The 57671-nt window shown below is 73.8% G+C and carries 53 protein-coding genes and 1 pseudogene (2 of these 54 running past the window's edge); 19 read left to right on the top strand and 35 right to left on the bottom strand.

The features are described from left to right. From BXY45_RS01000 to BXY45_RS00990, 3 genes are all read right to left on the bottom strand, one after another. On the bottom strand, window positions 1–505 hold the 5' end (the start) of the coding sequence (locus BXY45_RS01000; protein WP_109772415.1) for a methyl-accepting chemotaxis protein. Its footprint begins 1076 nt before the window's first position; the window shows 505 of its 1581 coding nt (coding positions 1–505); its start codon is at window positions 503–505; its stop codon lies off the left edge, out of view. 63 nt (window positions 506–568) lie between these two features. After that, window positions 569–4087 (bottom strand): ATP-dependent helicase, encoded by a 3519-nt coding sequence (locus BXY45_RS00995; protein WP_109772677.1) that lies wholly within the window; start codon window positions 4085–4087, stop codon window positions 569–571. Then, complete coding sequence (locus BXY45_RS00990; RefSeq protein ID WP_109772414.1) at window positions 4084–7428, bottom strand: ATP-dependent helicase; 3345 nt, start codon at window positions 7426–7428, stop codon at window positions 4084–4086. Before BXY45_RS00990 ends, BXY45_RS00995 begins: the two co-directional genes overlap by 4 nt. Window positions 7429–7791: 363 nt before the next feature. Between BXY45_RS00990 and BXY45_RS00985 the strand changes: the two genes are divergently transcribed. From BXY45_RS00985 to BXY45_RS00960, 5 genes are all read left to right on the top strand, one after another. Continuing rightward, on the top strand, window positions 7792–8193 hold the full coding sequence (locus BXY45_RS00985; protein WP_109772413.1) for an Lrp/AsnC family transcriptional regulator: 402 nt from the start codon (window positions 7792–7794) through the stop codon (window positions 8191–8193). Window positions 8194–8381: 188 nt separating this feature from the next. Further along, complete coding sequence (locus BXY45_RS00980; RefSeq protein ID WP_170131245.1) at window positions 8382–9698, top strand: cell wall-binding repeat-containing protein; 1317 nt, start codon at window positions 8382–8384, stop codon at window positions 9696–9698. A gap of 407 nt (window positions 9699–10105) precedes the next feature. Continuing rightward, window positions 10106–10441, top strand: a complete 336-nt coding sequence (locus tag BXY45_RS00970; RefSeq protein WP_109772410.1) for a type II toxin-antitoxin system Phd/YefM family antitoxin — start codon at window positions 10106–10108, stop codon at window positions 10439–10441. Further along, the gene (locus BXY45_RS00965) at window positions 10441–10701 is read left to right on the top strand and encodes a type II toxin-antitoxin system RelE family toxin (RefSeq protein ID WP_109772409.1); all 261 of its coding nucleotides are present in this window, start codon (window positions 10441–10443) and stop codon (window positions 10699–10701) included. Before BXY45_RS00970 ends, BXY45_RS00965 begins: the two co-directional genes overlap by 1 nt. Before the next feature lie 297 nt (window positions 10702–10998). Beyond that, window positions 10999–12393, top strand: a complete 1395-nt coding sequence (locus BXY45_RS00960; RefSeq protein WP_109772408.1) for an MFS transporter — start codon at window positions 10999–11001, stop codon at window positions 12391–12393. 396 nt (window positions 12394–12789) lie between these two features. Here the strand turns inward: BXY45_RS00960 and BXY45_RS00955 are convergent, their stop codons facing one another. The 3 genes from BXY45_RS00955 to idi all read right to left on the bottom strand — a co-directional run bounded on the left by BXY45_RS00955 (window position 12790) and on the right by idi (window position 14683). Then, entirely contained in the window at window positions 12790–13257 is a 468-nt protein-coding gene (locus BXY45_RS00955) for a hypothetical protein (RefSeq protein WP_109772407.1), read from the bottom strand. A gap of 503 nt (window positions 13258–13760) precedes the next feature. Further along, window positions 13761–14057 carry an MGMT family protein gene (locus BXY45_RS00945; protein WP_281270532.1) on the bottom strand — a complete coding sequence of 99 codons (297 nt, stop codon included), beginning with the start codon at window positions 14055–14057 and terminating at the stop codon, window positions 13761–13763. 44 nt (window positions 14058–14101) lie between these two features. Further along, window positions 14102–14683: an isopentenyl-diphosphate Delta-isomerase gene (idi, locus tag BXY45_RS00940; protein WP_109772676.1), complete on the bottom strand. Its 582-nt coding sequence runs from the start codon at window positions 14681–14683 to the stop codon at window positions 14102–14104. A gap of 179 nt (window positions 14684–14862) precedes the next feature. On the opposite strand from idi, the pseudogene BXY45_RS24655 reads away from it, so the two are divergent. Further along, window positions 14863–15552, top strand: a pseudogene (locus tag BXY45_RS24655) (M20/M25/M40 family metallo-hydrolase); the annotation flags it as partial. Here BXY45_RS24655 and BXY45_RS24025 read toward each other — a convergent pair. From BXY45_RS24025 to BXY45_RS00920, 4 genes are all read right to left on the bottom strand, one after another. After that, on the bottom strand, window positions 15510–15647 hold the full coding sequence (locus BXY45_RS24025) for a hypothetical protein (protein ID WP_245961581.1): 138 nt from the start codon (window positions 15645–15647) through the stop codon (window positions 15510–15512). The pseudogene BXY45_RS24655 and the gene BXY45_RS24025 overlap by 43 nt on opposite strands. A gap of 13 nt (window positions 15648–15660) precedes the next feature. Continuing rightward, window positions 15661–16893 (bottom strand): ATP-binding protein, encoded by a 1233-nt coding sequence (locus tag BXY45_RS24020; protein WP_342799487.1) that lies wholly within the window; start codon window positions 16891–16893, stop codon window positions 15661–15663. Window positions 16894–16953: 60 nt separating this feature from the next. Continuing rightward, window positions 16954–18120 carry a ThiF family adenylyltransferase gene (locus tag BXY45_RS00925; RefSeq protein ID WP_109772403.1) on the bottom strand — a complete coding sequence of 389 codons (1167 nt, stop codon included), beginning with the start codon at window positions 18118–18120 and terminating at the stop codon, window positions 16954–16956. A gap of 108 nt (window positions 18121–18228) precedes the next feature. Then, window positions 18229–19167 carry a hypothetical protein gene (locus BXY45_RS00920; protein WP_109772402.1) on the bottom strand — a complete coding sequence of 313 codons (939 nt, stop codon included), beginning with the start codon at window positions 19165–19167 and terminating at the stop codon, window positions 18229–18231. A 205-nt stretch (window positions 19168–19372) separates the two neighbouring features. Here BXY45_RS00920 and BXY45_RS00915 point away from each other — a divergent pair, with 205 nt between their 5' ends. Continuing rightward, window positions 19373–19597, top strand: a complete 225-nt coding sequence (locus BXY45_RS00915) for a DUF3107 domain-containing protein (protein WP_109772401.1) — start codon at window positions 19373–19375, stop codon at window positions 19595–19597. 7 nt (window positions 19598–19604) lie between these two features. Next, window positions 19605–20411, top strand: a complete 807-nt coding sequence (locus tag BXY45_RS00910; RefSeq protein ID WP_109772400.1) for an SDR family oxidoreductase — start codon at window positions 19605–19607, stop codon at window positions 20409–20411. A gap of 78 nt (window positions 20412–20489) precedes the next feature. Here the strand turns inward: BXY45_RS00910 and BXY45_RS00905 are convergent, their stop codons facing one another. Beyond that, a complete protein-coding gene (locus BXY45_RS00905) occupies window positions 20490–21200 on the bottom strand; it encodes a ferritin-like fold-containing protein (RefSeq protein WP_109772399.1) in 711 nt (236 codons plus the stop codon). Between the two features lie 260 nt (window positions 21201–21460). Here BXY45_RS00905 and BXY45_RS00900 point away from each other — a divergent pair, with 260 nt between their 5' ends. The 3 genes from BXY45_RS00900 to BXY45_RS00890 all read left to right on the top strand — a co-directional run bounded on the left by BXY45_RS00900 (window position 21461) and on the right by BXY45_RS00890 (window position 25415). Beyond that, window positions 21461–23392 (top strand): DEAD/DEAH box helicase, encoded by a 1932-nt coding sequence (locus BXY45_RS00900; RefSeq protein ID WP_425468296.1) that lies wholly within the window; start codon window positions 21461–21463, stop codon window positions 23390–23392. Window positions 23393–23554: 162 nt separating this feature from the next. Continuing rightward, window positions 23555–24547, top strand: a complete 993-nt coding sequence (locus tag BXY45_RS00895; protein ID WP_109772673.1) for a Rieske (2Fe-2S) protein — start codon at window positions 23555–23557, stop codon at window positions 24545–24547. A 10-nt stretch (window positions 24548–24557) separates the two neighbouring features. Then, the gene (locus tag BXY45_RS00890) at window positions 24558–25415 is read left to right on the top strand and encodes an oxygenase MpaB family protein (RefSeq protein WP_146211034.1); all 858 of its coding nucleotides are present in this window, start codon (window positions 24558–24560) and stop codon (window positions 25413–25415) included. Window positions 25416–25446: 31 nt separating this feature from the next. Here the strand turns inward: BXY45_RS00890 and BXY45_RS00885 are convergent, their stop codons facing one another. The 3 genes from BXY45_RS00885 to BXY45_RS00875 are packed head-to-tail and all read right to left on the bottom strand — an operon-like array spanning window position 25447 to window position 28734. Further along, window positions 25447–26292, bottom strand: a complete 846-nt coding sequence (locus BXY45_RS00885) for a RecB family exonuclease (protein ID WP_109772672.1) — start codon at window positions 26290–26292, stop codon at window positions 25447–25449. A 41-nt stretch (window positions 26293–26333) separates the two neighbouring features. Further along, a complete protein-coding gene (locus BXY45_RS00880) occupies window positions 26334–27194 on the bottom strand; it encodes a PHP domain-containing protein (RefSeq protein ID WP_109772397.1) in 861 nt (286 codons plus the stop codon). Window positions 27195–27249: 55 nt separating this feature from the next. Next, complete coding sequence (locus BXY45_RS00875) at window positions 27250–28734, bottom strand: lytic transglycosylase domain-containing protein (RefSeq protein WP_109772671.1); 1485 nt, start codon at window positions 28732–28734, stop codon at window positions 27250–27252. A gap of 209 nt (window positions 28735–28943) precedes the next feature. On the opposite strand from BXY45_RS00875, the gene BXY45_RS00870 reads away from it, so the two are divergent. Continuing rightward, window positions 28944–30572 (top strand): aminopeptidase P family protein, encoded by a 1629-nt coding sequence (locus BXY45_RS00870; RefSeq protein WP_109772396.1) that lies wholly within the window; start codon window positions 28944–28946, stop codon window positions 30570–30572. Between the two features lie 81 nt (window positions 30573–30653). Here the strand turns inward: BXY45_RS00870 and BXY45_RS00865 are convergent, their stop codons facing one another. Both BXY45_RS00865 and BXY45_RS00860 read right to left on the bottom strand, forming a co-directional pair. Then, on the bottom strand, window positions 30654–31184 hold the full coding sequence (locus BXY45_RS00865; protein ID WP_109772395.1) for a YflT domain-containing protein: 531 nt from the start codon (window positions 31182–31184) through the stop codon (window positions 30654–30656). After that, window positions 31181–31747, bottom strand: a complete 567-nt coding sequence (locus BXY45_RS00860; RefSeq protein ID WP_109772394.1) for a Dps family protein — start codon at window positions 31745–31747, stop codon at window positions 31181–31183. The genes BXY45_RS00865 and BXY45_RS00860 overlap by 4 nt, the downstream gene beginning before the upstream one ends. A 105-nt stretch (window positions 31748–31852) precedes the next feature. Here BXY45_RS00860 and BXY45_RS00855 point away from each other — a divergent pair, with 105 nt between their 5' ends. From BXY45_RS00855 to BXY45_RS00835, 5 genes are all read left to right on the top strand, one after another. After that, complete coding sequence (locus BXY45_RS00855; protein WP_109772670.1) at window positions 31853–33259, top strand: magnesium transporter MgtE N-terminal domain-containing protein; 1407 nt, start codon at window positions 31853–31855, stop codon at window positions 33257–33259. A 34-nt stretch (window positions 33260–33293) separates the two neighbouring features. After that, window positions 33294–34028, top strand: a complete 735-nt coding sequence (locus BXY45_RS00850; RefSeq protein WP_425468295.1) for a DUF1003 domain-containing protein — start codon at window positions 33294–33296, stop codon at window positions 34026–34028. Between the two features lie 64 nt (window positions 34029–34092). Next, the gene (locus BXY45_RS00845; protein ID WP_109772393.1) at window positions 34093–36174 is read left to right on the top strand and encodes an ATPase, T2SS/T4P/T4SS family; all 2082 of its coding nucleotides are present in this window, start codon (window positions 34093–34095) and stop codon (window positions 36172–36174) included. Window positions 36175–36239: 65 nt separating this feature from the next. Continuing rightward, on the top strand, window positions 36240–37016 hold the full coding sequence (locus tag BXY45_RS00840) for a hypothetical protein (protein WP_109772392.1): 777 nt from the start codon (window positions 36240–36242) through the stop codon (window positions 37014–37016). Between the two features lie 68 nt (window positions 37017–37084). Beyond that, complete coding sequence (locus BXY45_RS00835; protein ID WP_174976632.1) at window positions 37085–38257, top strand: Mrp/NBP35 family ATP-binding protein; 1173 nt, start codon at window positions 37085–37087, stop codon at window positions 38255–38257. Between the two features lie 14 nt (window positions 38258–38271). On the opposite strand, the gene BXY45_RS24805 is transcribed toward BXY45_RS00835, so the two are convergent. The 13 genes from BXY45_RS24805 to dapE form a co-directional block, all read right to left on the bottom strand. Next, window positions 38272–38892 carry a twin-arginine translocase TatA/TatE family subunit gene (locus BXY45_RS24805; protein WP_245961578.1) on the bottom strand — a complete coding sequence of 207 codons (621 nt, stop codon included), beginning with the start codon at window positions 38890–38892 and terminating at the stop codon, window positions 38272–38274. Window positions 38893–38989: 97 nt separating this feature from the next. Further along, entirely contained in the window at window positions 38990–39622 is a 633-nt protein-coding gene (gene sigE / locus BXY45_RS00825; protein ID WP_109772668.1) for an RNA polymerase sigma factor SigE, read from the bottom strand. A gap of 76 nt (window positions 39623–39698) precedes the next feature. After that, on the bottom strand, window positions 39699–40382 hold the full coding sequence (locus BXY45_RS00820; RefSeq protein WP_245961577.1) for an O-methyltransferase: 684 nt from the start codon (window positions 40380–40382) through the stop codon (window positions 39699–39701). Window positions 40383–40423: 41 nt separating this feature from the next. Beyond that, on the bottom strand, window positions 40424–42115 hold the full coding sequence (locus BXY45_RS00815; protein ID WP_211319120.1) for a leucyl aminopeptidase family protein: 1692 nt from the start codon (window positions 42113–42115) through the stop codon (window positions 40424–40426). Between the two features lie 2 nt (window positions 42116–42117). Further along, window positions 42118–42285 (bottom strand): DUF3117 domain-containing protein, encoded by a 168-nt coding sequence (locus BXY45_RS00810; RefSeq protein ID WP_109772666.1) that lies wholly within the window; start codon window positions 42283–42285, stop codon window positions 42118–42120. A gap of 180 nt (window positions 42286–42465) precedes the next feature. Further along, window positions 42466–43704: a hypothetical protein gene (locus BXY45_RS00805; protein ID WP_109772389.1), complete on the bottom strand. Its 1239-nt coding sequence runs from the start codon at window positions 43702–43704 to the stop codon at window positions 42466–42468. Between the two features lie 10 nt (window positions 43705–43714). Further along, window positions 43715–44176 carry an SRPBCC family protein gene (locus BXY45_RS00800; RefSeq protein ID WP_170131244.1) on the bottom strand — a complete coding sequence of 154 codons (462 nt, stop codon included), beginning with the start codon at window positions 44174–44176 and terminating at the stop codon, window positions 43715–43717. A gap of 1 nt (window position 44177) precedes the next feature. After that, window positions 44178–44498, bottom strand: a complete 321-nt coding sequence (locus BXY45_RS00795) for a DivIVA domain-containing protein (RefSeq protein WP_211319119.1) — start codon at window positions 44496–44498, stop codon at window positions 44178–44180. Window positions 44499–44571: 73 nt separating this feature from the next. Continuing rightward, complete coding sequence (locus BXY45_RS00790) at window positions 44572–45186, bottom strand: LOG family protein (protein WP_109772387.1); 615 nt, start codon at window positions 45184–45186, stop codon at window positions 44572–44574. A 141-nt stretch (window positions 45187–45327) separates the two neighbouring features. Continuing rightward, window positions 45328–45606, bottom strand: coding sequence for a hypothetical protein (locus tag BXY45_RS00785; protein WP_109772386.1), 279 nt, complete (start codon window positions 45604–45606; stop codon window positions 45328–45330). 93 nt (window positions 45607–45699) lie between these two features. Further along, window positions 45700–47142: an FAD-dependent oxidoreductase gene (locus tag BXY45_RS00780; protein ID WP_109772385.1), complete on the bottom strand. Its 1443-nt coding sequence runs from the start codon at window positions 47140–47142 to the stop codon at window positions 45700–45702. A gap of 10 nt (window positions 47143–47152) precedes the next feature. Next, the gene (locus BXY45_RS00775; RefSeq protein ID WP_109772384.1) at window positions 47153–48139 is read right to left on the bottom strand and encodes a YihY/virulence factor BrkB family protein; all 987 of its coding nucleotides are present in this window, start codon (window positions 48137–48139) and stop codon (window positions 47153–47155) included. A 7-nt stretch (window positions 48140–48146) separates the two neighbouring features. Continuing rightward, window positions 48147–49373, bottom strand: coding sequence for a succinyl-diaminopimelate desuccinylase (gene dapE, locus BXY45_RS00770; RefSeq protein ID WP_109772383.1), 1227 nt, complete (start codon window positions 49371–49373; stop codon window positions 48147–48149). Between the two features lie 142 nt (window positions 49374–49515). Here dapE and dapD point away from each other — a divergent pair, with 142 nt between their 5' ends. Both dapD and BXY45_RS24440 read left to right on the top strand, forming a co-directional pair. Next, window positions 49516–50511: a 2,3,4,5-tetrahydropyridine-2,6-dicarboxylate N-succinyltransferase gene (gene dapD / locus BXY45_RS00765; RefSeq protein WP_109772382.1), complete on the top strand. Its 996-nt coding sequence runs from the start codon at window positions 49516–49518 to the stop codon at window positions 50509–50511. 132 nt (window positions 50512–50643) lie between these two features. Then, complete coding sequence (locus tag BXY45_RS24440; protein WP_425468294.1) at window positions 50644–51570, top strand: hypothetical protein; 927 nt, start codon at window positions 50644–50646, stop codon at window positions 51568–51570. 89 nt (window positions 51571–51659) lie between these two features. On the opposite strand, the gene BXY45_RS00755 is transcribed toward BXY45_RS24440, so the two are convergent. From BXY45_RS00755 to BXY45_RS00730, 6 genes are all read right to left on the bottom strand, one after another. Next, the gene (locus BXY45_RS00755) at window positions 51660–52979 is read right to left on the bottom strand and encodes a citrate synthase (protein ID WP_218566866.1); all 1320 of its coding nucleotides are present in this window, start codon (window positions 52977–52979) and stop codon (window positions 51660–51662) included. 116 nt (window positions 52980–53095) lie between these two features. Beyond that, a complete protein-coding gene (gene dapC, locus BXY45_RS00750) occupies window positions 53096–54277 on the bottom strand; it encodes a succinyldiaminopimelate transaminase (protein ID WP_109772380.1) in 1182 nt (393 codons plus the stop codon). 5 nt (window positions 54278–54282) lie between these two features. After that, window positions 54283–54609 carry a ferredoxin gene (gene fdxA, locus BXY45_RS00745; protein ID WP_109772379.1) on the bottom strand — a complete coding sequence of 109 codons (327 nt, stop codon included), beginning with the start codon at window positions 54607–54609 and terminating at the stop codon, window positions 54283–54285. An 89-nt stretch (window positions 54610–54698) separates the two neighbouring features. Continuing rightward, entirely contained in the window at window positions 54699–56765 is a 2067-nt protein-coding gene (locus BXY45_RS00740) for a VanW family protein (RefSeq protein WP_109772378.1), read from the bottom strand. 20 nt (window positions 56766–56785) lie between these two features. Continuing rightward, a complete protein-coding gene (locus BXY45_RS00735; RefSeq protein ID WP_109772377.1) occupies window positions 56786–57334 on the bottom strand; it encodes a flavin reductase family protein in 549 nt (182 codons plus the stop codon). After that, window positions 57331–57671, bottom strand: the final stretch of a protein-coding gene (locus BXY45_RS00730) for an AAA family ATPase (RefSeq protein WP_109772376.1). The gene runs 1591 nt beyond the window's last position; only the last 341 of its 1932 coding nucleotides appear in the window; its start codon lies beyond the right edge, outside the window — the gene reads right to left on this strand; the stop codon is at window positions 57331–57333. The genes BXY45_RS00735 and BXY45_RS00730 overlap by 4 nt, the downstream gene beginning before the upstream one ends.

Below are 57671 nucleotides of genomic sequence, written 5' to 3'. Positions count from 1 at the left end.
AGGACTCGTCGCTGGACATCTGGCCCGCCGTCGCGCGGATCTGGTCCATGACCGCCTTGCCGGCGTTGCTGAGCACCACGGCCTGCGCCGCGTCGAAGCCCTGCGTCTTGCGGAGGTCGATGGTCTTCTGCATCTCGGCGAACTTCTGGTCGATCAGCGGGCGAAGCGTCGCGATGCGCTCCTGCTGCTTCGGGTTGTCAGAGGTGAGCGAGGCCACGCTGTCGAGCTCCTTGGCCACCGTCTTCTTGGCGGCCGTGAACGGCGCAAGGTAGGCGTCGTCGCCGGTAATGAGGTAGCCGCGCTGCCCCGTCTCAGCATCCTTGAGCCCGCTATCAAGCGCGGTGAGGGCGCCGAGCACCTGGTACGTGTGGGTCACGGTCCGCTGGTTGGCGTAGAGCGACTCGGTGAAGTTCAGCGCCAGGGCGCCCAACGTGGCGAGCAGCACCGTCGCCAGGACGAACCCCGCCGCCAGGCGACGACCAACTGTCCAGCGCAACGACCTCACATCAACCTCCTGCTCGGGCGGCGATGTCTCTCGTCGCTGTCCTCCCTATCGGCTCAGAGATCATCAAACCTGAGGATTTGGATCCCCAAAGGGGGACACAGAATCGCGGACGAGCATTTCCAGCCCCTCGGCGTCGAGAAGGTCTGCCGGCCGGCTCGTCGTGCCGGTGGCGGCGTAGAAGAACGCCGCACCCACCTGCTCCAGCGGCACGCCCTTCCAACGCGACCACGCCAACCGGTACACGGCCAGCTGCACCGCTGCCGCTCGGGCGGCCTCACCAGTGGGCGGTCGTCCGGTCTTCCAGTCGACGACGTCGACGCCCCCGCCCTCGCTGGCCGGGCGCGTGAAGACGGCGTCGACACGGCAGCGCACCACGAGCCCCGCCACCGGCGTCTCGAGGTCGACCTCAACGGCGATCGGCTCCCGCTGCGCCCACTCCGAGGCGAGGAAACTCGCCTGCAGCGCGGCGAGCTCCTCCTCGTCGGCGCCGAGCGGGCCGAGGCCGTCGCCAGGTGCATCAGCCACGCCCACGTGGTGGAGTGCGCCGTCGTCGTCCTCCTCACCATCGGGACCGAGCACCTCGTCGAGGTCGAGGAGGGCAGCGGACCTGAACCGTTCCTCCAGCCAGGCGTGGAAGGCGACGCCGCGGCGGGTCGCCACACGCGGCTGAACGGGCACCGGGCGGCGCACCGCGAGCGCGAGGGCCGCCGGGTCGGCGGCGAGCTGCACGAGGCGCGAGGCCGACAGGTGGGCGGGCAGCTCGACGTCCGGCGTACCACCTGCGTCACCGCGGGCGCGCTCGGAAAGCAGCGCCTCGACCTCCTCCGCCCACGGGCCCGCGTCGGGAGCGGGGTGCTCGGCGGCCTCACGGACGGCGGCTGCGGCCGCTTCGAGGGCGGGGCGGCGCGGGCCGAGCGGGTCGAACGGCCAGGTGGCGCGCCGAGGCTCGCGCAGCTCGGGGTTCTCCGCCTCCTCAGGCGCCTCGGGCAGCTCGGGCACATCACCGGAGCCGGAGGCCCGCAGATGCTCGACCACCTCCACGAGGAACGCCGAGGGCACCCGCTCCTTCTTCCGCTCCCCACCCCACCAGGCGCCGGTGAGCAGCAGCAGCGATCGGGCGCGGGTCAGCGCCACGTAGGCCAGGCGCCGCTCCTCGGCGCGGTGGGCCTGCGCGCAGCGCTCGGCGTACGCCGCTCGCTCGGCCTCGGCACCCTTGGCGTCCAGCGCGGTCTCCCAAGCCAGGTGGGGCAGCGAGTCGGCGTCGCCGCGCAGGGGATGCGGCAGCACGCCCAGACCCGACAACCACCCCTGCGACGTGCGCGGCGCGGTCGGGAAGCCGCGCTCGGCGAGTCCGGCGACGGCGACGACGTCCCACTCCAGCCCCTTGGACGCGTGCACCGTCAGCAGCTGCACGGCCGTGCGGCTGGGCTCGGCGCCTTCGTCACCGCCGTCGCTCAATCCCGGAGTCGGATCCTCGGCGTCCGCTGAAGACGCCTGGTCGAGACCGTGCTCGTGCTCCTCCGCGAGGCTCAGCCACGCGAGGAACGCCCGCAGCGACGCCCGATGCGACGTGCCAGCCCCCGTGGCCGCGGTGAAGGACGCCGCCACCTCGGCGAGCGCGTCGAGCCCGGCCCGCGCTGCCGCGGGGCTGCTGCCGTTCGTCGAGGCGCGCGCGGCAAGCTCGACGTCCAGGAGCAGGGCGCGTTCGACGGCGACGACGAGGTCGGCGAGGGGCAGGTCCAGCTCCCGCAGCCGGCGCAGCAGCAGCCCGGCCTCGCGCACGCGCTCCCGGGCGGCATCTGACAGGCGGGAGCCGTCGGCGGTCTCCCAGTCAGCGGGGGGTGGATCGTCGACGGCGTCGACGAGGCTCGCCTCCTCGGCGACCTCCGGCTGGGCTGGCTGGCCCGTGCGGCCGTCGGCCGGCTGCTCGGCACGAGAGCGACGCGACGTGGCGCGGCGGCGCGCCCAGGCCGCCAGCACCGCCAGGTCGCGCGGACCGAGGCGCCAGCGCGGCCCGGTGAGCAACCGGATGAGCGCGTCACCGCGGGTGGGGTCGGCGAGGGCGCGCAGCGCGGAGACGACGTCGACAACCTCCGGGCGAAGCAACAGACCGCCCAGGCCCACCACCTCGACGGGCACGTCACGGGCGCGCAGCGCCTCCTCGATGAGGGGGAACTGGGAGCGCGCGCGGCACAGCACCGCAGCAGTGCGCAGCTCGTCGGGAGGACGGCGGGCGTCGGCGTGCCAGATGACGGCGATCCGGTCGGCCAGGAGCGCCGCCTCCTCCCCCGCGGTCTGCGCCCACGCGACCTCCACCCGTCCCTGGCCGGCGCCGGGGCGCGGCCCGAGCACGGGCAGCGGCAGACGTGAGGCAGCGCGCAGCGGCTGGGCGACGACGGCGGCGGCGTCGAGCACGGCGACGTCGTTGCGCCAGCTCGTCGAGAGCGCCAGGTGTGTGGCCGCCGCTCCGTCCGCGCGGCGGAACCGGGTGGGAAAGGCCTGCAGGCCCCCGGCGCTCGCCCCGCGCCAGCCGTATATGGCCTGGTGGGGGTCGCCGACGGCGGTGACGGGGTGCCCGCCACCGAACAGCCGTGAGAGCAGCTCGGCCTGGGCGGTGGAGGTGTCCTGGTACTCGTCGAGCAGCACCACGCCCCAGCGGGCACGCTCCAACGCGGCGACAGCGGGTACCTCGGCGGCGATGCGCGCGGCCAGGCGCACCTGGTCTCCGTGGTCGAGCACACCGAGCTCGCGCTTGCGCTCGGCGTAGCGGCGCAGCAGCGGCAGCACGCGGCGGCGCTTGCGCAGCACGTCGAGCGCCGTCGCCACCTTCACGGGCTGCTTGCCCGGCAGGGCGCTGACCCGTGCCACCACCCCGGCGAGCGTCGCGTCGACGGCGTCGACGTCCACGAGGTGCTCCGCGCACTCCCCCGCCAGCCCCAGCACGGCCGTGACCAGGGTGGACGGCGCGGCGTCGAGGTCTCCCAGACCGTCGGCACCGTCTGCGTCGGCCGCCTCGGCGGTATCGACGATGTCGGCCGCCAGCTGCCACGCCGCCGCCGGGCCGATGAGCTGCGAGCGCGGCTCCACACCGATCCGCAGCCCGTGGTCGGTCACCAGGCCGGCGGCGTAGGCGTGATACGTCGCGACGGTCGGTGAGGCGTCGCTCACCGAGCCCTTGGCTCTGCCGGTTCCCGCAGCCCCCTCCACGCCGGCGGGGGCGGGCAGCAGACCGGCCTTGTCGAGGGCGGCCAAGCGCAGCCGCACCCGCTCGGCCAGCTCACCCGCGGCCTTGCGCGTGAACGTCAGGCCGAGCACCCGCTCCGGCTCCACATGTCCGTTGGCCACCAGCCACACCACGCGCGCGGCCATCGTCTCGGTCTTGCCCGAGCCCGCTCCGGCCACCACGAGCAGCGGCGAGAGCGGTGCTTCGATCACGGCCGCCTGCTCTGGCGTGGGCGGGTGCTGACCCAGCGCGGAGGCGATGTCGGCGGCGCTGAGCCTCTGAGGGGCGCTGTGCGCCGTCACGGGCCCGCCCGTCGCCGTCGTCGTCGTCGTTGTTGTTGTTGGTTCCGGAGGGGTCACTTGACGCACCCGCCCTCGGGGCGCAGCGGGCAGCTCGTGCGGACGGGGCACTTCGAGCACAGGTCATTGGCGACGGCGTCGAAGGCGCTGGCGGCCATGCCCTCCGCCGTGCGCTGCAGCAGGTCGTTGGCCCACTGCGGGTCTGCCGCGTCGGAGAGACGCTCCTGCGTCTGCACACCGGGCTTGGTGCGCTTGCCGCCGAGCTGCACGAGGGCCGCTCCCCCGCTGCGCTCGCCCTCGCCGAGGGCGCCCGAGTCGACCACGGCCTGGTAGAGGCCGAGCTGGGGGTGGGTGGCCAGCTCGTCGGCCTTGGGCGCGCTGGCTCCGGTCTTGAGGTCCACCACGCGCAGGGACCCGTCGGGCTCGCGCTCGAGTCTGTCGAGGCGGCCCCTGACGAGGGCGCGGCCGATGGCGGCGTCGACCTCCACCTCCACCCCCGCCAGCGTCCGCCCAGCGGCGCGGGCATCCATGACGTACGCCGCGAGCAGCCGCACCATCCGCTCGGCCTTGCGTCGCTCGCGCTGACCCACCCAGGTGTCGGGCAGCCCGAGCGTCGGCCACAGCTCGTCGAGGCGGCTCGCCATCTCGGGCAGGGTGCCCTCAGGCAGCTCCTGCGCGATGCGGTGCACCAGGTTGCCCACGCCCTGCTGCACCGAGTCGGCAGGGCGCCCGCCGCTGGCCTCCAGCAGCCAGCGCAGGCCGCAGCGGCTGAACGACTCCACCGCCGACGGGCTGACGGTGACGGGCTGGTCGGGGTCACGGAGGGGCCGCTCGTCGGAGACCGGCGGCAGCCCGTACCAGTCGCGAGGGTCGGCGCCGGGAACCCCCGCGGCGGCGAGGCGGGCCAGGGCCGCGGCGGCGTGATCGAGGCGGTTCTGGTCAACCGTGGCGCCCGTGCAGTCACGCGCGCCCACCGGCGTGAGCAGCACCGAACGCAACTCGGCGACGAGCGCCGGCAGCGAAGTCGCCCGCGGAACGCTGCTCAGCGGCCGCTCGCCCTCGACGGCCGGGTCGGGCGGGCAGACGAGGTCGACGAAGGGCGAGGGCCGCTCGTCCTCGTTGCGCACCGCCGTCACCACCACGCGTCGGCGCGCCCGCGAGACGGCGACCTGCAGCAGACGGTGCTCGTCATCAAGAACCTGCCGGCGCGCCGCCGCAGCGGCGACCGTCGCGGCCACCTGCTCGTCCGCGGACAGCCGCCCCGCCAGCACGTCCGCAAGCTCCGGCGCCCCCAGGAGGGACCCGCGCAGGCGGGTGTCGGGCCAGGCGCCCTCCTGCAGCCCGGGGACGACGACGACGTCCCACTCGCGCCCGGCCGCCGCCGTCGGCGTGAGCAGCTCCACCGCGCCGGCGCCGGTCGCGCGGGCAGCGAGGGAGTCGGCGGGGACGTCCTGCGCCTCCAGGTGCTCGAGGAAGCGCTGCGGAGGTGACCCCGGCTCGCGCTCCTCGTAGCGGGAGGCTGCATCGAAGAGGGCGACGACGGCGTCGAGGTCGCGGTCGGCCAGCGCCGCCGCGGACTCCGCGCCCAGACCCGACGCCGAGGGCGCCGCGAGCGCCCGCGCCCGCCAGCGCTCCGCGAGGCCGGTGGCCGCCCACAGGGCCCACAGCACTTCCTCGGCGCTGCCTCCCGCCTGCGCGGCGGAGCGCCCCGCGGCCAGCACCTTGGCGACGTGCCAGGCGGGCCGCGCCGCTCGCGCCGGAAGGTCGGGCCAGCGGTCGGGGTGCAGGACGACGTCGACCAGCAGCGCGTCGCTGCTGCGCAGCTCGCTCTGACGTGCGTCTGTCAGTGCGCCTGCGTCGGCCTGCGCCGCCGCGTCGGCGACGCGTTGCCGCTCGGCGGCCAGCAGCACCTGGCGCAGCCGGCGCAGCGCGAGCGGATCCGCCCCGCCGATGGGAGGGGCGAGCAGCGTGAGCACGTCGTCGATGGACGGACAGCGGCCGCCGTCGTCGTCACCGCCGTCGTGGTCAGGGCCGCCCTCAGGCGAGTCCCACGCGTCGGAGAGCACGATCCGCAGGGCGACGAGCAGTGGCACCACGGCGGGCTCGGCGCGCACGGGGACCTCAGCGGGCGGCACGACGACGGGCACGCCCGCGCGGCCCAGCTCGCGCCGCAGCGTGCCGGTGCCGCCGGCGCTGCGGACCACCACCGCCATCTCCCGCCACGGCGTTCCGTGCGTGACGTGCTCCTCGCGCAGCAGCGCCGCCACCAGCGCGGCCTGCTGCGCGGGGGTCGGCAGGAGGTGGGCCTCGACGGAGCCGTCCTCGGCGGTGGCAGCCGCGTCGGCGTCCCGGTGCACCACCGCGCCAACGCTCCCGGTGCGCCGCGCGATGCGCACCGACGCCTCGGCGACCGCGCGAGACGAACGCCAGCGCGTGGGCAACACCACGACCGGCGCCGGTCCGGACGTGCCACCGAACCGCTCGGCGGCCCCTGCGATCAGCGTGGGATCACCGCCGCGGAACGTCGTCGTCGTGGAGTCGGGGTCTCCGAAGAGCAGCAGGTCACCGCCGCTGCCCGCGAGCAGGTCCAGCAGTTCGGCGGTGGCGGCGGTGGACTCCTGGTGGTCGTCGACGGCGACCAGTGACAGGCGCGCCCGCTCCACGGCGAGCAGCTCCGGGTCTGCGCGCAGCGCGGCGCAGGCGTCGTGCACGATGGCGGCCGGGTCATGGGCACCCGGGGTCGCCAAAGCTGTGACCTGCAGGTACTCGGCGAGCAGGACGGCTACAGCACCCCAGGCAGGGCGGCCGTGGACGTCGCCGAGGCGGGCCAGGTCACGCGGGCCCAGACCGCGCTCCAGGGCGCGCATGAGCAGGTCGCGCAGTTCACCGCGGAACGCCGGGACGCTCCGGACGGCCGCGGCGATGTCATCGGGCCAAGGTGGGGCGGGCGCGTCGCCGTCGTCGTGACCGCGGAGCAGCTCAGCGAGCACCTGGTCTTGCTCCGGGCCGGTCAGCAGGCGCGGCGCCGGCCCCCCGGACCGCTGCGCGGCGCGGCGCAGCAGCGCCCACGCGAGGGAGGGCGGCGTGCGGACCAGCGCCTCGGTGGTGGTGCGGCCCAGGCGGGAGCTGACGCGGTCACGCAGGGAGGCCGCCGCGCGGCGGGAGGGGGCCAGCACCAGCAGGGACGACGGGTCGGCGCCGTCACGCTCGACCCGGGTGACCAGCGCCTCGAGCAGTGCCGTGGTCTTGCCGGTGCCGGGGGCGCCGAGGACGACGAGCGAGCCACCGCCGCGAGGGTGCTCGGCGACGCGGCGCTGCACCTCGTCGAGTTCGGGCGGGGCGACGGCAGGCGCAGCCGACGGCGTGCCGCGCACGAAGCGCGGGACGGCGACAGCGGTCATGTCCCTCCCTTCTCTCGACGGCTGATGCCGAAGCGGGCCCCACCGTGGTGCTGGACACGCCTGCCAGGGACGGGTCCGTGCCCGCAGCTGTGAGGATTGGCCCCTTGCGTGAGCAGGATTGGCCCCTTGGGAGTGAGCGCCTGGTCACGCTGATGGGGCCGATCGAACGCGCCCAAGGGGCCAACACTCACAGCTCCCGACACCAGCGCCCCCGCTCCACGATGTCCACAACGTCCACGACAGGTAGTGCCGCCGTCGGCGGCCCCTGGGAATCAACGATCTCGGGCATGACCGTGCCACCCACCACCGACAGTCCGTCAGACACCCCGGCAGAGCGAAGCCTCACCAGGCGGTGACCAGCAGGTGCACCGCGAAGGCCGCCACTCCCAGGTTGCCGACCACGCCCACCGCACGGCGTCCCCGCGCGCTGACGCGCCGCAGCCCCTACGCACCCGCAGCAACCAGCGTCGAGCACCACGACAGCGAGGCCAGCGCCTGGAGACCACCGGCACCATCCGCGGCTACCGTGTGGTGCTGTCCGAAGAGCTCGACGACGACGGCGACGCGTCAGGCATCGAGGCGTACATCGACGTGCGTCTGAACGCCGGAGAGGACGGCGGTGACTTCCTGCACTGGACGCGCAAGCGCCCGAGCGTCCTGGACGCCGTCCACGTCACCGGCGCCTACGACTACCTGCTGCACGTCACGCGCCAGCGCCTCAGGCTCCGTCGGACCCTCCGTCGTGTGATCCGAGTCAAGACCTGACCAACTGGCAGACGCGAGCGCTCGGCGCGACCAGACTCGCTGATCTGCCCAGCCCTGCCCGTGGGCTCCCTGTCCAAAGGTCGTGACCACCCGTGCCTGCCCCCTCATCCCGCCACACCCGACACCGTGGTGCCCGAAGCCTCGCCGCGGCCTGGGCAGGAGCAGCGACCTTGACGCTGGTGGCCGGCTTGAGCAGCTCAGCACAAGCCGCGACCACGACCAGGACGACGACGGCGGCCGCAGAGGTGGCAGCCGCAGGGCCCGCAACGCCGCGCAACTCCGTCGTGAAGTACAACCACGGCACGATCAGCCTGTCTTTCGACGACCCGGGCGCCACCACCCCGGCGATCACGAGCTATGAGATCAGCCTGGACGGCGGCGCCACCTGGACCACGCTGAACACCACGGCCAGCACCGCTGGCGACGGCACTCGCCTGCGCACCGCGACCGCCGTCGTCACTGACGGCTACGTCTACCGGGTTGCTGTCCGAGCGGTCTCCAGCGCCGGGAAGGGGACCCCCACCCAGGCCTGGTCGAGCGCCCCTACCGACGGCCGCAGCACCCGCCTCCTGGGACCGGACCGCATCGCCACCGCGATCGCCGTCAGCCAGGACACCTTCCCTGACCTCGCGGGGGCACCGGCAGCAGTGCTGACCACCTCGGGCACCTACGCCGACGCCCTCGCCGGCGGCGCGCTGGCCGCCAAGGTCGGCGGCCCCCTGCTGCTCACTACGCCCGGGCACCTGGACGACTCCGTGGCGCGGGAGCTGCGCCGCGTGGTCAAGGCCGGCGGCACCGTCTACGTCCTGGGCGACACCGGCGCCGTCACCGGCGACGTCGAGACCCAGCTGCGCTCGACCTTCACGGTCAAGCGCCTGGCCGGCAAGACCCGGTTCAGCACCGCCCTGGCCGTGGCCGACACGATGCGCGCCCTGGGCGCCAAGGGCCCGGCGTACCTGGTGACCGGAACCAACTTCCCTGACGGCCTGGCCGTGGCAGCGCTGGCCGCACACAAGGATGGCCTCGTCGTCCTCAGCAACGACACCGTGATGGACGCCGCCACCCAGGCGTGGCTGGCGAAGGACGACCCGAACGGCACCCACACGGTGCCCGTCGGAGGTCCGGCGCACACCGCCGCCTCCGTCCTCTCGGCAGCGACGAATGCCAGTGCCATCGACGGGGTGGACCGCTACGACACCGCCCGCCGCGTAGCCGCCGCCTTCGGTGCGATCCGCACCGGCACCACCGCGCCGTGGATCGGGATGGCCACCGTTCGCAACTGGCCCGACGCGCTGGTCGCCGGAGCTGCCATCGCCCACCGCGGCGGACCGCTGCTGCTGACCGACGGTGCGTCACAGACCCTGACCCCGGCCACCGCGCTGGCCATCGGCGACCTCACCGCAGACGGCTACCCCGCCTACGGAATGCTCTTCGGTGGAGCAGACGTGCTCTCCGACGGCGTCATGAAAGACCTCAGTCTTCGGCTGCCCGCACCAGGTGCCTGACCACGGGCGCCACAGCGTCCCTGTGCCGGATGCAGTCTTCGACCGGTCACCTCTGGGCGCAGGCGAGGATCGACGAGCGGACGGGCCCAGGAGGACGGAGCGGTCACGAGGAGCTGGTGCACGTTCCCAGGTCACTCAACGACGAGGCATCGAGACATGCCTGCTGCTGCCACGCTCCGCTCCCGAACGTGTCGTCAGTGGAGTCAATGAGCACATGTAGGTCTGGCGCGCCGGATAGCTTGCGGTACTGGGTCCGGATGGGGTCACCTTCGGTGGTCGGCGTGGTCACCACCAGCTCGGCCCCGGCCTCCTCTGCAGCGTCACTGTCAGGCGGCGGGTCCGGACCTCGCGAGACCCAAGGCCACCCGGCGCTTGTGTACACAGTGATAAGAGTCGACACTTGTGATGTGGACACCCTCTCCAGCGCCGTCAGCATCCGCGAGCTGCGCGCCCAACTCGCCGACGTCCTCGGCCGCGCCGGGTACGGCGGCCAGCGCATCGGCATCACACGCAACGGCAAGCTCGCCGCTGTGGTCATCAGCGTCGAGGACCTCGAGGCGCTCGAGGCCTTCGAGCTTGCCCAGGACACCGCCGCCTACCGCACCGCCAAGGCCAACGACGACGGCACCCGCGTCAGCCTCGAGCAGCTGCGCGCCGAGATCGACGCCGAGGAGGCTGCCGACGACGCCGCGGGGGGCGGTGACCGGGCCCCCGACGCGCTTCGCGGAGGGCATGCCAGCTGATGAGCTACCGCCTGGACTTCACCAGCTCAGCGGCCCGAGAGGTGAAGAAGCTCCCGCGCCCTGCTCGTGACCGGGTTCTCATCGCCATCGAGGACCTCACCGAAGACCCGCGCCCGCATGGAGCCAAGAGGCTCGTGGGCACAGGCGCCGCGTGGCGCATCCGCGTCGGTAACTACCGAGTCATCTACGAGATCGTCGACGACGTCCTCACCGTCACCGTCGTTCGCGTCGGTCACCGACGTGAGGTCTACGACCGCTGACGCCAGCCGCGTGAGCGTCCCGCTGACGATCCCTTGCGGCACATGATCACGAGCGTTCCTAGTGACGGCGCTGGGGGCCTCTGAGCGTGCCGGTCATCGGTCCTCGACTGGGCCACAGCCAGACGAGCACGCGTGAGCGGCCGGGTGACCTCGAGCCAGGTGCTTGCGTCGCGACGCACGGTCTGCGATCTTGCTATTCGTAAGGTGCAGCGCGCCAGCAAGGCGCGTGTCGGGGCTTCCGGCCGGCACGGCGACCACACCGGTCGTCTCATCCCCCCAGACGGGGAGTGCCTTGCCATGCCTTCAACCAACCCGACGTCACCACGGGCCCGCTGGTGGGTCTTCGCGGCCGTCCTGATCGCTGACGTCCTGGACCTGCTCGACTCCACCATCACCAACATCGCCGCGCCCTCCATCGTGCGCCAGCTGCACGCCCCGACGACCCTGGTGCCCTGGCTGGGTCTGAGCTACGCCCTGGCCCTGGGTTCCCTGCTCGTCATCGGTGCGCGCTTGGGAGACCGATACGGCGCCCGGCGCACCTTCCTGGTCGGCTTGGCCGGCTTCACCGCCGCCACCGCCCTCGTCGCCGGGGCATGGGCGCCTATACCTCTGATCGCCTTCCGCACCGTCCAAGGCGGCTTCGGCGCCCTCCTGATCCCCCAAGGCTTCACCCTGCTGCTGCGGGTCTTCCCCCGCGACCAGCTCGGCAAGGTCTTCGCCCTGTTCGGCCCACTGATGGCGCTGTCCTCCATCAGTGGCCCCGTCGTGGCTGCGTTGCTGCTGCAGGTCGCCCCGTTCGGCCTTGGCTGGCGCGCGGTGTTCGCCCTGTTCACCGTGCTGGGTGCCGCGCTGCTGGCTCTCAGCGCCGTTGTCCTTCCCCACCTGGAGCCCGACCCGGCGGCGCGGATCCCGGTGGTCTCCTGCGTGCTGGTCATGGCGGGGCTGCTCAGCCTGCTCGGCGGCATCATCACTGGCGGCCAGGACCGGTGGGGTGCCCGTGAGGTCGCCCTCGTCCTGGGAGGCGTGCTGCTCTTGGGCGCCTTCGGGCTCACCCAGCGCCGCAGCACCACTCCGCTGCTGGCTCGGGCCCTGTTCGCCGACCGGGGCTTCGTCGCCGGCATCAGCGTCGCCAGCCTGTTCTTCGCTGCGGTGGCCGGTCTGCTGTACGCCACCTCCCTGTTCCTGCAGACCGGGGTGCACCTTGCTGTGCTTCCGACAGCGGCTCTCATGGCGCCGATGTCCGTGGGGATCATCGCCACGTCCTTCACCTTCCACAGCCGCATCCAGCAGCTCGGACGGCGCCTCGTGCTCGCCGGAGTCCTGGCCACAGCAGCAGGCACAGGCCTCTTCCTGGCCCTGCTGCCGGTGCTCGTGCACTCGCCGGCGTTCATCACCGCGCCGTTGGCTGTCATTGGAGCGGGCATGGGCTGTTGCTTCGGTTCGCTGTTCGCCACCGCTCTCGGTGACGTCGACCCTAAGTTGGCCGGTAGCGCCAGCGGTGCCCTGAACGCTCTGCAGCAGGTCGCGAACGCCTGCGGGGCGGCTCTGGTGTCCACCACCTTCTTGGCCTTGAGCGGCCGTGGGACCACGACAGCTGCAGCCGTCAGCCTGGGTGTGGTGCTCTTGGTCCTCGTCGTGTGCCTGGCGGTGTTGCCGATCCTTCCGCGGCGAGCTGCCGCAGACAGTCACTGAGCATGCACGCGGTCGTGCCCGAGGCGCGATGGCCTCGGGCACGACCTGCCTGTACTACCAGCAGGGGCACGTACCTCGCCTCGGCTAGCTCGACGTTTCTGATCACTACACCGTGTCGCTCGGCGATCGTCGTGCGGGAGCTTGCCGCTGACGATCCTCGTGCGGGAGCGTGTCGCTGCGGATCCTCGTGCGGGAGCGTGCCGCTGCGGATCCTCGTGCGGGAGCGTGCCGCTGCGGATCGCGCTGCGGGAGCGTGCCGCGGCTGGATCCTCGTGCGGGAGCGTGCCGCTGCGGATCCTCGTGCGGGAGCGTGCCGCTGCGGATCGCTGACGGGACGGGGCTTCGGCCGCCTGCCCTGCCGGGCGACTCTGCAGTCGCCCCCGGTGATTGCGCCGGTCACGCGGGACGAGGTGCGAGGACCTGCAGGACCTCGTCGCTAGCCATGGGGGTCGCGGCTAGCTGCAACGTGGCCCCAGTGGTGCTGGTCACCTCCACGAGGCGTGCCCCCGGCGACACCGACCAGGCTGAGCGCCATCCACTGCGGAGCGCGGTGTTCGTGTCGATGGCCACCACGTTCACGACCACCGGTGCCATCGGGAAGATGCGCAGCCCCCAGCGATAGGGGCGCAAGGTGATGCTGCCCGGTTCCAGTGCCGCTCGGCCGTGTCGCCAGCGGCGGCTCAGGCCTGGCTGGTCGCCGGTGAGGACGCGCAGGCCGGCGTCGAGGGTCCAGCGTTGGGTGTGCGGGTTCGCATCGGTCCTGCGGGGGCCGCCGACGCGTCGTTGCACCCAGGCGGACAGGGCGCCGCCGAGGACCACCGCCACGATGACGAGCAGCACGAGGCTGACCCAGTTTTCAGGCATGGGTGCCGTTGACCGAGGTCGTGCTGGCCGCCGCGAGGGTCATGGCGGAACTTTGGAGGTGTTGCGTGTCGCCAAGCAAGAGGACCGCTCACAGCTAGCCGGCTCCCAGCGACGTATACAGCGCGGGCCTGCACGAGCAGGCATCGGACGAGCGGCCAGCTGATCAGGCGATCCACTGCTCGCCGTGCCTGCGAGGCGTCTCATTCAGGGACCCTTCTCCGGAGCGGCGCTGTTCAGCACCCACCCTTGTGGAACGCGCTGACCAGCGGTGCCCGGATGACCCGCCCGCGAAACTGCCCGGTGAAGGGACCTCGAACGGATGCCGGGGACGCCGTGTCAACCAGACCAGACGTCGCGACGGCGAGCTCGACCGTCTCGCTGGCGCGCACAGCGTCCACGACCCGCATTGGATGGAAGGCCAGCACAACAGCCCGAGCAAGATCAGCGCGGACGCGTTCGTCGTCGTCGTCCTGATCTCCCGCGCCGTGCCCACCCTGGGGCCGTCAGGCGGGGAGGTCCTCGGGGCCGTCCCAGCGGCACTTCGCCAGGTCGAGTCGGCTGGTGCCGAGCAGCAGAGGGTGCCCCTCGTCGGCCCAGTGGATCATCGCCCGCGGCGTCAGCCCCTCCGGCAGGGAGCCGTCGGCGCGGACGACGCGCCACCAGGGCAGCTCGTCGCCGTGCCGGCTCATCACGGCGCCGACGGCGCGCGGGGCGCCCCAGCCGGTGAGCTCGGCGACGTCGCCGTACGTCAGCGCCATGCCCTCGGGGATGGCGAGGACGAGCGGGCCGACGTCGTCGATGTAGGCGCGGTCGGGTGGGCGCTGCCGGTGCTGCGGCGGCGGGGTCAGCGAGCCACCCCGCGGGAGAGGTCAAGGACCTGGCTGAGCTGGCCCAGCTGCAGCACGGCCCACGGAGAGATGGCGAACGGGGTGCGCGCGGCGAGGGTCACGGCGTCGTCCCACTCGACCCACGCCCACTCGGCGACCTCGTCAGGGTCGGGCACCGGGTCGGCGTCGGCGACGGCGGTGAAGACCGGGCAGAACTCGTTCTCCACCACGCCGGAGGCGTCGACGGCGCGGTAGGCGAAGTCGGGAAGGCGCTCGGTGAGGTCGCGGATCTCCAGGCCTAGCTCCTGGCGGGCGCGGCGGCGCACAGCGTCGTCGAAGGCCTCCCCCGGCGCGGGGTGGCCGCAGACGGAGTTGGTCCAGACGCCGGGCCAGGTCAGCTTGGTGACCGCGCGGCGCGTGAGCAGCAGGCGGCCGCGGGTGTCGCTGATGTAGCAGGAGAACGCGAGGTGCAGCGGGGTGTCCGCGGTGTGCACGGCCACCTTGGGGGTGCTGCCGACGGGACGGCGCTCGTCGTCGAGGAGCACCACGAGCTCGGGCGCCGCGGTCTGCGCGCCGGGGGCGGCCAGGGAGGTCGTCACTGATCGAGCGTAGGCGCTGCAGGGACACCTCGCCGAGGCGACGCCGGCGCCCTGGACGCCGAGGTCGCCGCGGGGCGGGCTTCCGACCGGTCCGACGCGGTGCGTCGCAGCACCGCCCGCGACCACGTCGTCGGCTGCACGGGCAGGATGCCCGGGTGACCCCGCTGCGCGTCGAGGCAATGCTCGAGGACCTCAAGACGCTGGTGGACGTCGAGTCGCCCTCTCGCGACGTCACCGCCGTGACCGCGTCGGCGGTCGCTGTTGCCGCCCTGCTCGAAGGTCGCCTCGGTGGACGCGCGCGGCTCATCGACGGCGAGGCCGGCCCCCACGTTCACTGGTCGGGCCCGGGTCAGCCCCGGGTGCTCGTCCTCGGTCACCACGACACCGTCTTTCCCCTCGGCACCACGGCGCTGCGCCCCTTCGCCGTGCACGACGGACGGGCAACCGGCCCTGGTGTCTTCGACATGCTCGGAGGACTGGTCCAGGCCGTGCACGGTCTGGCCACCCTCGATGACCTGTCCGGGGTCGAGGTGCTCGTCACTGCCGACGAAGAGATCGGTTCCGGCACGTCCCGCGCGCTCCTCGAGGAGCGCGCCCTGACGTGCGGTGCAGTCCTCGTGCTCGAGGGCGCCTGTGACGACGGCGCCCTGAAGACCGCACGCAAGGGTTGCGGCACCTTCACCGTCAACATCACCGGGCGCGCTGCGCACGCAGGCCTCGAACCCGCCGCAGGCATCAACGCGCTCATGGAGGCGGCCCACCAGGTCCTCGCCATCGCGGCGTTGGAGGACCCGGCGCGGGGTACGACCGTCACCCCGCCCGTCGCTCACGCCGGGACGACGGACAACGTCGTGCCAGCCAGCTCGACGTCGTCGCGGAGATGGTCGGCAGGGCTGAGCTCGTCGCCGGGCTCGTGCGCGCGATCTGCGGCTCCGCCGGGCGTTCGGGCGAGCAGCGCAGTCACCGCAGCATCGCGCTCACTCCACCTCGGGCCAGTCGCTCGTGAGGTAGGCCTCAACCGCCCGGTGGCGGAACGAGTACTTCTTGCCACGCTGGATGATGCCGCGCACCGTGTCGAGTCGCTGGGACGTGGGTCCGGCGGCAGCTGCCGTGGAGAAGCCAGCCCGGTGGGCGATGGTGGTGAGTCGTCGATCGGCGGCCGGCAGTTCGGCCATCGCCTCGAGAAGTTCGCGCTCGCGCTGCGGAAGCCGCCCAAGAATCCGCTCCACATGAGCTGTCGCCTCCCGCTGAGCGGTCCGCCAGCCCGCCGCGACCTGATCAGCAGTGATGAGCGGCCCTTGACCGGCGTACCAGGCTTGCTGTCCAGCGAGCTGGAACAGGAAGGGCTCACCGCGGCAGAGGTCAACGAGTGTGGCGACGGCGTCTTGGGTCATATGGACACGGGTCGATCGTCCGGCACCGTCAGCCGTCTCCCATCCATGGATGACGAACTCATGGAGAGCCTGGGTGAGGTCATCATCGTCGATCGCCTGCAGGACGGTGGTGGCGAAGCGGCGAGCGAACGTCGCGCCCTTCTTGGCCCCGGCTCTGTCTTCGAACTCCGGCAGTCCGGTCAGGTAGACCGCGATCGGTAGCGACTGCTCGACCTCGAGTCCTCCGGGGACGGTGACGGTCGTGCGATGGGTGATCGCGTCACCGAGCGCGATGAGGAGCTGGGATAGGGCCGCGTCGTCCGAGATGTTCTGGACCTCGTCAACGTGGACGAGACACACCACGCCCTTGCTCATGGCCGCGAGGCCGATCTCCACCAGAAGCTGCGTCAGTGCAACATGAGGATTGGGCCCTCTGCTCTCCCTCAGCGCCAGCGACACTCCGCTCGCCGCGACGGACTGGACCCTGCCGAGCAGATCATCGAGACGCTTCTCGCGCCGCGAGGCCAGCCCCGCCGCGTGGGCTAACTGCAGGAGCGCATCGGCGACGAGCTTGAGGGGATCAGATCCGGACGGCACACGAATCTGCGGTGTGACCCAGTCACCGTTCTCCGCAGCCTCGGCTGCGATCTTCCTCACGAGGGCCGACTTGCCCAGACCAGGTTCACCCAGAATCGTCCGTCCACGCTCGGGCAGCCCGTGGATGAGACGCGGTCGGAGAACGGCACGCCAGTCTTCGAGCTGGACCGTCCGGCCGGCCCAGACGAGGGGCACGACGTCGGACCCCGGGTTGAAGGGGTTGTCGACGGCCGATCTCACGTTGATAACTTTATCAGGAACCTCACCCCTTGATAAAGTTATCAATACCTCGCGACGACGTCAGACCACGACAAGGGTCGGGTCGACGTCTGCGGCCCACGCCAGCAGCCCGCCACGCAGGTGCGCCACCTCGCCGTGACCAGCAGCGCGCAGCGCCCGCACGGCCCGCTCCGAACGGGCGCCGGAGCGGCAGTGGACGACGACGCGGCCCGGCGGCAGATCCGGCAGGACCCCGGCGACGGCGTCCTCCAGCGGGACGGCGACGGCGCCCGGCAGCGCCCCCAGCGCTCGCTCAGCCTCCGTCCTGACGTCGACGAGGACGACGTCGACCCCGCCCGCCAGCGCCTCGGCGAGCTGGCGTGGCGTCACCTCGGCGTCAGCGGGCAGCGGCTCCTCCTCCGCGCGCGGCGGAGGCACAGCAGCGCGAGCGGCACGGGCGCGGCCGCGTCCGTCGTCGTCCTGATCAGTGGAAGCCCGGACGTGCACGGTCCGCCAGGACATCGACAGCGCATCCAGCACGAGCACACGACCGAGCAGCGGCTCCCCCGCCCCCACCAGCAGCTTCACCGCCTCGACGGCCATCACCGAGCCGACCGCGCCGCACAGCGCGCCGAGCACCCCGGCCTCGGCGCACGAGGCAACGGAGCCGGCCGGCGGAGGGTCGGGGAACAGGTCGCGGTAGCCCGGCCCGGGACCCCCGGCGGCGGTCGACCAGAGGACGGCGACCTGCGCGTCGTGCTGCAGCAGCGACCCGAACACCTCCGGCACGCCCAGCTGCTCGCAGGCGTCGGCCACGGCGTAGCGGGTGGCGAAGTTGTCAGCGCCGTCGATGACGAGGTGGCAGCCAGCGAGCAGGCGCGCGGCGTTGTCGCTGGTCAGACGCTCGGGCGCGCGGATCACGCGCGTCCAGGGGGCCTGGCGGGCCAGGGCGTCGGCGGCGGAGTCGACCTTGGGCCGGCCGACGTCGGCGGCGCCGTGCAGCACCTGCCGCTGGAGGTTGGAAGCCTCGACGGCGTCGTCGTCGACCAACACCAGCTCACCCACGCCCGCGGCCGCGAGGTAGGCGAGCACCGGAGAGCCCAGGCCTCCGGCACCGACCACGCCGACACGTGCGGCGCGCAGGCGGCGCTGGCCGAGGTCACCGATCGAGGGCAGCAGGAGGTGGCGCGACCACCGCTGGCGCTCTTCAGCGGTCAGCGGCGGGCCGGGCTCGACGAGCGGCTCCACCGCTCAACTCTCGCACGCCCCCCGTTCCCGCACTTGCCGCGGAAAGTGCGGGACCCGGGACCCGAGTGGCGCACTTGCCTCGGAAAGTGCGGGAAAGAGGGGGGCGGGTCAGCGCAGCTCGGGCGCCAGACGGCGGTTGCACGCTGCCAGCACAGCCCTGACGACGGCGGGCTGCGTGCCACCTTCCAGCGCCGAGCCGACCAGCTGCTCGCTCCCGCGGGAGCTCGCCGTCCCGATCATCACCGTGACCGCGGCGCGCCCGTCGAGCTCGCACGGACGCACGGCCTCGATCTCGGCACGCAGGCTGCCGCCCGCGGCGGACTCCAGCGCCCGCAGCGTCGCGGATGCCAGCGCCCGGGGGCCACCGGCCGGCGTGTTCGCCGACTCCGCGACCCCCGTGTGCACCGCGCGGCCACGCACGAGCACCACGGTCGCCGTCGTCGACAGCCCCTCGGTCACCACCTGCACGCGCTCCAGCACGAGGCGCTCGCTGCCCTCGCCCTTCGGCTCGGGGGCGGAGTCGTTGAGCCACTGCGGGGCGGGCGTCGCCGCCACGGACGAGGCGCTCAGCGGCGGCACGGAAATCCGACCCGTGCGGGGACGGTCGGCGCGCTCGGGCCGCTCGGGCGTGAGGGCGGGCATCGGCACCCGGGCCGCTGCCCGGGGAGCCTCTGCCGCGGGCGACGACGACGGCGAGGGCGTGCCAGCGGCAGCCGCCACAGGCGCCACGAGCGCCACCGGGCCGGGGCCGGGCTCGACACCGGGTGCACCAGCAGACGCAGCGTCGGAGGCGGTATCGCTGGCCACGGGCCCGACGGCAGCCTCACGCGCCAGCGCGGCCTGGACCGCGGCGGCCACCTGCTGCTCGTCGGCGCCCGGCGCCAGCTCGAGACGCAGGAGGGCGGAACCATCGGTGTCGGGCTCGATACGCACGCCCGTGACGCCGGGGACGGTCAGTGCCACCCTGACGACCTCATCGACGCGGGACGGAGACCCGTCCGCGTCGTCACGCGCCGCGGGGCGGTCGGTGGTCTGGCCGATCGTCACGTCGCCTCCCAGCAGGTCAGATGCACCCTGTATCGAGTGCTCTACGGAGTGTCACAGACCGGTGAGGTTCGGCGAGGGCGAACGCCAGCACTCGTCCTGCCACCCCGTCGGAGGGCTCAGTGCAGGATGGTCTCCGCGCGGTCCCGCGCACCGAGCAGATCAGCCGAGCAGACCAGCTGCCAGCGACCAAGCACCAGGAGGCCCCGTGGAGATCCGGATCGGCGTGCAGAACAGCCCGCGCGAGGTGGTGCTGGAGTCCAACGACAGCGTCGCCGACGTCAGCGCCGCCGTCAGCGCGGCGCTCAAGGGCGGCACCACCCTCAGCCTCAAGGACGAGCGCGGCCGCACCGTCCTCGTGCCCGGAGCGGCGATCGCCTTCGTGGAGATCGGCTCCGAGGAGAAGCGCGGCGTCGGCTTCGGCGCGCTCTGACTCGTCCGTGAGCCGCATCGCGGTGGCCGGCGGCACGGGTGCCGTCGGTCGCCTCGTGGTGGAGCGGCTGCGGGCGGCGGGCCACGAGCCCGTCGTCCTCAGCCGCTCGACTGGCGTCGATCTGCTCTCCGGATCAGCGAACTCGCTGGTGGCGGCAGTGGAAGGCTGCGAGGCGGTGGTCGACGTCCTCGGCCCCACCGGCCTCGCGGCGCAGAGCGCCGCGGGTAGCCGGCACTTCTTCAGGACGACGACGACGGCGCTGCTCGCGGCCGGCCGCACCGCTGGCGTGGGCCACCACGTGGCTCTGTCGATCGTGGGGGCCGCCCACATCGACGCCGGTTACTACGCGGGCAAGGCGCTCCAGGAGCGCCTGCTCATCGCCCGGCGGGACGGCAACTGGACGCTGCTGCGGACTACGCAGTTCCACGAGTTCGCGCCCAGGCTGGCCGCCCTCGGCGCGCTGGCCCGGCCCGGGCGGAGGCAGAAGCACGACCCTCGCGTGGTGCTCGTGCCGGAGTTCGTCAGCCAGCCCGTCGCGGCGGCTGAGGTGGCCGACGAGCTGGTGTCGCTGGCCGTGGGGCCGCCACGCCGAGCGGTGCGCGACCTCGCGGGTCCGCGCGTGGAGGTCATGGCCGACCTGGTCCGCCGCTGGCTGCGCGCCCAGGGCCGTGACGCGCGAGTGGTCTCGGTGCCGCTACCGGGGCGCTTCGGCAACGGACTGCGGCACGGTCTGGCCCTGCCCGGGCCGTGGGCGCGCCTGGGTCGGCAGACCTTCGCCGATTGGCTCGCCACGCAGCCGCTCCCCCACCCCTGACCGCCACCCCCGCCGTGATCATGGGCGCTGGCCACCCTACGGCCGCGTAGGGTGGCGGAAGTCCATGATCACGGGGGGTTAGGCGGTGAGGCCGAGGCGCAGCATGCGGCGCACGTGGTTCTCCGTGAGCCGGTTGAACATCTTCCCGATGGCCACGAGGTCCGTGCCGGCGCCGCCGCCCTCCACGAGCAGGGTCGTCAGCGACGAGCGGTCAGCGGCCACGCGCTGCGCCTGGCTCAGCGCCTCCCCCACCAGGCGGCGACCCCACAGGGCCAACCGGCCCGCCACGCGCGGGTCGCGCTCGGTGGCTTCGAGCACCGCCCCCACAACGAACTCGGCACCGCTCGTCTCGTCGAGGAGGCGCACCACCAGGTCGCGCGTGGGCTCGGGGGCGAACGCCGCCACCTCGCGGTAGAAGTCAGTGGCGATGCCCTCCCCCACGTAGGCCTTGAGCAGGCCCTCCAGCCAGTCGTTGGGGGTGGTGCGTTCGTGATACGCGTCCACTGCGGCGACGAAGGGTCGCATCGCGCCCTGTGGATCCGCGCCGAGCTCACGCAGCCGCTCGACCAGCAGCTGGTAGTGGTGGAACTCCTCCACCGCGAGGGCGCCGACCTCGGCGGTCTGCTCCAGCGTGGGCGCCTTGTCGGCGTGCGCCGACAGTCGGAGGAATCCGGTGAGCTCGCCGTAGGCGAGGGCTCCCAGCAGGTCGATCTCGGCCTGCAGCGTCTCGCCCCGGGCGCCGCCCCTGTCGGCCCCGTCGGAAGATCGGCTCAGGCGCGGCGGCGTCATGCCGATCAGACTAGGACGACGGCTCGCGGCCGCTCACCGGCAGCGCCGGTAGCATGGGCCGTTGACAACCCTCGGTCGACCGGTCGCTGCCACGATCGGCAGCCGAACCGCAGCGGAGCCGTCCGAGCAGCGCCGTCACCACCGACCGGCGCCCGACGAGCTCCCGCCACTGAGAACTGAGGCCGCACGTGCCCGACACCAGCACCGAAACCATCACCGACCAGAGCACCGACCAGAGCACCGACGAGCAGGTCGCCGAGATCCCCGCGAGCGACGCCGACCGCGCCGCCCTCCCCGAGGACGCGATCCTCGCCGGTGACGACGAGACGCCCACCGTCGAGGCGCTGGCGGAGAAGTCCTTCGCCGACTACGGCGTCGAGCCGAAGATCGTCGCCGCGCTCGAGCGGGCCGGCATCACCCACCCGTTCCCGATCCAGGCCATGACGCTGCCGGTCGCGCTGGCGGGCCACGACATCATCGGCCAGGCCAAGACCGGCACCGGCAAGACGCTGGGCTTCGGCGTTCCCGTCATCCAGCGCGTCACGGGCCCCGGCGAGGACGGCTGGGACAGTCTCGAGGCGCCCGGCAAGCCGCAGGCGCTCGTCGTCGTCCCCACCCGTGAGCTCGCCGTGCAGGTGGCTCGTGACCTGGAGCGCGCCGCCACCGACCGCGCCGCCCGCGTGCTGGTCATCTACGGCGGTCGCGCCTTCGAGCCGCAGGTCGAGGCGCTGCAGCGCGGCGTCGAGGTGGTCGTCGGTACGCCCGGCCGCCTGCTCGACCTGACGCAGCAGGGTCACCTCAGCCTGGCGGCGGCCCGCGCCGTCGTCCTCGACGAGGCCGACGAGATGCTCGACCTGGGCTTCCTGCCCGACGTCGAGAAGCTTCTGTCGATGACCCCCGCCGGCCGCCAGACGCTGCTGTTCTCCGCCACCATGCCCGGCCCTGTGGTCGCCATGGCCCGGCGGTACATGAGCCAGCCGACGCACATCCGCGCCGCCGACCCGGACGACGACGGCGCCACCGTCAAGGCGACCACGCAGTACATCTACCGCGCCCACGCGATGGACAAGGTGGAGGTGCTCGCGCGCATCCTGCAGGCCGACGGTCGCGGCCTGACCATCGTGTTCGCCCGCACCAAGCGGACCGCCGCCAAGGTGGCCGACGAGCTCATCGACCGCGGGTTCGCCGCGGCCCCCCTCCACGGCGACCTGGGCCAGGGCGCCCGCGAGCAGGCGCTGCGCGCCTTCCGCAACGGCAAGGTCGACGTGCTGGTCGCCACTGACGTCGCCGCCCGTGGCATCGACGTCAGCAACGTCACGCACGTCGTGAACTACCAGTGCCCCGAGGACGAGAAGACCTACCTGCACCGCATCGGTCGCACCGGCCGCGCGGGCGCGACGGGCACCGCGGTGACGTTCGTCGACTGGGACGACCTGCACCGCTGGACGATGATCGACAGGACGCTCGACCTGGGCATCCCCGAGCCGGTCGAGACGTACTCCACCTCGCCGCACCTCTTCGACGACCTCAGCATCCCGGCCGGCACCAAGGGCCGCCTGCCGCGTGCGTCGCGCACCCGTGCCGGGCTGGACGCCGAGGAGCTCGAGGACCTCGGCGAGACCGGCCGCCAGCACGGCGGTCGCGGTGGCCGTGACGGCGGGCGCGACGGTGGCCGCAGCGGCGGTCGTGATGGCGGCCGCGGTGGTCGCGACGGCGAGCGCGGTGGCCGCGGCCGCGGTGACCGCCCCGAGCGCGGTGACCGCCCCGAGCGGGGCGAGCGCGCCGAGCGCCCGGCCCGCGCCGAGCGGCCCGCGCGGGTCGAGGGTCAGGACGGCGCCGGCAGCGAGACCGCCGCGGCCGCCGAGGGCGCGCCGCGTCGTCGTCGTCGCCGCGGTGGTGCCGGTTCGGCCGGCGACGGTGCTGCGGTGGAGAGCACGTCGCCCGAGACCACCTTGCCCGAGGGCGGTTCGGCGACCACCCTCGCCGAGATCACCCTGCCCGACCGCTCGGGTGGCGCCGGTCCGGACGGCGAGGGCGCCGAGGGCGCGCCGCGTCGTCGCCGTCGCCGCGGTGGGCGCGGGCGGGGTCGTTCGGCGGGCTCGACCGACACCAGCACCGAGGACGGACCCGAGGCCAGCTCAGAAGCCAGCCCCGAGACCAGCTCCTCCGAGGCTTCGCCCCCCGACGCCTGACCCTTCTCTCTCTTCCGCAGCCGAGCGCCTGGTTGCTGTTCCGACACCCCTCGGAACCGCAACCAGGCGCTCGGCTGCAATCCGGGGAGAGGTGCCCGATCTGCGGTGATCACGGCGCGTGATCGGCTCGCGGCCCGTCGCCGCGAGCATGAGGCTGGCCGCATGGCCGAGCATCCCGTCGACACCCGCCCCCGCCCCTCGGCGGTGGCCCCGCGGCCGCTGCTGCTGCGCATCCTCGACGCGCCGGTGCACTGGGCGTGGCTCGACCCGCTCGCCCGACCGGTCTGCGATGTGGTCCATCGCCGCATCCCCCGCGGCCTGGCGGACGTGCTGCACGGCACGCCCATCGGCCACCCGCTGCACCCGATCCTCGCGCAGGTGGTGGTCGGCTCGTGGACCAGCGCGGCCCTGCTCGACGCGCTGACGCTCGCCGGCCTGGTACCCAACGAGCTCGAGGATGGTGCCGAGTCGGCGGCCACCACCCTGGCCGCCACGGGTCTGGCGTCGTCGCTGCCGACCATCGCCGCGGGCTGGACCGACTGGTCCGACCTCCACGAAGACCAGCAGCGCGTGGGGCTGGTCCACGCCGCCGGCAACTATGCGGCGACGGCGATGGTGGCGCTCTCCCTCGTGCAGCGGTGGCGCGGTCGCCGTACCAGCGGGCGGCTCTGGTCGCTGGCCGCGGTGACGACGGCGACGGCCGGCGCCGCGCTCGGCGGCCACCTCGCCTACCGCTGGGCCGCTGGCGCCTCCCACGTCGAGCACGTGCCCCATGTGGCGCCCGAGGGTTGGTACCCGGTGGCCACGTGGGACGAGCTGACCGTCGACGCCCCGGCGCGGGCGTCGGTGGGCGACGTCGCCGTCGTCGTCGTCCGCACCACCACCGGCATCAGCGTGCTGGCGGACACCTGCAGTCACCTGGCGGCCTCGCTCGCCGGCGGCACGGTGGTGCGCGAGCGCAGCGAGGAATGCCTGGTGTGCCCGTGGCACGGCAGCACGTTCCGCCTCTCCGACGGCTCCGCGGTGCACGGGCCCGCCACCGCGCCGCAGCCGGTGCTCGCGAGCCGTGTCGAGCCCGACGGCACCGTGCTCGCGCGGGTGGTGGAGCTGCCGGGCGTCTCCGGCTCGCCGAGCACAGCGGCCCGGGCGGGGTGACGATGAGGTGGTGGGAGATCACGACGACGACGGCCTGTTCGGTCCCGGCAGCGCCACCTGGGAGCTGCACACCGACCCGATGATCGGCCCCGCCGGGCTGCGCGCCCTGGTGCTCCAGGCCCTGCATCCGCTCGCCATGCACGTGGTGGCGCAGCACTCCACGTTCAAGCAGGAGACTTGGCAGCGGCTGCACCGCACCGGGGAGTACGTCGACGCCATCACCTTCGGCAGCACGGCCGAGGCGCACCGCGCTGCAGCGCGTGTGCGCGGCATCCACGCCCGCGTCCGCGGCACCGACCCCGAGACGGGCCTGGAGTACCGCGCCGACGACGAGGACCTGCTGCTGTGGATCCACTGCGCCCTCGTCGACAGCATCCTCGACGTCGTGGCCCGCAGCCGCCCGGCGCGCGAGGCCCTCAGCGACGCGACGGCGGACCGCTACGTCGCCGAGCAGGTGATCTCTGCCGAGCTGGTGGGCGTGCGCCCCGAGGTCGTGCCCGCCAGCCGCGCTGACCTGGCGGCGTACTTCGAGGAGGTCCGCCCGCACTTGCGTGTGACACGGGAGGCGCGGGAGGCGGCGTCGTACGTCATCGCTCCCCCGCTGGAGGCGCGCACGCTGCTCAGCACGCCCGTCGCGCCGGTGTGGTTCGGGGTGGCGGGCACGGCGGCCGCCTCGCTGCCGGGCTGGGCTCGGCGCATGTACGCAGTTCCGGAGCTGCCAGGGGCCGAGGCGTCGAACGACGCGGCGGTCACGGTCGGGCTGCGAGGGCTGCGGCTGGCGCTGGTGCGCTCGGCGGGCAAGGTGCCCGGGGTGGAACTGTCCGAGCACCGCCGTCGCGCTCTGGCCCGCCTGGCCGAGGCTTCCTGACCACGCGCCCGCACCCCCTCGCCCGCGACGATCAGGCGGGGTCGAGAGCGGCCCAGGGCTCGGCAGCCGGCGCGGTGCGCTGACCCGTCGGGCACGACGGGCGGAAGTCGCACCAGGCGCACAGCGCCGACGGCGCCGCTGGGAACGCCTCGTCGGGGTCGGCGCCGGCAGCCAGCGCCGCTTCGGCCCGCACGGCATCGGAGGCGATGGACTCCGCTCGCCGCACCACGCGCTCCAGTGACGTGCTCGTGTGCTCGGCGGCCGCCACCGTTCCGGACGGCACGTGGTGCAGCTCCACCCGGCGGCACCGCGTGCGCAGCGTCCGCCCCGTGGCCAGGGCGTAGAGGCCGAGCGCGAGGGAGAAGCGCGCGTCGTCGTCGTCAGGCACGCGCCGACCGAGCTTGTAGTCGACCACCACGGGCTCGTCGCCGTCGCCCTCCGGGCGGGGGCGCCTGTCGATCCTGTCGACACGGCCCGAGAACGCCAGCCGCTGCGTCGGGGTGCCCACCGTGCGCTCCACGCCCACCGGCTCGGCCTGCGGGTCGAGCCGTGCCGCATACGCCTCCACCGCGGCCTGCGCCCGCAGCCGCTGCGCCTCGGACTGGGCCTCGTCGCGGAACCCTCCGCTGGCGGGCGTCGGCCAGGCCCTCCACGCCTCCCCCACCAGCTCGGCCGCGCGCTGCGGCGTCCGCCGTTCTAGCGGCTGGTCCCACCAGCGTGCCAACGCGGTGTGGACGGCCGCGCCGACGCTCGTGTGCGCGAACGCACCACCGCGCTGCGGCGTGGGCCGGTCCAGGTAGGTGAAGCGGTACCGGCGGGGACAGTCCTCGAAGGTCGTGAGCTTGGTGGGCGTGCACCGGAACAGCCGCACCGGCATGCCCGGCAGCGCTACCTGCTCCGCCCCCTGCCAGCCACCGCTCACGGCATCGCCCTGAGCGTGCCCACCGGCTCGATCCCGCGCCCCTCAGCGAGCAGCCGCTGCAGCGACTCCGGCGACGTCGAGTTCTCCGCCAACCGGTTCTGCTTGCCCGTGCCGTGATAGTCGCTCGAGCCGGTGGTGAGCAGGTCGTGCGCCTTCGCGAAGTCCCGCAACCACGCCTTGTCGTCTTCGGTGTGGTCGCGGTGGTCGACCTCGACGCCCGCCATGCCCGCGGCCACCATCTCCTCGAGCACGTCCTCCCCCACGATCTTGCCGCGCGCCGAGGCAAGGGCATGCGCGATCACCGGCACACCTCCCGCCGCGCGGATGCGCTGCACCGCCTCCACCGGGTGCGGGGCGCCGTGGTGGACGACGTACGGCGACCCGTCCGCCAGCAGCCCCGCGAAAGCCTCGTCACGGTCGACGACGACGCCCGCCGCCACGAGTGCGTCGGCGACATGCGGGCGGCCCACCGTCGCGCCGTGCGCAGCCTGGGCGAGCACGTCGTCCCAGGTGATCGGGTAGTCGCGGCTGAGCAGCTCGGCCATGGTCTTGGCCCGGCTGAAGCGGATGTCACGGGAAGCGGCGAGCGTCTGAGCCAGCACCGGCTCCTGCGGGTCGTGCAGGTAGCTCAACAGGTGCACGGTGATGCCCCGGACCCGACAGGACACTTCCGCGCCGGGGATCAGCAGCACCCCGCACCGCTCGGCCTGGCGCCCCGCGCGCGCCCACCCCGCGGTGGTGTCATGGTCGGTGATCGCCAGGGCCTGCACGCCGACCTCCGCCGCGGCGGAGACGAGCCCGGCGGGGTCGTCCGTGCCGTCCGAGGCGGTGGAGTGGGTGTGCAGGTCGATGAGCACCCCGAAAGCCTAGGTCGCCGAGGCGACATCGTCCGCCCCAGACCGCCGACCACGGTCAGCGAGAGGGCTCCTCGCTGGGCGACGCCGTCGACTCATGGTGGTGGTCGTGCTCGTGTTCGTGGTGATCAGTGGGGGTCGAGGAGGCGCTCTCACTCGATGAGGACGACGACGAGGGCGTCGCCGTCTCGGTCGCTGTCGCTGACTCGGTCGCTGTCGCTGACTCGGTCGCTGTCGCTGACTCGGTCGCTGTCGCTGTCGCGGTGGGCGTCGATGTCTGCGACTCCGTGGGCGTCTGGGACGGCGTGGGCGTCGGGCTCGGCTCCGCCGACCTCGAGGTTGCCTGCGCCGACGCTGTCGACGACGTCTCCGCGGCCGGCGTCGGCGAAGCCGTCTCCGTCGGCGTGGCTGTTTCCGTCGGCGTGGGCACCGGCTCGCACGCGACCGCCGTCGCCGTGGGTTCCGTGGTCGCCGTCGCCCTGGGGTCCGCCGTCGCCGTGGGTTCCGGTGCCGTGGCGGTCAGGGTGGCCGTCGGCGTTGCGGTCGCCGTCGCGGTCGGGGTCGGGGTCGGGGTCGGGGTCCCGCTCTCCGTCGGGGTGGGGGTCGCCGTCGGGGCCGGGCAGCTCGGGGCGGGTGACGGCGCAACAGGCGTCGGCGCAGCGGCGCTGGGGGTGCTGGGCGGGGCCGGCAAAGCGAGGAGCTCCGGCAGCGGCGGGAGCACCGACAGTCCCTCGGCGTACGCCTGGGCCCAGGCGAGCACGGTGGCCGCGTACGTCGTCGACCGGTTGTACCGCCACAGGGCCGCCACCTGGCCGTCGTGGGTGGACAGGTCGGCTCCGCTCCCGCACAGGTAGTGCGCGGCGCCCAGGGCGGCGTCGTCGACGTCGTGCGGGTCGGCGATGCCGTCCCCGTCGGCGTCGGCGCCCCAGGCACGCCATGTGGTCGGGAGGAACTGCATCGGGCCGACGGCACGGTCGACGCCTGCGTCGCCGTCGAGACGCCCTCCGTCGCCGTCGGCGATCACCGCGGTGCCGGGGAGGCTGCCGTCCAGCCGCGGGCCGAGGATGCTGGTGAGGGTGCGGCCGGCCGCGTCGACGCGGCCTCCGGCGGCGTGACCCGACTCCACCTTGCCGATGCCGGCAAGCAGCTGCCACGGGATGCGGCAGCTCGGGTCGGTGAGGGCGGTGCGGTCGGCGGCGGCGCGGTAGGCGGCCAGCACGCGTTCGGGGATGCCGGCCTCGGTGCCCTGCACGACGAGCGGACCGACCTCGCGGCCGCCGTCGGCCGGAGGCTCCGTGCTGCCGCTGGGGGTGGGCACCTCGGCGGACAGGGGCACCACCCCGGCGGGCGCGCCCTGGGCGGAGCTCGTGCTCGGCGACGCCGCCCCCGCGGGGGCGACCAGGACGACGTCGGAGCCGGGCTCCTCGTATGTGGACGACGCGACCGACGCGGCGGTGAGCACCGCCACCGCGCAGATCGCCGTGGTGGACCTGGCCCGGGCGCGACCGGACCGCCCGCCGCTGGCGCGACCGGCAGAGCGCATGGAACCCCCCTCGCTGCGCCACCACGTGCAGGTGAACGACCGCGGAGGCTCCAGCATGCGGGTGCGTGAACCAGGACACAAACGGCAGCGAGTTGACCTGAGAGCAACGGGCAGATGGCGCAGCGTGATCATCTCGCGGGCGCCAGACCTCACGCACCGCGACAGACGGCGACGGGCTGCGCGCGGACCGTCGGTGGGAGGATCGGCACATGAGCGAGGGCACGAGCACCGCCGTCGTCGAGGGCGGCCCCCAGAACGGACCCGGGCACGGCTCGGACGACGGATCCGAGGGTCGTGAGGAGGCGCAGCGGCTCGCCGAGCGGGGCTCCAACCGCAGCCAGCGGCCGACGTCGCAGGCCTTCCGCGACTTCATCGCCCAGGGCTGGGCCCCGCGCCCCGCTCCCCCCGAGCGCCTGGCGGCCGCTCCCTGGGCCGCGGCGCGGCGCGAGCGCATCAGCGAGCGGTTCCCGGGTGACCGTCTGGTGCTGCCCGCCGGTCCGCTGAAGGTCCGCAGCAACGACACCGACTACCGCTTCCGCCCGCACTCCGCCTTCGCGCACCTCACGGGGCTCGGCGCCGACCGCGAGCCCGACGCCGTGCTGGTGCTGGAGCCCCGGGCCGAGGGCGGCCACGAGGCGCAGCTGTTCTTCCGCCCCCGCGCGGAGCGCACCACCGACGAGTTCTGGGCCAACGCCCGCTACGGGGAGTTCTGGGTGGGGGTGCGCCCGTCGCTGGAGGACGTCGAGGCCGAGCTCGGCCTGACGTGCCGCCACATCGACGAGCTCGAGAAGGCGCTGGGCGGGCCGCTGCCCGACCCCACCGGCACGGTGCGCGTCGTCCCCGATGCCGACCCGGGGGTACTGGCTCTCGTCACGTCCTCGCGGCCGGCGCCCGTGGACGACGCCACCGATGACACGAACGATTCCGACGACGACGAAGCCGACAACGACTCAGACGACGAAGCCCCCAGCCCCGACGCCGAGCTCGCCGAGGCCCTGTCCGAGCTGCGTCTGGTCAAGGACGCCTGGGAGGTCGAGCAGCTGCGCGACGCTGTCGCAGCGACCATCGCCGGCTTCGCCGACGTCGCCCGCTCGCTGCACGCCGCCGTGCGGCACGAGCGCGGCGAGCGCGTCATCGAGAGCGCTTTCGAGGGCGTCGCGCGGCGCGAGGGCAACGGCGTCGGCTACGAGACCATCGCCGCGGCCGGGCCGCACGCGTGCACGCTCCACTGGATCCGCAACGACGGTCCGGTCCGCCCGGGTCAGCTCGTGCTCGTCGACGCGGGCGTCGAGGCGACGTCGTTGTACACCGCTGACGTCACGCGCACCCTCCCGGTGGACGGCCGCTTCTCCCCTGCCCAGCGGCGCGTCTACCAGGCGGTGCTCGACGCCGCCGACGCCGCGTTCGCCGTGGCCAGGCCGGGCTCGAAGTTCCGTGACCTGCACGCGGCGGCCATGGAGGTCATCGCTGCTCGCCTGGAGTCGTGGGGCCTGCTGCCCGTGAGCGCCGCCGAGGCACTCGACCCGGAGAAGGGCGGCCAGCACCGCCGGTGGATGGTGCACGGCACCTCCCACCACCTCGGGCTGGACGTGCACGACTGCGCACAGGCGCGCCGTGAGATGTACCTCGACGCCGAGCTGGTGCCGGGCATGGTCTTCACCATCGAGCCGGGGCTGTACTTCAAGTCCGACGACCTACTGGTGCCCGACGAGCTGCGCGGCATCGGCGTGCGCATCGAGGACGACGTCCTGGTCACCGAGGACGGCTGCGTCAACCTCTCGGCAGCCCTGCCGCGCCGCCCCGCCGACGTCGAGGAGTGGATGGCTTCTCTGCGCTGATCCCGCGAGACGCACTGCGGCGCTCGTCGTCGTCCTGATCAGGACGACGACGAGCGCCGCGTGGTTCCTGCAGAGCGCCGCTCAGAGCTGGCCGGTCTCCCGCTGGAGCGGGCGTACGCCCTCCAGGCCCGCCAGGAGCTGCCGGGCTCGGCCGGCCTCCTCGTCGGCGCAGATCACCGAGTACCGCGACGCGAGGATCGCGTTGACGGAGCTGAAGTCGCGTCGGCCGCCGGTGAGGGCGTAGCTGATGACGCCGAACAGCATCCCCGAGCCGGCACCGATGAGCATCGCCGCCAGCCAGAGGTTCAGGCCTCCGTCACCCACGAAGAGCGTCAGCAACAGACCGAGGAAGAGGCCGAACCACAGGCCCGACGCAGCTCCCGCGAGCGCCACCCGCGCGTAGGTGAGGCGGCCGGTGACGCGCTCGACGCTGCGCAGGTCGGTCCCGACGATGCTCACCAACTGCACCGGGAAGCCCTCGTCGGAGAGGTGGTCGACCGCCTTCTGCGCCTCCAGGTAGGTGGCGTAGGTGGCGATCTCCGAGCCGGTGGGCAGGCTGATCCCGCCGGTGATGCCGCCGCGCACGCGCGGCTGCGGGGAGGCACCTGTCACACGGACTCCTGACTGCCGGCCTCGGCGAGCTGCGCCGCCTCGACCTCGCTCTTCGCCCCCGCCGTGGAGAGCTCGCCGCCGGCGTTCTCCAGGTGGGCGCGGACGAACCAGTGGTACTGCTCCAGCTGCCCGGTCTGCCCGATGAGCAGGTCTTCGGTGATGGGGTCGATGTCACCGACGGCCTCGATGGCCTCGCGGTGGCTGGTGATGACACCCGCGTAGACGAGGTCGAGCGCGCCCAGGTGCTCGATCGCGCCGGCGCGACCGATGGAGTACTCGTTCCAGGTGCGGGCGTTCACCAGCGCGCCGGGGGTGCCGCTGGGCGACTGACCGAGGGTGGCGATGCGCTCGGCCACCTGGTCCGCGTACTCACGGACGGTGTCGACCTGGGGGTCGAGCATCTCGTGCACCGCGATGAAGTGCGGGCCGACGACGTTCCAGTGGATGTGCTTCAGCGTGAGGTGCAGGTCGTTGAGGGCGTGCAGGCGATCCTGGAGGACCGTGGCGACCTTTGCGCTGTCGCCCTCGCCCAGACCGGGCACGCCGTAGTGGTTGGTAGCCATGCCGCCACGCTAGATCGACCCGCCGACCGCCGCCCGTTGGAACGTCCCTCGGTCGGGCGACCATGTCCAGGGGGTGCCCAGGGTGCGCCACTACGCTCGGTGCACGTGAGTGGCGCACCGACCCGGGTCTTCGTCGCGCGCCTGGCCGGGCTGCCGGTCTTCGACCCCGTGGGTGACCGTGTGGGGCGCGTGCGCGACGTCGTCGTCGTCCCCCGGGCCGCCCGCCGACCGCGGGCCGTGGGCCTGGTGGTGGAGGTGCCGGGCAAGAAGCGGATCTTCGTGCCGATGACCCGCGTGACCAGCATGGACACCGGCCAGGTCATCACCACCGGGGTGCTCAACGTGCGGCGCTTCGAGCAGCGCGAGGCCGAGGTGCTCGTCATCACCGACCTGTTCGACAGGGAGGTCGTGCTCAACGGGTCGGCCGCACGCGCGGTGCATGGCAGCGACGTCGACGGTCCCGTCGAGGCCGTCGTGGAGGACGTCGCGCTGGAGCAGGCCCGCTCGCGCGACTGGGAGGTCGGACGCCTCTTCGTGCGCGAGGCAGGGCAGGGCAGCAAGAAGCGCGGGCTGCGCCGTAAGGGCTCCACGGCCCTCATCGACGTGCACGACGCCGCCGGCCTGTTCGGCACACCGCAGGAGCAGGGCGCCACGCTTCTGGCGGCCTCCCTGGAGGAGATGAAGCCGGCCGACATCGCCGACCTCCTCCATGACATGCCGCTCAAGCGCCGCGTGGAGCTTGCTTCCGAGCTCGACGACGAGCGCCTGGCCGACGTCGTCCAGGAGCTCCCCAACGACGACCAGGTGCACCTCCTGTCAGCGCTGGGCCGAGAGCGCGCCGCGCACGTCCTGGAGGCGATGGAGCCGGACGACGCCGCCGACCTGCTCGGAGAGCTCACCGAGGAGGCCGCGGAGCAGCTGCTGGGCCTCATGGAGCCGGAGGACGCGCGCGGCGTGCGCCGCCTGCTCGCGTACGAGGACCACACCGCCGGGGGTCTCATGACCACCGAGCCCGTGATCATGGGCCCGGAGGCGACGGTGGCGCAGGCGCTGGCGACGGTGCGCCGCGCCTCGGTGCCGTACACGCTGGCGGCAGCGGTCTACGTGGTGCGCCCGCCGAACGAGACGCCGACCGGCCGGTTGCTCGGCGTGGTCCATCTGCAGCGGCTGTTGCGCGAGCCGCCGCACGAGGCGATCGGCGGGCTGATCGACAAGGACGTCGAGCCGCTGTCCCCGGACACGCCGCTGGCTGTGGTGACGCGTCGCCTGGCCACGTATGACCTGGTGTCCCTGCCCGTCACCGACCCGAAGGGACGGCTGCTCGGCGCGGTCACCGTCGACGACGTGCTCGACCACCTGCTCCCGGAGGACTGGCGCGAGGTCGACGAGGAGGCCGTCGAGCCGGAGCAGACGCTCGAGACGGTGACCGGCTCGCTGCGCGCTGTCGACCCCGGCCAGAGCAAGGGCTCAGGCGGCTCGGGCGGCAAGAAGAAGGGCGCCGGCCGTGGCTGAGGACCGGGAGAGCCGCCGCCGCGACGCCCTCGACGTGCCGCGCGAGAACCGCAAGCGGCTGGCCTCGCGCGTGCCCAAGCTCGACCGGGAGCGCTTCGGGCGGCTGTCGGAAGCCTTCGCCCGCTTCATGGGCACGCCGCAGTTCATCCTCTACATGACGATCTTCTGCGTCGCCTGGATCGCCTGGAACACGCTGGCGCCGGCGCCGCTGCAGTTCGACCCGAAGTCGCTGAACTACACGCTGCTCACGCTCATCCTGTCGCTGCAGGCCTCCTATGCCGCTCCCTTGATCCTCCTGGCGCAGAACCGCCAGGACGACCGTGACCGCGTGGGCCTGGAGCAAGACCGTCAGCGCGCCGAGCGCAACCTCGCCGACACCGAGTACCTGGCCCGCGAGGTGGCGGCGCTGCGCATCGCCGTCAACGAGGTGGCCACCCGTGACTTCGTGAGGTCCGAGCTGCGCTCGCTGCTGGAGGAGCTGGAGCTGCTCGCCGCTGACCAGCGGCGCCTCGACGATCCCGATGACCCCGACACCCGGCTCGACCAGCCGCTCGAACGGGGCCGCGACAGGTCGACGGCCAAAGCGCGCGACAAGGCCCGCGAGAAGGCGCGCAAGCGCGCCCGTGACGAGGCAGCGGCGGCGGCAGCCCCGCAGGAACCAGCGCCGGACAGCGATGACGACGACGGCGACAGCCGCATCCCCGGCGACGACGAGCGCGGCAACGGCAACGGGGCGACGGTGGGTGGCCACCTGGCGCGCGAGGGCTGACGTCCTGCCCACGAAAGGGGACTGACGCGTTAACCCCGGCGGTTCACGTGCCGATGGACCGTTCGTGACGACCCTCCGTCCCGCACACACTCTGTCGTCGCTGCAGTCGATGCAGCGACGACGCATCGGCGACGTCCTCGTCGATGCCGGCGTGCTGTCCCCGGAGCAGCTGGCCGAGGTCCTCGCCAGCCAGCAGAGCGCCTCCGGGCGCCGTCGCAAGCTCGGTGAGCTGCTGGTCGAGTCGGGCATCACCGATGAGAAGACCATTGCGCGCGCGCTGGCCGACCAGCTCGGGCTGACGGTGGCTGACCTGTCGCGTATGGCCGTGGACCCCGAGGTGGTGCGCTCCCTGCCGCGCGCGGTGGCCGAACGCACGCGCGTGGTGCCGCTGGAGCGTACGAGCACGGGCCTCGTCGTCGCCGTCGCCGATCCCACCAACGTGCTCGCCCTCGACGACGTGCGGCTGCACACCGGGTCCACCGACCTCGTGGTCACGGTGGCCACAGAGAGCCAGGTCCGCGAGCAGCTCGCGCGTGCCTGGGCGCTCGACCAGGACCGCTCCACCGCCTCGGCGGTGGAGGAGTCGGGCCTGGACCGTGACGCGGGCCTGAGTGCCGCCGCCGCGCTGGAGTCCGACGCCGCCGTCAGCGACGAAGACTCCCCCGTCGTCAAGCTCGTCAACCGGATCCTGTCCGACGCCGTGCGCGCGCGGGCCTCGGACATCCACGTCGAGACCCAGCGCGACGAGCTGCGCGTCCGGTTCCGTGTGGACGGCATGCTGCGCGAGGTCATGAGCGCCTCCAAGCGCGCCGCCGGCCCCGTCATCAGCCGCATCAAGATCATGTCCGGGCTGGACATCGCGGAACGGCGCGTCCCCCAGGACGGCCGCAGCCGCGTCACGGTGGACGGCTCCGCCTTCGACTGCCGCGTCTCCACCCTGCCGACGCTGCACGGCGAGAAGGTGGTCATTCGTCTGCTCACCCGCGGCGACGCCGTGCCGAGCCTCGACGACCTTGGCTTCTCCGCCGAGCAGCTAGCGGTCTTCCGCAAGTCGCTGTCCGTGCCCCAGGGCCTGGTGCTCATCACCGGCCCCACCGGCTCGGGCAAGACCAACACGCTGTACTCGGCGCTGGCCGAGGTGCTGACCCCCGAGAAGAACATCATCACCCTCGAAGACCCCGTCGAGGTGCAGCTGGCGGGCATCACGCAGGTGCAGGTCAACGTCAAGACCGGCATGACGTTCCAGGCCGGGCTGCGGTCCGTGCTGCGCCAGGACCCCGACATCGTGCTGGTCGGCGAGGTCCGCGACTCCGAGACCGCCGAGCTGGCGCTCAAGGCGTCGCTGACCGGCCACCTCGTGCTCACCACGCTGCACACGAACTCCGCGGTGGCGGCCCTGACGCGCCTCGTGGACATGGGCGTGCAGCCGTTCCTCGTCGCGTCCTCGCTCACCGCCGCGATCGCCCAGCGCCTCGTCCGCAAGCCCTGCCGGGCCTGCGCTGCGCCGTACGACCCCCCGGTGGACGTGCTGCGCACCCTCGGCCTGCACCCCTCCGACCTGGTCGACGCGACCCCGCGCAAGGGCACCGGCTGCCCCGACTGCGGCGGCACCGGCTACAACGGCCGCACCGCCGTCTACGAGGTGCTCGAGGTCGACGCCGAGCTGCGACGGGTGCTGGTGGCCGACCCTCGCGAGGCCGCCGTCGCCGAGGCTGCCGCGCAGCGGGGAATGCTCTCGCTGCGCGACTCCGCCGTCCGCAAGGCCCTCGCCGGCGAGACCACCTTCGAGGAGGCACTGCGCGTCACCGCCTCCGACGACGCCGCCCCCACCACCTGCCACGCCTGCGAACGCACGCTCGAAGAGGGCATGATCGCCTGCCCGTGGTGCGGGACGTCCCAGCAGCCCAGCGGCTGCGTCTCGTGCCACCGTTCGCTGCGCCAGGAGTGGACGTTCTGCCCGTGGTGCTCCACCGCCGTGGCCGGACGTACCCCCGCGGCGGTGGCCAGCGCAGCCGAGCCGACCGTCGACGCACTCGTCGAAGCGGTTGTCGAAGCAGCCATCGACGCAACCGCTGAGCACACCCTGCCTGGGCTGCCGATCTCGGCGCTCCCGCGCCAGGAGGCCAGCCCGACGTCTGAGGCTTAGCCTCGCCACAGACCGGTGCGCGCACCGCGCGCCGGCTGCTGAGGGACCGAGCTAGTGGGGGCCGCGTGCCAGGGGCGGACGTCGACGATGACGACGATCTGCTCGTCGACCTGGGCTCCACCGAGCCCGAGCCCGACGAACCTGAGCTCGGCGATCCAGCTACCAGGACCGGCTCGGACCGGGGTCCCCTGGCGCGTACCGCTGCGGGGATCGCCGCGGGCGCCGTCGTCCTGGTCGCCGTGCTGCTGGGCGCGTCCGAGGTGCTGCGCGGCCCGCAGGAGCGCCTCGAAGACCGGCTGAGCGAGGCGCTGGCCGGCGCCGGCGTCGAGCTGGTCACCCCGGTCTCCCTGTCCGACGACGACGGCGACGGCGTGTGGACCGGCCGCCTCCGGGTGGCTGACGCCGACGGCGGCGTGACAGGTCTGCGGGTGGCGCTTCGGCCCCACTCCGTGAACGCAGGCGACAGCGCCGCCGCCCCAGCGCGTGAGGTGCTCCCCCTTGTCGACTGTGAGTCCCGCTACCCGCTGAGCTGGCCCGGAGACAGCGACACCAGCTACCGCACCACCCGCTCCGACCTCGCCGAGTGCGTCACCGAGTCCGATGGTGACGGGCGGATCACCACGGTCGCCTGGCGCGACGACGACTCCGACGACGGCGACGGCGGCGGCGCGGTGGGCCGCCAGACCTGGCGCACGGATGCCGACGGTGGCCTCGTATGGCTTCACAACGGCGTCGTCGGCGGTGGTAGCGGTGACCGGGGAGATAGCTGGAGCCGCACCGGTCTCAGCGGCGAGCAGCAGCGCGCCGTCGTTCGCACGAACGGCCTGCTCGACAGTCTCTGACGGCCGCTGACAGACGCTGACGGCCTCGGCCGGCCGATGACGAGCTCGGGCGCACCTACCCTCGGAGGGTGAGTCAGCTCCGCCCTCCGTCGTCCGCGCACGGCCCGCTGCCCGACGAGTCCACCGTGCGCGCGGCGCTGAGCAGCGTGCTCGACCCGGAGATCCGCCGCCCGATTACCGAGCTGGGCATGGTAAGCTCGCTGGAGGTCTCGGCTGCGGGCGCCGTCGTCGTCGAGGTGTTGCTCACCACGTCAGGGTGCCCGTTGCGCGACACCCTCCAGCGTGACGTCACCGAGGCGGTGTCCGGCGTCGAAGGCGTGAGCGCCGTGCAGGTGGAGCTGGGCGTCATGAACGACGAGCAGCGGTCGGCGCTGCGGGGCGTGCTCCGAGGGCAGTCCGGATCATCGGGGGCCGAGCGGGACGTGCCGTTCGCGCGGCCGGGCTCGCTGACGCGGGTGTACTGCGTGGCCTCCGGCAAGGGTGGGGTCGGCAAGTCGACGCTCACGGTGAACCTGGCCGTGGCGATGGCCCGCGACGGGCTGCGCGTGGGCCTGGTGGATGCCGACGTCCACGGCTTCTCCGTGCCGGGCCTGCTCGGAGCGACCGGACGGCCGGTGAAGATCGACGACGTCGTCATCCCCCCGGTGGCGCACGGCGTCAAGGTCATCTCCATGGGGATGGTCGTGCCGGACGGGCAGCCGGTGATGCACCGTGGGCCGCTGCTGCACCGGGCGCTGCAGCAGTTCCTCACCGAGGTCCACTTCGGTGACCTCGACGTGCTCCTGCTCGACATGCCACCCGGCACCGGAGACGTACCGATCAGCGCCGCGCAGCTGCTGCCGGGCTCGGAGCTGCTCGTGGTGACGACGCCGCAGCCGGCGGCCGCCGAGGTGGCGCACCGCTCGGGCGGGCTCGCCGCGCGCACCGGTCAGGGCGTCGTCGGCGTGGTGGAGAACATGAGCTGGATGCCCATGCCCGACGGGTCGCGCCTGGAGGTCTTCGGCTCCGGCGGCGGCGCCGCGGTGGCCGAGCGGCTCTCGCGCGACTCCGGCACGCCCGTGCCCCTGCTTGCCCAGGTGCCGCTGGACGTCGCGGTCCGCGAAGGCGGCGACGCGGGCACGCCCGTAGTCCTGGCGGCTCCGGACTCCCCCGCCGCCGTGGTGCTCTCCGACCTGGCGCGCACGCTCGGCCGCCGCGCCCGCGGCCTGGCCGGCCGCCCGCTCGGCGTCGTCCCCGCCTGACCGCCCCGCGAGGGTCAGGTGGCCTCGAGGTCGACGGGAGCGCCCGCCGCGGAGCGGGCCATCGGCACGGCGGGGGCGTCGGCGCCGTCGGATGCAGGATCCACGACGGCGGGAGACGCTTCGTCCGAGCCAGCGGGCCGCTTGTCCGCGGGGCTGACGGAGGGGTGACCGGCGTTGCTCGGGCTGGCGCTCGCCTCGTCGCCCGGCGACGCAGCTGCCGCAACGGCACCCGCGGCAGTAGCTCCCGCGGCAACCCCCGCAGCACCAGCCCCAGCGGCGGCAGCACCCGAGACAGCAGCAGGACCCCCGCTGCTGACGGGCTTCGTGGCGGGAGCGGCCGGCTCGTCGTCGTCCTCGAGCGGCGCACTCAGCGCATCGGCGATGATCTTGCGGGGGTCGTACTGGCGCGGGTCGAGCTTCTTCCAGTCGACGTCGTCGAACTCGGGACCGAGCTCCCCGCGGACCTGCTCGCGCAGTCCCATCGCCATCTTCCGGCCTTCGCGCACCATCCGCCCGAGCTGCTGGGCGTACTGCGGCAGCCGCTCCGGTCCGACGACGATGAGCACGACGAGCAGCAGGACGGCGAACTCACCCGGGTTGATGCCGAACACTGCCTGCTCCCTCGCTCCCTGCACGCTGCCTGGGTCGGCGCCTCGCGAGGCCTTCGACCCACCGGACCCCATCCTGCCCCCGCCGGACGCGTCCCAGCGCCGAGCCTGTGTCGCCGCGGGCTCACCCGACGAGCGGAACCACCCGTCCGGGGCCACCGATGGCGCGGGGCCCGGTGCGCCGCGGCGCTGGGGCGCGGTGCTCCAGGTGACGCCGCAGCTGCGCCCGGGCGCGGTGCAACCGCGAGCGGACCGTGCCGCTCTTGACGCCCAGCACGTCGGCGACCTCGTCGTAGGTGAGGCCCTCGACGTCGGCGAGGACGACGACGGCGCGGAAGTCGGGCGAGAGCCGCTCCAGGGCTGCCCGGACGTCGACGTCGAAACGCCCGGCCTCGAACGCCCGCTCGGGGCCGGCGCCGCGGTCAGGAAGGCGCGCGGCGATCTCCTCGGTGAGCGCGTCGAAGCGGAGCCGACGGCGACGCCGCGTCTGGTCGAGGAAGAGGTTGGTAGTGATGCGGTGCAGCCAGCCCTCGAACGTGCCGGGCACGTAGGAGTCGAGGGAGCGGAACACGCGGACGAAGACCTCTTGCGTGAGGTCGTCGGCGTCGTCGCGGTTGCCGGTGAGGCGGTACGCGAGCCGGTGCACCCGCGCGGAGTGCTCCCGGACCAGCTCGTCCCAGGAGGGCGGGGTCCACGGCTGCTCCTCCGGCGACGGGGTCGCAGCAGAAGGGCGCGGGGCACCGTCCGGAGATGGCATGGATCCCACTGTGGCCCTCCTTTCTGCGAACGTCCTGGGCGGAGAGTGTGAGCCGAGTCACGCCCGGGCTCATGAATCAGTGGCGGCGCGCCGCCAGGAGCAGCCCCTCGCTGCTGGGCACGAGCGCGGGCAGCAGGTCCGGGGAGTTCCGCAGCGCCCTCGACAGGCCGCGCACCGCCGTCGTCACGGGGTCGCGCTGGGCGGGGTCTCCGGCACGGTCGGCGGAGAGCGCACCGTGCAGGGCCACGACCCCGCCGGGCCGCAGCAGCCGTACGGCGCGCTCGAGGTAGACCTCGGTGCCGATCGGGTCGGCGTCGAGGAGCACCAGGTCGTACCCGCCCTCGGTGAGCCGCGGCAGGACGTCGACGGCGCGACCGGTGATGCCGCGGATCCGTCCGCTGCGCACGCCCAGTTCCGCGAAGGCGACGCGGGCCGCCCGCAGGTGCTCGGGCTCGGCGTCGATGGTGGTGAGCACGCCGTCACGCGGCATACCGCCGAGCATCCACAGCCCGGAGACCCCGGCGCCGGTCCCGATCTCGACGACGGCGCGCGCGTCGACGGCGGTGCACATCAGCTGCAGCAGCGCTCCGGCACCGTTGCCGACGGCGGAGATGCCCAGCTCACGGGCGCGCGTGCGGGCGCGCTCCACGGCTTCGGACTCCGGCACGAAGTGCTCGGCGTACTGCCAGCTCGCGGCCTTGGACCCGCCCGCCGAGCTCATGGGGGAACGCCGCCCCGGACCGGTAGCAGGCGCGGGCACGCCACCGGTCGGTACGCCCGGCAGTCCGGGCACGCCCGGGGTCACGGCAGGTCTTCCAGGAGACGCAGCAGAACCCGCGCGCCCCAGCCGGTGGCGCCGCGGGGTACCTCGTGCGACTCCTTCTCCGAGCGCCCGACACCGGCGATGTCCAGGTGAGCCCACCGCCGCGCCCCCGCGAACTCCCGCAGGAACAGCGCCGCGGTGACCGATCCCGCCCCGGGAGCCGGGGACGACGGCACGTGGCGCAGGTCGGCGACGTCGGAGTCGAGGCTGGCGCGGTATTCCTCCACCAGCGGCATCCGCCAGATGCGCTCGCCGGTGGCCTGGCCGGCGGCGGTCAGGGCCTCGGCCAGCGCATCGTCCTCGGTGAACAGCGCGGCGTGCTGGCGGCCCAGGCCGAGCGTCGCGGCGCCGGTGAGGGTGGCGACGTCGATGAGCAGCGCCGGGTCGAGCGTGGCATCGGCCAGGGCGAGCGCATCGGCCAGGACGAGGCGGCCTTCGGCGTCGGGGTTGTCGACCTCGACGGTGGTGCCGTCGAGCACGCGGATGACGTCTCCGGGCCGGTAGCTGGCCGCACCGAGAGAGTTCTCCGCCAGCGGCAGCAGCGCGGTCACGGGGCGGGGCAGCCCGGTCTCGGCCGCAGCGACCGCCGTCGCGAGCACCACGGCGGCGCCGGCCATGTCGGTCTTCATGGCCACCATCGACTCGCGCGGCTTGAGCGCCAGACCGCCGGTGTCGAAGGTGATGCCCTTGCCGACGAGCACCGCGCGCCCGCGGGCTGCGGCCGCCGCATCCGCGGGGGTCCAGTCGATGCGGACCAGGCACGGCGGGTGCTGCGAGGCGGCGCCCACGGCCAGCAGGCCCCCGGCACGGCGCTGCGCGAGCTCCACCTCATCGAGCACGGTGGCGGTGAGCGTGCCGGAGCCAGGGACGACGGCGGCCGCAGCCACCAGCGCGCGGGCCTGGCCGGCCACCCAGTCCGGGGTCTTGGTCGACGACGGCGTGGCGGCCAGGTCGCGCACACGCCACGTCGCGGTGGCCGAGATGGTGGCGGCGGCGATCTCGCCGGGTGCGCCCTCCGGGGCGCCGAGTAGTACGACGGTGCGCACCGCGGGCTCGGGTCCGGTCTCGATGCCGGTACGCGGGGGTGCCCACGCGCCAAGCAGGAGGCCCTCGACGAAGGCCCTCAGGCCCGCCGCGTCGAGGTCAGCGGTGGGCGTGCTCACCCGGTCCAGTCCGCGAGCGGCACGCGCCAGGGCAGCGCCCGCGCGGCGGAGGTCCTTCGCAGAGCCGGAGCCGATGCCCAGCAGCAGCACACGCACGGGGGCGTCGTCGGCGTCACGGGGGTCACCGGCCAGGCGGGCACCGTGCAGGGGCAGGGTGGACCCGGCGCCGGCGCGCCAACGCGCGAGCCGGCAGACCTCGCCGAGGTCGAGACCGGTACGGGTGGCCACCCACTGCCCGGCAGGGCCGAGCACGGGCTCGGCGGGGGTACCGCTGGCGTCGTCGTCATCGGTCTTCCCACGGGCGGGAGCGCCCACGGGCACGACGAGGAGCGAGGGACCCGCCAGCGCACCGACGCCACCGGCGGGACCGGTGGCGTCGGTGAGGGGGGCTGCGACCTCGAGCTGCGGGAGCGGACGACCGGGCCGAGGCCCGACCGCGAGGTCAGCGGCCGCGTCGGGAGCCCTGTCGAGCGCGGGCGGCGCCGAGGGGGAAGGCGCGCCGGCCACGCTCAGCCTGCGGCGGTCTTGAGCGCGTCGCCCAGGGCGTTGGCCTCGTCGGGGTTCATCTCGACGACCAGGCGGCCACCGCCCTCGAGCGGCATGCGCATGACGATGCCCCGCCCCTCCTTGGTGACCTCCAGGGGACCGTCACCAGTCCTGGGCTTCATGGCAGCCATGCGGCACACCCCTTCCACGTGCAAGGCACGCCATCGGTGGAGAGCGGACGCCGGAGCATCCGCGGACTGTGAGCATCATCCCATCGGGGACCGACGTCCGGTAACCGAGGCATCCACCGGATGGGCGGCCCTGCAGGTCATCGGCCGGTCACCCGCAGGTCAGCCGTCAACAGCAGCCCGTCACGGTGGCCAGTCCGAGGGTGGGGAGAACCTCCACAGCCAGGCGACCCAGACCACCTGCAGCGCGAGCCCGGCGACCGCCCAGGCACCCACGGCGGCCCGCGAGCGCACCTGGACGGCGATGAGCAGCGCGACGGGCACCTGGAGCAGCAGGTAGCGGAACAGCGACGTCCACGGGTCGAGCACCACCAGCAGGTACGCCTGCTGGGCGAGCACCCAGGCAGGCAGCTCCGGGCCCAGGGAGCGCGCCGCCGGCCCGGTGCACCACCACACCAGCGCCGCCAGCGCCGCCACGAGGAGCACCGGGCCGGCGACGTCGCCGAAGAGCTGGGACGAGGCCCGCAGCCACGGCACCACCCAGACCACCTGCCCGCTGCGCCAGGCCGACTGGACCTCCGTGTAGGCGTCGGGGATGCCGGTGGCCACGCCCACCGCCACCGGCCAGGCGAGGCCGGCAACACCGCTGGCGACCAGCAGGCCCAGAAGGGCGAACCGGTCGCGCAGCGTCACGGAGCGCCCCTCCGCGCGCCACCGTGCGACGGCGTGCACGAGCACCACCAGCGCGAACGGCAGAGCGACGGCACGGGTGGCGCCGAGCAGCAGCACGGCGAGCACGCACCAGCCGTAGCGGCGCTCCACCAGCGTGAGCAGTGCCCACGCCAGCGCCAGCAGCGCGAGGGACTCCGTGTACGCGTACTGCAGGACGGGCGCCGCGGGGGCGCAGAGCACGAGCAGCAGCCCCGCGAGGGCCGCCTGCTCCCCCGCCACGCGGGCGAAGAGCCTCCTCAGGACGACGGCGGCAGCAGCGCCCAGCAGCAGCGCGGTGGTCGGTGCCACGACCTCCCAGCTCCCGCCGGTGACCGTCATGAGCAGCCGCACGAGCAGCGGGTAGGCGGGGAAGAAGGCCCACTCGCTCTGGGCGGCGGCGCCGTCGGCCGAGCGGGGCAGCGGCAGCGGGTACCCGCCCTCGGCGATCTTGCGGTACCAGGTCGCGTCCCACAGGTCCGCGGCCATGATCGGGTAGGACGGCGAGGCCGGCGTCCACACCGACTGCTCCTGGAACCGCGCGACGCTGACCGTCACCGCCGCGGCGAACACCCGGGTGGCCGCGTAGAGCAGCAGCGCCTGCGCCCAGCCGGGCAGGGCGGTGAATCGCAGCCAGGCGCGGGCTCCCGCAGCGTGCAGGGCGGATCCGGCGCGCTGGCGCGCGGAGAGCAGCCCGTCCAGGAGGACGATCACGCGGCGAAGCTCACCGGGATGCCCGGGCCTCGGCTTCGGCGGCGACCTTCTTGAGGGTGTTGCCGAACGCCAGCCACCCGCCCACCGCGATCGGCAGGGTGACAGCGCGCGACAGCTTCTTGTTGACGAAGGAGATGTCCTCGGTCCACCGCAGCCGGCTGCGGCCCCCCGGCAGCGGCACCACCTGCACCTCCGCGTGACCCAGCACCAGCCGGCCGCGGTGCTCGATGGCCGCGGTCCCGGCGCGAGTGGGGGTGGGAGGTTCCCAGGAGGTGACCTCCATGGGGTCGTCGAAGGCGGCACGGCCGATGCCGCTGCGACCGACGAAACGCGTGCCCACACCGCCGGTGTCGTGCTCGACGGTCATGGTGGTCAGCGGGATCCAGTCGCCGTGGCGGGACCAGTCGGTGACCAGCTCCCAGACCACGTCAGCGGGGGCAGCCACCTCGCGGTGCGCGGTGAAGCGGGCCACGTCAGCTCTCCTCGTCACGGGTGGATGGGCGGGCCACGGGGGTGCTCGCAGCAGCGGCCAGCGCCTCCAGACGGCGGTCGCGCTCGGCCAGCTCGGCGCGCAGCCTGGCGAGCGTGGCGTCGACCTCGTCCATGCGGTAGCCGCGCGGCACCACGGAGAAGCGCAGCGCGTCGAGGTCCGCCGGCTCCAGGCTGCGGGCCGGCAGCGGCCGGTGCGGACTGCCGCCCGTCGGGCCTGGCATTCCCGCCGGCAGGCGGCCCGCCGCGACAGCGACGACCACCCCCACCACGGCTACCGCCACGAGCAGCAGGACGAGGGTCACGCGGCGATGCTGCCAGACGATCGCGCACGCGGCGCCCGTGAGCCTGAGCGGGCGCCGATGCACCGGCAGCCGCTCAGGCGCCGGACTCCAGACCCTCCTGGGTGCGCACCGACTCCGGAGCGAGCGCGGGGACCGAGCTGGCAGCGGCGAGGCCCGCTTCGACGGCGTCGAGCGCCTCGGCGGCGCTCGCCGTCCACACCACCTCGTCGGCTGCGGCACGCTGCACGAACCCGCCGACGACGAGCGCCTCGACGGCCTCACGCAACGGCGCGAGCACGCCCGTCGGGTCGCACACGACGACGGGCTTGCCGTGCAACGCGAGCGCCTTGGCGCTCCACACTTCCAGCAGCTCCTCGAGGGTGCCCAGGCCTCCGGGCAGCACGACGAAGGCGTCGGCGGCGTCGTCCATGAGGCCCTTGCGCTCGCGCATGCCCTCGGTGACCACCAGCTCGTCGGCGTAGCGGTCTCCGACCTCCTTCTCCAGGAGGGCGCGGGGGATGACGCCGTAGGTGCGGCCGCCTCCCTCACGGGTGGCCTTGGCGACAGCACCCATCATCGACACCGAGCCACCGCCCGAGACCAGGGAGTGACCGCGGGCGGCGATCAGGGAGCCGACCTCGGCCGCCAGCTGCACGTGGCGGGGGTCGATGCGCTCGGAGGCGGAGCAGTACACGGCGATCGCGGGCACGGGCCCACCTTGCCAGCCGCCCCGGAAGCAGGTGCGTGATCATGCAGAAGACCCGCACGATCGGCGCCCATCGTGCATGACTTCCTTGATCGTCGCAGGGAGATGACCTCGTAACGATCAAGGAAGTTGTGCACACCGCGGTCAGCTGGCGGCGGCGATCTCACCCGTCGTCGGTCCGTGCGGTGAGCGGGGCCGACGCGGCGCCGCGGCAACGGCGGCGTCGGTCAGGGCTCGCACGAGGTCGGCGGCGTCCTCGGGGTCCAGCCGCAGCGTGGTGGTGCACACGTCACCGTCCCAGAGCGAGAGCACCACGAGGCCACCGCCGGGAGCGTCGGGATGGGTCGTCACGCGCAGGGCGCGGGCGGGACGGTCGCGGTCGCGCACGACAGCGCTGCGGGCGGGGGCCGGGACGACGCGCATGACCGATCATCACCCCACCTCCCAGGGTTCCACCAGCCCCCGGACGGTCGACCGAGATGCGCGTGCGCGTGGCGGCGGCGTGTCTGCCGCTCCTCAGCCATCGCTCCGGCAGGCGGACTCCACGGCCTGAGCGGCCTTGCGGGCGGCGATGAGCACCGGGTCCCACACGGGCGCGAACGGCGGGGCGTAGGCGAGGTCGAGGGAGAGCACCTCCTCGACCGTCATCTCGTTCCACACGCAGATCGCGAGCGCGTCGATCCTCTTGCCAGCACCGGAGCGCCCCACGACCTGGCCGCCGAGCAGCCTGCCGCTGCGCTCGTCGGCGACGAGCTTGACGCGCACGGGCTCCGCACCGGGCATGTACCCGGCGGTGGTCGTGGAGTCGACAGCGACGGTCACCACCTGGAACCCCGCATCGGTGGCTTCCTCGGTGGACAGACCCGTGCGTCCGATCTCCACCCGGCACACCTTGGTGATGGCGGTGCCGACCACCCCCGGGAACGTCGCGTACCCGCCGCCGAGATTGATCCCCGCGACCCGGCCCTGCTTGTTGGCGTGGGTGCCCAGTGGCACGTGAACCCCGCGGCCGGAGACGCGGTGGCGCACCTCGGTGCAGTCGCCCGCGGCCCACACCCCCTCGGCCCGGGTGCGCTGGGCGACGTCGACGGCGATGGCGCCCGACTCCCCCAGCGGCACGCCCGCCTCGCGCGCAAGCGCCACCGACGGGGCCACGCCGAGCCCCATGACCACGAGGTCACACGGCAGCTCCAGGCCGCCGGCCGTGTGCACGGCGCGCACGCGTCCGCCCTCGGAGGCGGGCGCGAGCTCCAGGCCGCAGACCTCTTCGCCGGTGACCAGGTGCACGCCCTCACCTCGGACGGCCTCGGCGATGAGGGCGCCCATGTCGTCGTCGACGGTGCCCAGCGGCGTCGCGCCGCGCTGCACCACGGTGACGTGCAGGCCGCGGAGCACACAGGCCTCGGCCACCTCCAGGCCGATGTAGCCGCCGCCGACCACCACCACCCGGCGCACGCGACCGGACTCGAGGTCGGCGATGAGCGCCGAGCCGTCGTCCAGGGTCTGCACCCCATGCACGCCGGCCTCCGGGCCGGCGTCGAAGCCGGGCGCGTCGGGGCGGCGCGGCACCGCGCCGGTGGCGATGACGAGCTGGTCGAAGCCGTCGCTGCCCTCGCGCGGGCCGTCGTCGTCCTGATCACCCACCCGACGCCAGGTCACGGTGCGAGCGGCGAGGTCGACGCCGACCACCTCGGTGCCCATCCGCAGGTCGATCCCGCGGCGCCGGTGCTCCTCCGGGCTTCTCGCGATCAGCCCCTCGCGGGACCCGACCAGCCCGCCGACCCAGTACGGAATGCCGCACGCCGAGTACGACGTGGCGCTGCCGCGCTCGAACGCGACCACCTCCAGCTCGCGCCCGCGGGGCTGCCGTTGACGGGCCTGCTGGAGGGCCTGCGAGGCCGCCGCCATGCCGGCGGCGTCACCTCCGACGACGACGACGCGCGAGCGGCCTGCAGCCATGTCGGTGACGCTAGCCGGAGATCGCGGACGCGCTCGGCGAGCGTCCTCCCCGCGCGCCGGCGGCCCATTCCTCGTTGACCAGACCGCCCAGCAGCACGACGCCGCTGCCCAACCAGCCCAGGAGCATCGCGGCCACGAGCGCGCCCACCACGGTGGACGCGGCCTGCACGGCCTCGTCGCCCGATGTCGTCACCGGGCCGGGGGTACCCAGCACCGCCAGGGAGGCCCGGAACGCGACCACCAACCCGACCAGGGCCGCGGTCGCGAAGACCGCGCCCGGAACCACCGAGCGCCACGTCACCCGCACCGGGGCACCGACCCGGTAGAGCAGCGCCAGCCCGGCCGCGACCACGAGCAGCAGCACCGGCCAGCGGCCGATCTCCCAGACGGTGGCAAAGACATCTCCCAGACCCAGGGCTTGGGCCAGGCGCTCGCCGCCGCCCAGCAGCGGCCCCACCACGAGGACGACGAGCATGAGCGCCCCCGCCACCACGGACACCGCCGTGAGTGCGAGCGAGAGGACGAAGAGCAGCACCGGGCGGCGCTCCTCGACGGGCGTCTCGCCCTCGCGCAGCACCCGCAACGCCGAGCGCACCACGCGGCTGGCCACCACGAGGGCCACCACCGCCGATCCGACGGCGACGCCCGTCTGCTCCTGCGCCAGCAGCTCGCGCACCAGCGGCGCCCCCAGGCTGGCGGCCAGAGCCGGGCTGAGGACGGCGTCGAGCAGCTGCACGAGGAAGGCCTGCGCGGCGCCGACGTCGTCGGGGTCGAGCACACGCCCCAGCAGGCCCAGGCCGGCCCCGAGGGCAGTGACCAGCGGCACCGCCGACAGCAGCAGGTAGAAACACATTTCCGCGGCGCGCCCACCGAGCCGCAGCCCTGATGCCCGCAGCGCCACCCGCGCGGCCACGGCCACCGGGTTGCGGCCCCTCAGCCGCCACGGCGCCCGCTGCGCGGGAGCCTGGAGCCTGACGACGAGCCGCGTCGGGGGCACGGCCCGGCTACCCCCTGGACGACGAGGACGCGCTCGTCGTCGTCGGCAGCAGCCAGGCGAGGAGCCCCTCACGGCACTCGCGGATCTCCTCGACGGAGCACCACTCGCCGGCGGTGTGTGCGAGCAGCGGGTCTCCGGGGCCGAAGTTCACCGCGGGCACCCCGAGCTCGGAGAAGCGGGCGACGTCGGTCCAGCCAAGCTTGGCGACGGGCTGGCGGCCACTGCGGGCCTGCACCTGCTGCACGAAGTCGCGGGTGGCGGGGTGGTCCAGTCCGGGGCGGGCGCCGGGCGCGGCGTCGACGACGACGATCTCCGCGCCGACCTGCTCGTCCAGCCCGGCGAACACCTCACGCACGTGCTGCTCGGCCTGCGCCGGGGTGAAGCAGGGGGCGAAGCGGTGGTTGACCGTGACGGTGCAGGCATCGGGGATGACGTTGCCCGCCACGCCACCGCTGATACCGACGGCGTTGAGGCCCTCCCGGTAGACAAGACCGTCCACTTCGATGCTGCGCGCCTCGTACGCGGCCAGCCGGGACAGCACCGGTGCGGCGAGGTGGATGGCGTTGACGCCCACCCATGAGCGCGCCGAGTGCGCGGCGCGGCCGGTGAGCCGGATCTCCGCGCGCAGCGTGCCGTTACAGCCGCCCTCGATGCTCGCGTTGGTGGGTTCTCCGAGGACGGCGACGTCGCCCGCGAGCCATTCGGGGCGGCGACGCGCCAAACGCCCGAGGCCGTTGAGGGACGAGTCCACCTCCTCGTGGTCGTAGAACACCCAGGTGACGTCACGCACCACGCGGCGCGGCTCGCTGGCCAGCGCCTCCGCCACGGCAGCCGCTGCCGACAGGGCCATCGCGACGCCGCCCTTCATGTCCGTGGCGCCGCGGGCCACGAGCCGGTCCACACCGTCGACCACCTCGCGGCGCGAGGGCACGTCGCCCCCGGCCAGCGGGACGGTGTCGAGGTGACCGGCGACGACGACGCGCTCGGCGCGGCCGAGCCGGGTGCGGGCCACCACGGCGTCGCCGTGGCGCAGCACCTCGTAGTGTCCGCCGCCAGCTCCCTCGCGGGAGCCGAGGTGTCGTAGGGCGTCTTCGACGAGGTCGGCGAGGGGACCCTCGCGGCCGCTCACCGACTCGACGTCGCACAGGGCGGCGGCCAGGTCGACGACGTCGCCGGTGAGGTCGAGCCGGTGGTGGGGAGCTGGGTCGTGGGTCCGCCCGGTGGTACTGCTCACAGCGACGACCCTAGGTGCCGTCGGGCCTCCGGTCGGTGATCCCGGTCCGGTGCCACCCCGCTGCACCACACCTCACCTGTCAGCACGCGGTCAGCACCGCCAACCGTGCCCCACGCGTCACACGCCCTCCTACCCTGGAGCCATGACCACCGGCACCCCCCGCACGGCCTGGGGCTACGGCCTGGCCACCAGCTCCACGAGCGACCAGACCGTGCTCGACACCTGGTACCCCAGCCCCGCGCTCGGCGCCGCCCCCAGCGACGACAGCCCCTCCGCCGTCCCCGCGGCCCTGGCCGCCCTCGCCGGCGAGGACCCGGCCCGCGGCGTGCGGACGCACGTGGTGCGCACCGAGATCGACCTCGACGCCGCGCCGGCCGACGCGCCCGACGCCTACCTGCGTCTGCACCTGCTGTCCGCGCGGCTCGCGGCGCCGCGCAGCATCAACCTCGACGGGATCTTCGGCAAGCTCGCCAACGTCGTGTGGACCGACCGCGGCCCCTGCCCGGTGGCCGGGTTCGAGCAGACCCGGTTGCGCCTGCGCGCGAGCGGGCCGGTGCAGGTGCTCGGCGTCGACAAGTTCCCCCGCATGGTCGACTACGTGCTCCCGACCGGCGTGCGCATCGCCGACGCCGACAGGGTGCGCCTGGGCGCGCACCTCGCCGAGGGCACCACCGTCATGCACGAGGGCTTCGTGAACTTCAACGCCGGCACGCTCGGCGCCTCGATGGTGGAAGGCCGGATCTCGGCGGGCGTCGTCGTCGGAGACGGCAGCGACGTCGGCGGCGGCGCCTCGATCATGGGGACGCTCTCCGGCGGGGGCACGCAGGTCATCTCCGTGGGGAAGCGGTCGCTGCTGGGCGCCAACGCCGGCATCGGCATCTCCCTCGGTGACGACTGCGTCGTCGAGGCGGGCCTCTACGTCACGGCCGGCACCAAGGTGGTGCTCACCGGCGAGCTGGCGTTGGCGCACGCCCCCGAGGGCTGGCAGCCGGGCGACGAGCCCGTCGTCGTCAAGGCCCGTGACCTGTCAGGGCGCGACGGTCTGCTGCTGCGTCGCAACTCCACGAGCGGAGCAGTGGAGGCGGTGGCGCTCACCAAGGCCGCCGTCGTCCTCAACGACGCCCTGCACGCCAACTGACGGCTGCGGCGACCGTTCAGGAACCCGGGCAACCCGGCTGACCCGGCCGAGACCGTGGCGACAGTGCAACAGCGCAGGCGTCCCGCGCCGCCGCCCCCGCGCCGGGGCGGCGGCTCCGGCGCCTTCGGCAGGCTGGTGGGGACGGCGGCCGTGCTCGCCGTCCTCGCCGGTGGCGCGTGGGTCGCCGTGAATCAGGTGGCACCCTCGAGCACCGTGGTGGTGGAGCGGTGCACCGCCGTCAGCGGCGAGGGCGCCCAGCGCACCGAGTACGACCTGGCGCCCGACCAGGCCGCCAACGCCGCGCTCATCACCGCCATCACGCAGCAGCGCGGCATGCCCGCGCGCGCCGCCACTATCGCGCTGGCGACGGCCGTGCAGGAGAGCAAGCTGCGCAACATCGCCTACGGAGACCGCGACTCCCTGGGCCTGTTCCAGCAGCGCCCCTCGCAGGGCTGGGGAACCCCCGAGCAGATCCAGGACCCGGTGTACTCCACCAACGCGTTCCTCGACGTGCTCATCAAGGTCGACGGGTACGCCGACGAGCCCATCACCGAGGTGGCGCAGCGCGTGCAGCGGTCAGCCTTCCCCGATGCCTATGCCGACCACGAGCCGGAGGGCCGCGCCTACGCCTCCGCGCTGACCGGGTACTCCCCCGCCGCGCTGACGTGCCGGCTGCGTCCGGTGCCGGACTCCTCGGCGGAGGCCGCGGCGGCGGACGGGTACTGGCCGCGCACGCAGCCGCTGGTGGACGCCTTCGCGCGGGAACGCGGCACCCGGGTGGCGATCGCTCCGGCCGACGAGGGAGCGGGCGCGCTCATCGGTGCGCCGGTCTCACGCGGCGCCGTCGAGGACGCGCAGCGGCGCACCGGCTGGTCGGCCGCGCAGTGGGCGGTGGCGCACGCCGCCGACTTCCAGGTGGTGGCCGTCGGCACGGACGGCAAGCAGTGGCGCCGCGACCGGCCCGATGACGGCTGGGTGGACGTCCCGGAGGCGGACCGGGCGCGGCTGGCGCCGGCTGGTGCCGCCGTCGTCCTCGTCGCCGGTGGTCGCGTCGAGTAGCCCCCGGAACCGCAACCAGGCGCTCGGCTGCGGTTCCAAAGGGGTCCGGAACCGCAACCAGGCGCCCGGCTGCGGGAAGGGGTGCGGGGTCAGCGCTCCGCGAAGGGCACGTACTGGCGCTCGGCGGAGCCGGTGTAGACCTGGCGCGGCCGGTTGATCTTCATGTTGGGGTCGGTGACACCCTCGCGCCACTGCGCGATCCAGCCGGGCAGGCGCCCGAGGGCGAACAGCACCGTGAACATCCGCGTCGGGAAGCCCATCGCCTGGTAGATGAGGCCGGTGTAGAAGTCGACGTTGGGGTACAGCTTGCGCTGGACGAAGTAGTCGTCCTGGAGGGCGATCTCCTCGAGGCGCTTGGCGATGTCGAGGAGCGGGTTGTCGGCGCGGGCCAGCACCCGGTCGGCCGTCTTCTTCACGATGGCGGCGCGCGGGTCGTAGTTCTTGTACACACGGTGCCCGAAGCCCATGAGGCGCACGCCGTCGCGCTTGTCCTTCACCTTGGCCATGAAGGAGTCGGCGTCGTCGTCGCCGCGGTGGATCGCCTCGAGCATCTCCAGCACCGCCGAGTTGGCGCCGCCGTGAGCGGGGCCCGACAGCGCGTGGATGCCGGCGGAGACGGACGCGAAGAGGTTGGCGCCCGACGAGCCGACCATGCGGACCGTGGACGTGGAGCAGTTCTGCTCGTGGTCGGCGTGGAGCACGAAGAGCAGGTCGAGCGCCTTGACCATCTCCGGGTCGGGCTCGTAGGGCTCGGCCGGCCAGCCGAACGTCATCCGCAGGAAGTTCTCCACCAGGCCCTTGGAGTTATCCGGGTAGAGCATCGGGCGGCCGGTGGACTTGGAGTAGGCGTACGCCGCGATGGTCGGCAGCTTGGCCAGGAGGCGGAAGGTCGACAGTTCGACCTGTGCGGCGTCCTTGGGGTTCAGCGAGTCCTGGTAGAAGGTCGACAGCGTCGAGACCGCCGAGCTCAGCACCGGCATCGGGTGCGCGTCACGCGGGAAGCCGTCGAAGAAGCGTTTGAGGTCTTCGTGGAGGATCGTGTGGCGGTTGATCCGCGCGGTGAAGTCTTCCAGCTGCGCCGGCGTGGGCAGCTCCCCGTTGATGAGCAGGTAGCTCACCTCGGCGAAGGTGGAGTGCTCGGCCAGCTGCTCGATCGGGTAGCCGCGATAGCGCAGCACACCGGCATCGCCGTCGATGTAGGTGATGTTGCTCTGGCACGAGGCGGTGTTGACGAAGCCCGGGTCGAGCGTGACGTACTCGGTCCGCTTCAGCAGACCTGACACGTCGAGCCCGTCGTTGCCGTCGACCGCGGGCACCACCGTGAGCGGCAGCGTCCCGCCTGGGTGGATCAGGGCCACGGGCGATTCCGCAGGTACGGCGGTCATGGGACCGGTTGCGGGGTCGGTCATGGCGCGGCTCCTCGTCGTCGGGGTGGTGATGAGACTGTGGATTCAGGCTTCGGGACGCAGCAGCGGTCGAGCATCGGAGCGGCAGCAGGCGAGGCGCTGGCGACCCGGAGGTGAAGCTACCCGGCCAGGGCGGCGAGCCGCGCAGCGGCGGCAGAGACGCGTTCGTCGGAGGCCGTGAGAGCCACTCTGATGTGAGCACTCGCTGACGGTCCGTAGAAGTCTCCGGGCGCCACCAGGATGCCCAGGTCGGCGAGGCGGTCGAGCAGCTCCCAGCCACTGCCGCTAGCAGTTCCGGCGGCGCCAGCGGCGCGCGTCCACAGGTACAGGCCCGCCTCGGAGTGCTCCACCCGCAGGCCGGCGCCCTCCAGCGCCGCCCGCAGCACGCTGCGGCGGGCGCGGTACCGCTCGCGCTGCACGGCGACGTGCTCGTCGTCGGAGAAGGCCGCCGCCACGGCCGCCTGCACGGGCGCCGGGACGATCATGCCGGCGTGCTTGCGCACCGCGAGCAGCTGCGCCACGAGGCGGGGGTCTCCCAGCACCGCGCCGCCGCGGTAGCCCGCGAGGTTGGACCGCTTGGACAGCGACGTCACGAGCAGCAGGCCGTCGTGGCTGCCCTTCCCGGTGCCGCAGACGCGCGGGTCGAGCACGCTGGGCACCTCCTCGACGTCCCACGCGAGCTCGGCGTAGCACTCGTCGGAGGCCACCACGGCGCCCTCGGCGCGGGCGCGCTCGACGGCGGAGCGCAGTTGCTCGACACCGGCGACCGCACCCGTGGGGTTGGAGGGGCTGTTCAGCCACACCAGGCGCACCCGCCCGGGGGCGCCGTCGGGACCGCGCAGCTGCTCCTCGGTCGGCCAGCCGCCCGGGGGGACGGCGACGGCGCGCGCACCCGCCAGGCGGGCGCCGACGTCGTACGTGGGGTAGGCGACCTCGGGGATGACGACGACGTCGCCCGGGCCCAACCCGAGCAGCGTCGGTAGCCACGCCACGAGCTCCTTGGAGCCGATGGTCGGGAGCACCGCCTCCGGGTCGAGCCCGACGGCTCCCCGCGAGCGGGCGGCCCACCCAGCGGCGGCCTCGCGCAGCGCGGGCGTGCCCGCTGTCAGCGGGTACCCGGGGGCGTCGGCGGCGTCACGTAGGGCGCGCTGCACCACCTCGGGGGTCGGATCGACGGGGGTGCCGACCGACAGGTCGACGATGCCGCCGGGGTGGGCGCGAGCACGCCGCGCCGCCGGGCCGAGCGCGTCCCAGGGGAAATCGGGAAGGGATCCCGTCCGCGACGTCCCCGGGCCGGTCAGCGCGGTCAGTGCCCCGTCTCCTGAGGGGGCAGCGACGCCACGAGCGGGGCGTCCTTGGAGATGGCGCCCAGCTTGGCGGCACCCCCGGGGGAGCCGAGGTCATCGAAGAACGCCGCGTTGTCCGTGGTGTAGTCGGCCCACTGCGCGGGCACGTCGTCCTCGTAGTAGATGGCCTCTACGGGGCACACGGGCTCGCAGGCGCCACAGTCGACGCACTCGTCGGGGTGGATGTACAGCGATCGACTGCCCTCGTAGATGCAGTCGACCGGGCACTCCTCCACGCAGGCGCGGTCCTTCAGGTCGACGCAGGGCTGCGCGATCACGTAGGTCACGGGACCAGTCTTCCACCTGCCCGCGCGCGATGACGACCCACCGTCCAGGTGAGGCCAGCGTGTCGGGAAAACGCCGGGTCAGTGCGAGGTCAGTCCAGCGACGGAGGGAGGCCGCCCACCGCCGCGGCAGTGCACGTGATGGCCGCCCGCGGCGCGTACGTCGTGACGAGGTCGTCGGTGGCGGGCTGTCCGCCCTGCGGGGTGATGGTGCGTGTCACGGTGGCGGTGAAGCCGTCCATGCCGGGCTGGGGCACGCACCGCGGCGAGGGATCCGACAGCTGCGGCGCCGTCCGCACATCGGTGGCGGGCGACGTGGACAGGGTCACCGTGCGCCCAGCCGGGCCCCAGACCTGCACGCGCAGCGCACCGTCGACGACCTCCACGCGCAGCACGGCTCCCGGCCCTGCCACCTCGCTGAGCTGCAACGGCGCGTCCGGCTCGACAACGGCGTCCAGCCCGACGGGGTCACGCGGGTTCCACGACTCGGGGGCGGTGCGGGCGTCGACCTGCAGGCCGGCGGCGTAGGCCGCCGCATGGACGGCGGAGGCGACCTGGGTGGTGCCCGCGGACAGCGTCGAGGTAGCCCTGCCGTCGACGACGACGACCGCGGGAACCCAGCCCGCCTCAGCGCTGGGCTCGCCCAGGCGAGCGCCCACGTCGAGCGACTGGCCCTGCGCGAGGACGGCACCGTCGAGGGCGCGGGCGGCGACGGTGACGTCCTGCGTGCGGGCGGGGTCGGCCGTGAGCGGCGAGACCACCTGGCCGAGCAGCGTCGTGATGCCCATCGCCGTGAGCGCCTCGGTGGTCAACGCCGGCTCCACGGCACGGGTCGCGACACGCGCGGTGCGCTCGTCTCCACTCGCGACGAGAGCCTCGGCGGCCGAGGCGGCGAGCGCCTGCGGGTCGGGCTCGGCCCCGGGGACGGCGGGTACCACCACGGGGACGGCACCGCTGGTGTCCAGGCGAGCGTCCTGCGCGGGCGTGAGGGTCGAGGGGTCGGCCGTAGCGACGGCAGCGGCGAGGGCGGCGCCGTCGACGTGCAGGCGCAGACCGTCGGCGTCCGCGCCCACGGACAGCGCGGGCACCACCGCGGCCGGCGGCAGCACGACGCTGCGCTCCCCGACCACGACGGTGAGCGGTCCGGCGACGGCGGGCGCAGCCTGGGTACGGAGGGCCTCGGCCAGCGCGTCGGCGGAGACGTGAGGTGCGGCCGACGTCGCCGGGAGCGCCAGCGGACGCTCTCCGCCGGCCTCTCCCGGGCCCGCCAGCCAGGCCCGCCGCACGAGGTCGGCCGCCGCGTCCCGGTCGAGGGCCGCTCCCTCGACCGGGGGCACCACGACCGGCGCACCGGAGGCGAAGCTGATGGAGCCCTCGGTGGGCGGCACGTCCAGGGCTACCGCCGCACGCTCCACCGCCGAGGCCAGGTCGGCGGGGTCACCCCGCAGCACCGGCTCGACAGCGCCGCGACCGCTGAGCTGGTGCCACAGGGTGGTAGGCAGTCCGACCGGCCCGATCGCGCGGGAGACGGTGGCGGCAGCGTCGAGGCGCAGGTCCGCCACGGCGGGGTCGATCGCCGTCGTCCGGCCCTGGGCAAGCGGCGCGTCCAGGCGCACCTCCAGCGGCTGCGTCAGCCGGGGTTCGAGCATGCGGGCCAGCAGCGTGACGGCCTCCGTGCGGTCGAGCCCACCGATGGCGACCCCCGCGACGGTGGTGCCATCCGGCACCCGGTCGGCCAGGCGGGTCGAGACGCCGGACCAGGCGGCCGCGACGAGCCCCGCCGCAGCCACCAGTGCCAGCACCCGGATCCGCTGACCGCGCATGACCGCCGTCGTCGTCGTTGTGGTCGTTGTGGTCGCCGCTGCAGTCGTTGTCGACGGCGGTGCTGCGGCGAAGGGGCCTGCGAGGTGCCCGGCGACGGGCTCCAGGACCGGCTCGGTCACCAGCCCGGCGAGGCGCTGAGGCGCGGGAGGGCCTGCCACGCGAGCGGCGCCGGTCTCGGGGAGGACGAGGACGTCGGCGTCGGATCCGGCGGCGGTGCGCTCACGGCGGTGCTGGGGCCTACGAGGCGCCGGCACCACCCCCGTGGTCCCGCGCTCGGACTCGCCGCTGCGCTCGAGCATCTCCAGCAGCTGCGCCGCTCCCCCCGGCATCACCATGCCAGGAAGGCTAGGGATGATCAGACGAGCGCGTGGTAAGAACGCGCGAACCTGACCAGCGGCTTTGTCGAGGGGCCGGTCGGCGACTGACCGAGACCCACCACGAGCCCCAGCACCACGGCGTGGTCACCGGCGGGGTGCACCGCAGTGGTCCGGCACTCGAAGGTGGCCAGGCAGCCGTCCAGCAGCGGCACCCCGGTGACGGGTCCGGCCTGGTGGGGCACCCTGTCGAGCTGCCCACGAGCGGGCCGTCCCGGAGTCGCCAACCAGTTCGCGACGGCGCGGGCGCTGTCGGGCAGCAGCGACAGGCCCCAGACGCCCGCTTCCTCCACGGCGTCGAGGAAGCGGGCGTCCTCGTGCACGCACACGAGCAGGACGGGCGGTTCACGACTGACCCACGTGTACGAGGTGACCGTGATGGCGTGGTCGACGCCGCGCCAGCGGGTGCTGGCGACGGCGACCCCCGCCGCGATCGACTGGAACGCCGCCGCGGCGGCGTCCGGGTCCGCGTGCTGGTCTGCGTGGTCTCTCGAGTGCTGGTCCGAGTGCTGGTCTGGAAGCCCGCTCACGCGCCCACGGTAGGAGCGGACGCCGACCCCGTGCCGGGCAGGACGACGACGGCGGCCCCACGCGGCGCCGCGCTCACCCCAGAGATCTCCACGGCGGGCCCGGCGGCGGCGAGCACGTCGGTGATCTCGTGCCCGATGAGCTCGTGGCGCTCGAGCAGCGCGTCGCGCAGGGCCGCCACGAGGTGGGTGTTCGCGCCGAGCAGGGCGCGCACGGCATCCCGCTGCTCCCCGAGCAGCTGCTCCAGCTGGGCGCGGGTGCTGCTGTCACCGAGCACCCTGCCGACCAGCCCCTCCCCCACGGGCGAGGCTTCGGCTGCGGCGAAGGAGACCAGCGTGC

Source organism: Quadrisphaera granulorum (genome assembly GCF_003149145.1).
Lineage (GTDB): Bacteria > Actinomycetota > Actinomycetes > Actinomycetales > Quadrisphaeraceae > Quadrisphaera > Quadrisphaera granulorum.
The sequence above is the reverse complement of the archived record's forward strand: the minus strand, read 5'-3'. Positions and strand labels throughout refer to the sequence as shown.

What these genes read in the sequence shown, in the direction of transcription:
- BXY45_RS00990 (WP_109772414.1), bottom strand. Translation starts at nt 7,428, where the DNA reads ATGACCGCTGTCGCCGTCCCGCGCTTCGTGCGCGGCACGCCGTCGGCT.
- BXY45_RS00965 (WP_109772409.1), top strand. Translation starts at nt 10,441, where the DNA reads ATGAGCTACCGCCTGGACTTCACCAGCTCAGCGGCCCGAGAGGTGAAG.
- BXY45_RS00960 (WP_109772408.1), top strand. Translation starts at nt 10,999, where the DNA reads ATGCCTTCAACCAACCCGACGTCACCACGGGCCCGCTGGTGGGTCTTC.
- BXY45_RS00955 (WP_109772407.1), bottom strand. Translation starts at nt 13,257, where the DNA reads ATGCCTGAAAACTGGGTCAGCCTCGTGCTGCTCGTCATCGTGGCGGTG.
- BXY45_RS00905 (WP_109772399.1), bottom strand. Translation starts at nt 21,200, where the DNA reads ATGACGCCGCCGCGCCTGAGCCGATCTTCCGACGGGGCCGACAGGGGC.
- BXY45_RS00895 (WP_109772673.1), top strand. Translation starts at nt 23,555, where the DNA reads ATGGCCGAGCATCCCGTCGACACCCGCCCCCGCCCCTCGGCGGTGGCC.
- BXY45_RS00885 (WP_109772672.1), bottom strand. Translation starts at nt 26,292, where the DNA reads ATGCCGGTGCGGCTGTTCCGGTGCACGCCCACCAAGCTCACGACCTTC.
- BXY45_RS00875 (WP_109772671.1), bottom strand. Translation starts at nt 28,734, where the DNA reads ATGCGCTCTGCCGGTCGCGCCAGCGGCGGGCGGTCCGGTCGCGCCCGG.
- BXY45_RS00870 (WP_109772396.1), top strand. Translation starts at nt 28,944, where the DNA reads ATGAGCGAGGGCACGAGCACCGCCGTCGTCGAGGGCGGCCCCCAGAAC.
- BXY45_RS00860 (WP_109772394.1), bottom strand. Translation starts at nt 31,747, where the DNA reads ATGGCTACCAACCACTACGGCGTGCCCGGTCTGGGCGAGGGCGACAGC.
- sigE (WP_109772668.1), bottom strand. Translation starts at nt 39,622, where the DNA reads ATGCCATCTCCGGACGGTGCCCCGCGCCCTTCTGCTGCGACCCCGTCG.
- BXY45_RS00810 (WP_109772666.1), bottom strand. Translation starts at nt 42,285, where the DNA reads ATGGCTGCCATGAAGCCCAGGACTGGTGACGGTCCCCTGGAGGTCACC.
- BXY45_RS00785 (WP_109772386.1), bottom strand. Translation starts at nt 45,606, where the DNA reads ATGCGCGTCGTCCCGGCCCCCGCCCGCAGCGCTGTCGTGCGCGACCGC.
- BXY45_RS00780 (WP_109772385.1), bottom strand. Translation starts at nt 47,142, where the DNA reads ATGGCTGCAGGCCGCTCGCGCGTCGTCGTCGTCGGAGGTGACGCCGCC.
- dapD (WP_109772382.1), top strand. Translation starts at nt 49,516, where the DNA reads ATGACCACCGGCACCCCCCGCACGGCCTGGGGCTACGGCCTGGCCACC.
- BXY45_RS00755 (WP_218566866.1), bottom strand. Translation starts at nt 52,979, where the DNA reads ATGACCGACCCCGCAACCGGTCCCATGACCGCCGTACCTGCGGAATCG.
- BXY45_RS00740 (WP_109772378.1), bottom strand. Translation starts at nt 56,765, where the DNA reads ATGGTGATGCCGGGGGGAGCGGCGCAGCTGCTGGAGATGCTCGAGCGC.